54 protein-coding genes and 1 pseudogene (1 of these 55 cut by a window edge) are annotated in these 56,146 nt (G+C 72.9%); 18 read left to right on the top strand and 37 right to left on the bottom strand.

Annotated features, from left to right (window positions below; genetic code table 11):
- Positions 1-127, bottom strand: the 5' portion of a protein-coding gene (locus tag ACZ47G_RS37320; protein WP_465750586.1) for a DUF397 domain-containing protein. Its footprint begins 110 nt before the window's first position; the window shows 127 of its 237 coding nt (coding positions 1-127); it begins with the start codon at positions 125-127; its stop codon lies off the left edge, out of view.
- 770 nt (positions 128-897) lie between these two features.
- Here ACZ47G_RS37320 and ACZ47G_RS37315 point away from each other — a divergent pair.
- From ACZ47G_RS37315 to ACZ47G_RS37290, 6 genes and pseudogenes are all read left to right on the top strand, one after another.
- Positions 898-1,449, top strand: coding sequence for a hypothetical protein (locus ACZ47G_RS37315; RefSeq protein WP_465750584.1), 552 nt, complete (start codon positions 898-900; stop codon positions 1,447-1,449).
- Entirely contained in the window at positions 1,446-2,069 is a 624-nt protein-coding gene (locus tag ACZ47G_RS37310; RefSeq protein WP_465750582.1) for a terminase large subunit domain-containing protein, read from the top strand. The genes ACZ47G_RS37315 and ACZ47G_RS37310 overlap by 4 nt, the downstream gene beginning before the upstream one ends.
- 121 nt (positions 2,070-2,190) lie before the next feature.
- Positions 2,191-3,540 carry an IS21 family transposase gene (istA, locus tag ACZ47G_RS37305; protein ID WP_465750580.1) on the top strand — a complete coding sequence of 450 codons (1,350 nt, stop codon included), beginning with the start codon at positions 2,191-2,193 and terminating at the stop codon, positions 3,538-3,540.
- Positions 3,537-4,306: pseudogene (gene istB / locus ACZ47G_RS37300) on the top strand (IS21-like element helper ATPase IstB). Before istA ends, istB begins: the two are co-directional and overlap by 4 nt.
- A 212-nt stretch (positions 4,307-4,518) precedes the next feature.
- The gene (locus ACZ47G_RS37295) at positions 4,519-4,875 is read left to right on the top strand and encodes a hypothetical protein (protein ID WP_465750578.1); all 357 of its coding nucleotides are present in this window, start codon (positions 4,519-4,521) and stop codon (positions 4,873-4,875) included.
- A 493-nt stretch (positions 4,876-5,368) separates the two neighbouring features.
- On the top strand, positions 5,369-6,160 hold the full coding sequence (locus ACZ47G_RS37290; RefSeq protein WP_465750576.1) for a hypothetical protein: 792 nt from the start codon (positions 5,369-5,371) through the stop codon (positions 6,158-6,160).
- Between the two features lie 526 nt (positions 6,161-6,686).
- Here ACZ47G_RS37290 and ACZ47G_RS37285 read toward each other — a convergent pair.
- The 15 genes from ACZ47G_RS37285 to ACZ47G_RS37215 form a co-directional block, all read right to left on the bottom strand.
- Positions 6,687-10,187 (bottom strand): LysM peptidoglycan-binding domain-containing protein, encoded by a 3,501-nt coding sequence (locus ACZ47G_RS37285; RefSeq protein ID WP_465750574.1) that lies wholly within the window; start codon positions 10,185-10,187, stop codon positions 6,687-6,689.
- Between the two features lie 5 nt (positions 10,188-10,192).
- Positions 10,193-10,633 carry a TadE/TadG family type IV pilus assembly protein gene (locus tag ACZ47G_RS37280; protein ID WP_465750572.1) on the bottom strand — a complete coding sequence of 147 codons (441 nt, stop codon included), beginning with the start codon at positions 10,631-10,633 and terminating at the stop codon, positions 10,193-10,195.
- Positions 10,630-11,091, bottom strand: a complete 462-nt coding sequence (locus tag ACZ47G_RS37275) for a TadE/TadG family type IV pilus assembly protein (protein WP_465750570.1) — start codon at positions 11,089-11,091, stop codon at positions 10,630-10,632. The genes ACZ47G_RS37280 and ACZ47G_RS37275 overlap by 4 nt, the downstream gene beginning before the upstream one ends.
- Positions 11,088-11,507 carry a TadE family protein gene (locus ACZ47G_RS37270; protein ID WP_465750568.1) on the bottom strand — a complete coding sequence of 140 codons (420 nt, stop codon included), beginning with the start codon at positions 11,505-11,507 and terminating at the stop codon, positions 11,088-11,090. Before ACZ47G_RS37270 ends, ACZ47G_RS37275 begins: the two co-directional genes overlap by 4 nt.
- A gap of 45 nt (positions 11,508-11,552) precedes the next feature.
- Positions 11,553-11,777 (bottom strand): hypothetical protein, encoded by a 225-nt coding sequence (locus ACZ47G_RS37265; protein WP_465750566.1) that lies wholly within the window; start codon positions 11,775-11,777, stop codon positions 11,553-11,555.
- Between the two features lie 37 nt (positions 11,778-11,814).
- Entirely contained in the window at positions 11,815-12,714 is a 900-nt protein-coding gene (locus tag ACZ47G_RS37260; protein ID WP_465750564.1) for a type II secretion system F family protein, read from the bottom strand.
- Positions 12,711-13,607: a type II secretion system F family protein gene (locus ACZ47G_RS37255; RefSeq protein ID WP_465750562.1), complete on the bottom strand. Its 897-nt coding sequence runs from the start codon at positions 13,605-13,607 to the stop codon at positions 12,711-12,713. The genes ACZ47G_RS37260 and ACZ47G_RS37255 overlap by 4 nt, the downstream gene beginning before the upstream one ends.
- On the bottom strand, positions 13,604-15,166 hold the full coding sequence (locus tag ACZ47G_RS37250) for a CpaF family protein (protein ID WP_465750560.1): 1,563 nt from the start codon (positions 15,164-15,166) through the stop codon (positions 13,604-13,606). Before ACZ47G_RS37250 ends, ACZ47G_RS37255 begins: the two co-directional genes overlap by 4 nt.
- Positions 15,159-15,974: a hypothetical protein gene (locus ACZ47G_RS37245; RefSeq protein WP_465750558.1), complete on the bottom strand. Its 816-nt coding sequence runs from the start codon at positions 15,972-15,974 to the stop codon at positions 15,159-15,161. The genes ACZ47G_RS37250 and ACZ47G_RS37245 overlap by 8 nt, the downstream gene beginning before the upstream one ends.
- Positions 15,974-16,534: an SAF domain-containing protein gene (locus ACZ47G_RS37240; RefSeq protein WP_465750556.1), complete on the bottom strand. Its 561-nt coding sequence runs from the start codon at positions 16,532-16,534 to the stop codon at positions 15,974-15,976. The genes ACZ47G_RS37245 and ACZ47G_RS37240 overlap by 1 nt, the downstream gene beginning before the upstream one ends.
- Before the next feature lie 178 nt (positions 16,535-16,712).
- Positions 16,713-17,411, bottom strand: a complete 699-nt coding sequence (locus ACZ47G_RS37235) for an ATP/GTP-binding protein (RefSeq protein WP_465750554.1) — start codon at positions 17,409-17,411, stop codon at positions 16,713-16,715.
- A 233-nt stretch (positions 17,412-17,644) separates the two neighbouring features.
- Complete coding sequence (locus ACZ47G_RS37230) at positions 17,645-18,289, bottom strand: hypothetical protein (RefSeq protein WP_465750552.1); 645 nt, start codon at positions 18,287-18,289, stop codon at positions 17,645-17,647.
- A 306-nt stretch (positions 18,290-18,595) separates the two neighbouring features.
- Complete coding sequence (locus ACZ47G_RS37225; protein WP_465750550.1) at positions 18,596-19,546, bottom strand: replication-relaxation family protein; 951 nt, start codon at positions 19,544-19,546, stop codon at positions 18,596-18,598.
- A 15-nt stretch (positions 19,547-19,561) separates the two neighbouring features.
- Positions 19,562-21,748: a type IV secretory system conjugative DNA transfer family protein gene (locus ACZ47G_RS37220; protein ID WP_465750548.1), complete on the bottom strand. Its 2,187-nt coding sequence runs from the start codon at positions 21,746-21,748 to the stop codon at positions 19,562-19,564.
- Positions 21,745-22,179 (bottom strand): hypothetical protein, encoded by a 435-nt coding sequence (locus ACZ47G_RS37215; protein WP_465750546.1) that lies wholly within the window; start codon positions 22,177-22,179, stop codon positions 21,745-21,747. Before ACZ47G_RS37215 ends, ACZ47G_RS37220 begins: the two co-directional genes overlap by 4 nt.
- Before the next feature lie 273 nt (positions 22,180-22,452).
- On the opposite strand from ACZ47G_RS37215, the gene ACZ47G_RS37210 reads away from it, so the two are divergent.
- Complete coding sequence (locus ACZ47G_RS37210; RefSeq protein WP_465750544.1) at positions 22,453-23,178, top strand: alpha/beta hydrolase; 726 nt, start codon at positions 22,453-22,455, stop codon at positions 23,176-23,178.
- Here the strand turns inward: ACZ47G_RS37210 and ACZ47G_RS37205 are convergent.
- On the bottom strand, positions 23,175-24,485 hold the full coding sequence (locus ACZ47G_RS37205; protein ID WP_465750542.1) for a helix-turn-helix domain-containing protein: 1,311 nt from the start codon (positions 24,483-24,485) through the stop codon (positions 23,175-23,177). The genes ACZ47G_RS37210 and ACZ47G_RS37205 overlap by 4 nt on opposite strands.
- 201 nt (positions 24,486-24,686) lie before the next feature.
- Between ACZ47G_RS37205 and ACZ47G_RS37200 the strand changes: the two genes are divergently transcribed.
- The 3 genes from ACZ47G_RS37200 (at position 24,687) to ACZ47G_RS37190 (ending at position 27,268) form a co-directional block, all read left to right on the top strand.
- Positions 24,687-24,821: a hypothetical protein gene (locus ACZ47G_RS37200; protein WP_465750540.1), complete on the top strand. Its 135-nt coding sequence runs from the start codon at positions 24,687-24,689 to the stop codon at positions 24,819-24,821.
- An 87-nt stretch (positions 24,822-24,908) separates the two neighbouring features.
- Complete coding sequence (locus ACZ47G_RS37195) at positions 24,909-26,381, top strand: MBL fold metallo-hydrolase (protein ID WP_465750537.1); 1,473 nt, start codon at positions 24,909-24,911, stop codon at positions 26,379-26,381.
- Positions 26,378-27,268, top strand: a complete 891-nt coding sequence (locus ACZ47G_RS37190) for a hypothetical protein (RefSeq protein WP_465750535.1) — start codon at positions 26,378-26,380, stop codon at positions 27,266-27,268. The genes ACZ47G_RS37195 and ACZ47G_RS37190 overlap by 4 nt, the downstream gene beginning before the upstream one ends.
- Before the next feature lie 68 nt (positions 27,269-27,336).
- On the opposite strand, the gene ACZ47G_RS37185 is transcribed toward ACZ47G_RS37190, so the two are convergent.
- The 10 genes from ACZ47G_RS37185 to ACZ47G_RS37140 are packed head-to-tail and all read right to left on the bottom strand — an operon-like array spanning position 27,337 to position 37,439.
- Positions 27,337-27,696 (bottom strand): VOC family protein, encoded by a 360-nt coding sequence (locus tag ACZ47G_RS37185; RefSeq protein WP_465750533.1) that lies wholly within the window; start codon positions 27,694-27,696, stop codon positions 27,337-27,339.
- Between the two features lie 34 nt (positions 27,697-27,730).
- Positions 27,731-28,906, bottom strand: a complete 1,176-nt coding sequence (locus tag ACZ47G_RS37180; RefSeq protein ID WP_465750531.1) for a C40 family peptidase — start codon at positions 28,904-28,906, stop codon at positions 27,731-27,733.
- On the bottom strand, positions 28,903-31,077 hold the full coding sequence (locus tag ACZ47G_RS37175; RefSeq protein WP_465750529.1) for a hypothetical protein: 2,175 nt from the start codon (positions 31,075-31,077) through the stop codon (positions 28,903-28,905). Before ACZ47G_RS37175 ends, ACZ47G_RS37180 begins: the two co-directional genes overlap by 4 nt.
- Positions 31,077-33,626, bottom strand: a complete 2,550-nt coding sequence (locus ACZ47G_RS37170; protein WP_465750527.1) for an ATP-binding protein — start codon at positions 33,624-33,626, stop codon at positions 31,077-31,079. Before ACZ47G_RS37170 ends, ACZ47G_RS37175 begins: the two co-directional genes overlap by 1 nt.
- A 3-nt stretch (positions 33,627-33,629) precedes the next feature.
- Entirely contained in the window at positions 33,630-34,220 is a 591-nt protein-coding gene (locus tag ACZ47G_RS37165) for a hypothetical protein (protein ID WP_465750525.1), read from the bottom strand.
- Positions 34,217-34,498 (bottom strand): hypothetical protein, encoded by a 282-nt coding sequence (locus ACZ47G_RS37160; RefSeq protein ID WP_465750524.1) that lies wholly within the window; start codon positions 34,496-34,498, stop codon positions 34,217-34,219. The genes ACZ47G_RS37165 and ACZ47G_RS37160 overlap by 4 nt, the downstream gene beginning before the upstream one ends.
- A 53-nt stretch (positions 34,499-34,551) precedes the next feature.
- Positions 34,552-35,649, bottom strand: a complete 1,098-nt coding sequence (locus ACZ47G_RS37155) for a conjugal transfer protein (protein ID WP_465750522.1) — start codon at positions 35,647-35,649, stop codon at positions 34,552-34,554.
- Entirely contained in the window at positions 35,646-35,921 is a 276-nt protein-coding gene (locus ACZ47G_RS37150; protein ID WP_465750520.1) for a hypothetical protein, read from the bottom strand. Before ACZ47G_RS37150 ends, ACZ47G_RS37155 begins: the two co-directional genes overlap by 4 nt.
- A 13-nt stretch (positions 35,922-35,934) precedes the next feature.
- Entirely contained in the window at positions 35,935-36,537 is a 603-nt protein-coding gene (locus tag ACZ47G_RS37145; RefSeq protein ID WP_465750518.1) for a hypothetical protein, read from the bottom strand.
- A 32-nt stretch (positions 36,538-36,569) separates the two neighbouring features.
- A complete protein-coding gene (locus ACZ47G_RS37140) occupies positions 36,570-37,439 on the bottom strand; it encodes a hypothetical protein (RefSeq protein WP_465750516.1) in 870 nt (289 codons plus the stop codon).
- A gap of 305 nt (positions 37,440-37,744) precedes the next feature.
- Between ACZ47G_RS37140 and ACZ47G_RS37135 the strand changes: the two genes are divergently transcribed.
- Both ACZ47G_RS37135 and ACZ47G_RS37130 read left to right on the top strand, forming a co-directional pair.
- A complete protein-coding gene (locus ACZ47G_RS37135; RefSeq protein WP_465750514.1) occupies positions 37,745-38,500 on the top strand; it encodes a hypothetical protein in 756 nt (251 codons plus the stop codon).
- A 121-nt stretch (positions 38,501-38,621) separates the two neighbouring features.
- On the top strand, positions 38,622-38,906 hold the full coding sequence (locus ACZ47G_RS37130) for a hypothetical protein (protein WP_465750512.1): 285 nt from the start codon (positions 38,622-38,624) through the stop codon (positions 38,904-38,906).
- On the opposite strand, the gene ACZ47G_RS37125 is transcribed toward ACZ47G_RS37130, so the two are convergent.
- On the bottom strand, positions 38,888-40,411 hold the full coding sequence (locus ACZ47G_RS37125) for an ATP-dependent DNA ligase (RefSeq protein ID WP_465750510.1): 1,524 nt from the start codon (positions 40,409-40,411) through the stop codon (positions 38,888-38,890). The two genes, ACZ47G_RS37130 and ACZ47G_RS37125, sit on opposite strands and share 19 nt — an antisense overlap.
- Positions 40,408-40,635, bottom strand: a complete 228-nt coding sequence (locus tag ACZ47G_RS37120; RefSeq protein ID WP_465750508.1) for a hypothetical protein — start codon at positions 40,633-40,635, stop codon at positions 40,408-40,410. The genes ACZ47G_RS37125 and ACZ47G_RS37120 overlap by 4 nt, the downstream gene beginning before the upstream one ends.
- A gap of 167 nt (positions 40,636-40,802) precedes the next feature.
- Here ACZ47G_RS37120 and ACZ47G_RS37115 point away from each other — a divergent pair, with 167 nt between their 5' ends.
- Complete coding sequence (locus ACZ47G_RS37115) at positions 40,803-41,132, top strand: hypothetical protein (protein WP_465750506.1); 330 nt, start codon at positions 40,803-40,805, stop codon at positions 41,130-41,132.
- Between the two features lie 335 nt (positions 41,133-41,467).
- On the opposite strand, the gene ACZ47G_RS37110 is transcribed toward ACZ47G_RS37115, so the two are convergent.
- Positions 41,468-41,839: a hypothetical protein gene (locus ACZ47G_RS37110; RefSeq protein WP_465750504.1), complete on the bottom strand. Its 372-nt coding sequence runs from the start codon at positions 41,837-41,839 to the stop codon at positions 41,468-41,470.
- Positions 41,840-42,093: 254 nt separating this feature from the next.
- On the opposite strand from ACZ47G_RS37110, the gene ACZ47G_RS37105 reads away from it, so the two are divergent.
- Together ACZ47G_RS37105 and ACZ47G_RS37100 are read left to right on the top strand one after the other, a co-directional pair.
- The gene (locus tag ACZ47G_RS37105) at positions 42,094-42,291 is read left to right on the top strand and encodes a hypothetical protein (RefSeq protein ID WP_465750502.1); all 198 of its coding nucleotides are present in this window, start codon (positions 42,094-42,096) and stop codon (positions 42,289-42,291) included.
- Between the two features lie 243 nt (positions 42,292-42,534).
- The gene (locus ACZ47G_RS37100; RefSeq protein ID WP_465750500.1) at positions 42,535-42,771 is read left to right on the top strand and encodes a helicase associated domain-containing protein; all 237 of its coding nucleotides are present in this window, start codon (positions 42,535-42,537) and stop codon (positions 42,769-42,771) included.
- Between the two features lie 132 nt (positions 42,772-42,903).
- Here ACZ47G_RS37100 and ACZ47G_RS37095 read toward each other — a convergent pair whose 3' ends face one another.
- Positions 42,904-43,398 (bottom strand): hypothetical protein, encoded by a 495-nt coding sequence (locus ACZ47G_RS37095; protein WP_465750498.1) that lies wholly within the window; start codon positions 43,396-43,398, stop codon positions 42,904-42,906.
- A 153-nt stretch (positions 43,399-43,551) separates the two neighbouring features.
- Between ACZ47G_RS37095 and ACZ47G_RS37090 the strand changes: the two genes are divergently transcribed.
- Positions 43,552-43,962, top strand: coding sequence for a hypothetical protein (locus ACZ47G_RS37090; RefSeq protein WP_465750496.1), 411 nt, complete (start codon positions 43,552-43,554; stop codon positions 43,960-43,962).
- 216 nt (positions 43,963-44,178) lie between these two features.
- On the opposite strand, the gene ACZ47G_RS37085 is transcribed toward ACZ47G_RS37090, so the two are convergent.
- Positions 44,179-44,556, bottom strand: coding sequence for a hypothetical protein (locus ACZ47G_RS37085; protein WP_465750494.1), 378 nt, complete (start codon positions 44,554-44,556; stop codon positions 44,179-44,181).
- The gene (locus ACZ47G_RS37080; RefSeq protein WP_465750492.1) at positions 44,556-46,538 is read right to left on the bottom strand and encodes a hypothetical protein; all 1,983 of its coding nucleotides are present in this window, start codon (positions 46,536-46,538) and stop codon (positions 44,556-44,558) included. The genes ACZ47G_RS37085 and ACZ47G_RS37080 overlap by 1 nt, the downstream gene beginning before the upstream one ends.
- A 228-nt stretch (positions 46,539-46,766) precedes the next feature.
- Here ACZ47G_RS37080 and ACZ47G_RS37075 point away from each other — a divergent pair, with 228 nt between their 5' ends.
- Positions 46,767-47,018: a hypothetical protein gene (locus ACZ47G_RS37075; protein WP_465750490.1), complete on the top strand. Its 252-nt coding sequence runs from the start codon at positions 46,767-46,769 to the stop codon at positions 47,016-47,018.
- Between the two features lie 379 nt (positions 47,019-47,397).
- Here the strand turns inward: ACZ47G_RS37075 and ACZ47G_RS37070 are convergent, their stop codons facing one another.
- The 4 genes from ACZ47G_RS37070 to ACZ47G_RS37055 all read right to left on the bottom strand — a co-directional run bounded on the left by ACZ47G_RS37070 (position 47,398) and on the right by ACZ47G_RS37055 (position 53,353).
- Positions 47,398-48,396, bottom strand: a complete 999-nt coding sequence (locus ACZ47G_RS37070; protein ID WP_465750622.1) for a TniB family NTP-binding protein — start codon at positions 48,394-48,396, stop codon at positions 47,398-47,400.
- A gap of 297 nt (positions 48,397-48,693) precedes the next feature.
- On the bottom strand, positions 48,694-50,895 hold the full coding sequence (locus ACZ47G_RS37065) for a transposase family protein (protein ID WP_465750620.1): 2,202 nt from the start codon (positions 50,893-50,895) through the stop codon (positions 48,694-48,696).
- A gap of 5 nt (positions 50,896-50,900) precedes the next feature.
- Complete coding sequence (locus tag ACZ47G_RS37060; RefSeq protein WP_465750488.1) at positions 50,901-51,704, bottom strand: TnsA-like heteromeric transposase endonuclease subunit; 804 nt, start codon at positions 51,702-51,704, stop codon at positions 50,901-50,903.
- A 257-nt stretch (positions 51,705-51,961) separates the two neighbouring features.
- Positions 51,962-53,353 carry a DNA-binding protein gene (locus tag ACZ47G_RS37055; RefSeq protein WP_465750486.1) on the bottom strand — a complete coding sequence of 464 codons (1,392 nt, stop codon included), beginning with the start codon at positions 53,351-53,353 and terminating at the stop codon, positions 51,962-51,964.
- A 1,199-nt stretch (positions 53,354-54,552) separates the two neighbouring features.
- Between ACZ47G_RS37055 and ACZ47G_RS37050 the strand changes: the two genes are divergently transcribed.
- Positions 54,553-54,963, top strand: a complete 411-nt coding sequence (locus tag ACZ47G_RS37050; RefSeq protein WP_465750484.1) for a hypothetical protein — start codon at positions 54,553-54,555, stop codon at positions 54,961-54,963.
- The last annotated feature ends 1,183 nt before the right edge of the window (positions 54,964-56,146 follow it).

The raw sequence follows: 56,146 nt of genomic DNA, 5'->3' as shown, positions 1-56,146 counted from the left end.
GAACAGCGACCTCCCCGTCCTCGGTGAGCGCCAGCTCTACGCACTGGCCGTTCGCATTGCTTGCGCTGCTCTTGATCCAGACCGCGTCGATCGAACCGGCCGGCATGCCGTTCCAGTAGTCCGCCATTGCGACCATCCCCTCTCATGTTCGATTAGCCAGGTTCCGAGAAAATACGACCGGAGCCCAGCGGTGCAGGTGAGTACGTCAGGAAATTTCCCACAGGAAATTTCCTGGGCGAGAGAATGAAGCGTAGCCACTGGAATTCGAACGCCGGACCCGCCAAACGGGTGAGCAAAAAACTGTGGTGATATCACCGCTGAGGCGATGGAAAGGCAGGGGAGCGGCAGGAGCTCGTCACGGCGGCTCTGGTGGTCTGGCCCGTGCGCAAGGGAGGTGAAGCCGTGAGGAAAGCGAGTCCGCGCTGGCAGAGGTTGGCCGGTGCGTCGACGCCTCGGCAGAACCGCCGGGACGACCGACCATCACGGTCGTGAACGACCTGGATGTGGAGGGCCGGTACCCAGCTCGCTGCACTGCGGTCCAGTAGGTGCCTGCCGGTGATGGCCCTCAAGATGTGCGTCTCGCGGTACCGGCAGGCACCGGGTCCAGGATATCGAGCGCGCCGCGCGGGCTCGAAGGCGGGGAGCCGATCTCCGCGGCCTCCACGGTGCCGGTCTTCATGCTGGCGCCGCGGGGACCGCGCGCGGACGGCAGTGGCACGGGGTGGTGAACAGGGAGCGTGGCTTTGGAGGGCCCGCCGCCGGGGCCTCGCCGCAAGTTAGTGGCTTGGCTGCTCGCGGCCTCGCCGTGGCTAACAGTCGGCACACGACCGACCGCGGCCGCCCTGTGGTGGGATCATGGGTGGTGGCGCGGGGGCGCACCACGGAGGACCTGCGCCCATGCCCCGCCCCACCCGGGCCCAGCGCGCCGCGATCGCCCAGCGGCGGGCTGACGCCGTCGAGCTGCGCCTTGCCGGCGCCGACCCCCTGACCGTCGGCCGGAAGCTCGCCGCGGACCCGGCGCTGAACTCGGACCGAATCGCCTACCCGTTCGGGTACGGCTACGAGCTGTACTCCAAGGGTCGCCCCGGCCCGGACGACGAGACCCTGGTGCGCTCGGTGAACCGGGATGTGACCCAGGCGCTCGATCATCGGCTCGCCGCCTCGCAGGCTGATGTCGAGGCGCTGCATGCGCTGGAGGACGCCCGCCTCGACCGGCTGTTCCTGGTTGCCTACCGGCGGGCGGTGCGCGACGGCGAGCTTCCGGCGATCGACCGCGCGCTGCGGATCATGGAGCGCCGGGACCGGCTCTTCGGTGTGAGTCGACCGGTGCGCACAGAGCTCACCGGGCACGACGGTGGTCCGATCGAGGTCGCGGCGGACACCACCGGCGATGAGCTGGCCGCGCTGATCGCCCTGACGGCCCCGGCCGTCGCCCGGGGCGAGGAGTGACCGGGGCCGACGGCCTGGTCGAGCAGTACCGCAGCCTCCCCGCCGAGCGCCGCCGGGCCATCGCCAAGCAGGCGTCTCCGGCGCTGCGCACCCGGCTCGCGGCGGTGGAGCGAGATCTTGCGCTGCGGCACTCGCCGGGTTCGCTCGCCGCGGTCCTCACCGAGGGCCGGGAGATGCAGGCCGCGCACCTGGACCTGATCGACGACGCGTTCCGGCGCATCGCCGCAGGAGAAACGATTCGCCTGCTGCTGACGATGCCGCCGCGGCACGGTAAGAGCAGGCGGGCCGCGCGGTGGGCGCCGCTGTGGTACCTGCTCCAGCGGCCGGACCACCGGGTAATGATCGCGTCCTACTCGGCGAATCTGGCCGACGATCACGGCAGGTGGATCAGGGACGCGATCACCACGTGGGGCGACCAGCTCGGCATCACGCTGCACCCCGGTTCCAAGGCGGCGAACAGGTTCGACATCGCCGGCCGGGAAGATGGGCTGATCGCGGCCGGCGTCGGTGGAGGCCTCACCGGCAAAGGGGCGCATCTGGCGATCGTCGACGACTGTCGGCGTACGCATGGATGTGCTCAGCCACGTACGAGTGAACGTGCCCAGTTCTTGAGGTGTTGAGGGCTGGTGCCCGGCACTCTGCTGCTGTCCGGTTCGTGGACGGAGGGCAGCTGAAGTGGTCTTGGATCCGCATCGTTGGCTGGAACTTCGACGCTTCCGTGGGCTGCATGAGTCCGGTGTGATGAGTCTGTCGGAGATCGCGAAGGAGGCCGGGCTCAACCGCCGTACGGTTCGCAAGTACCTGGCTGCGCAGGCTCCCCTCTCACCGCCTCGCCGGGCGCCGGGCGGGCAGGCCCGCAAGCGGGTGGTGGACGAGGTCGCGCCGCTGATCGATGCGATGCTGCACTCCGAGATCCTGATCAAGGGTGCGGTGATCCACGAGCGGTTGGTCGCCGAGTACGGGTTCACTGGCAACTACCAGCGGGTGAAGCTCTACCTTCAGGAAGCGCGGCCTCGTATCGCTGAGGAGCTGGGGATTGCCCCTGGTGAACTGGCCGGGCTGCACCGCAGGTTCGAGGTCGTTCCCGGTGCCCAGGCCCAGGTTGACTGGGGCGATGAGGGCGGGATCCTCGCCCACCTTGGAATTCCGAAGGTCTACTCCTTCCACATGGTCCTGTCCTACTCCCGCGATCCGTTCTGCTGCTTCACCACCAGCCAGGACCTGGCGACGTTCTTCGACTGCCACCGTCAGGCGTTCGCACACTTCGGCGGGGTGCCGATGACGATCGTCTACGACCGCACCAAGACCGTGGTCCGCCGGCATGTCGCCCCGGGCGAGGCGGTTCCACTGCACCCCGAGGCGGTGGCGTTCGCCGGACACTACGACTTCGACATCGACGTGCTGGCCGCCTATCGCCCCACCGGCAAGGGCAGGGTCGAGCGGCAGGTTTCCATCGTCCGCGACCACGTCCTGGCCGGCCGGGCTTTCGCTTCGGTCGAGGAGCTCGACGCCGCGTTCACGGCCTGGGTGCCACTGCGGCGGGCCCGCGTCCACGGCACCCACGGCGAGGTCATCGGCCACCGGGCCGTCCGCGACCACATGGCCCTGCGACCGCTGCCGAGAACGCCCTACGTCGTCACTCAGCGACACCTGCGGCACGTCGGCAAGGACTGTTTGGTGGCCTTCGACGCCAACCTCTACTCGGTTCCGGCCCGCAAGGTCCGCCCCCGCCAGCTGGTCGAGATCCGGGCCACGAAGTCCCAGATCATCGTGCATTCCACGGTTCCCGACGCGAACGGCAGCACGTTACTGGCCGTCCACTCACGGGCGGTGGGCCGGGGCGCCCGCATCATTGACGAGCGCCACTGGGAGGGCCTGCCGAAGGGCGACACCCGCAGTGTCACCACCGGGGATGTCCTGCCCCGGCCCCGGCACGGACGGTCCCCGAACGAGGAGGCCGGCCCTCTCCACGCTCTGCTGAGCCGGGCCGCCACCCACGTTGTGGTCGGCCGCAGGCCCCTGTCGGTCTATGACGAGCTGACCGGCACCCGCCCGTTCACCACCAACCCCACGACGAGGGAGTCGAGTTGAGTCAACTGGTCAGCGCCCGCATCCGCACCATGGCGGCCAAACTCGGCCTGCCCCACCTCGCCGAGAGCCTCAATCAGTACGCCCAGCGGGCCGACGAGGCCAAGATGGGCTGCCTCGACTTCCTCGACCTGGTCCTGGCCGAGGAACTCGCCGTCCGCGACGACCGCCGCTTCCGCCAGAACCTGCGGCTGTCGAAGCTGCCGCACCACAAGACCCTGGAGGACTACGACTTCTCCTTCCAGCCCGAGCTCGACCCGCGCAAGGACAAGGACCTTGCCACCCTCTCCTTCGTCGAGGCGAAGGCCAACGCCGCCCTGCTGGGACCGCCTGGGGTCGGAAAGACCCACCTCGCCGTCGCCCTGGCGGTCGCGGCCTGCCGGGCGGGCTTCTCGATCTACTTCACCAGCCTCGACGACATGGTCAGACACCTCAAGGCCGCCGAGGCCGCGGGACGGCTGACCAGCAAACTCCGCACCTACCTGCGACCGGCCGTCCTCGTGGTCGATGAGGTCGGCTACCAGCCTCTCGAACGCGCTGAGGCGAACCTGGTCTTCCAGGTGATCTCCAAGCGCTACGAGAAGGGCTCGATCATCCTGACCTCGAACAAGACCTTCAGCGAGTGGGGACAGGTGTTCGGCGACGAGGTCCTCGCCACCGCCATCCTCGACCGGCTCCTCCACCACTGCGACGTGATCTCCATCAACGGCCCAGCTACCGGTTGAAGAACCGCCTCGCCGCCATCGAGCGCGACAGCGAGGCAGCCTGACCGCCCGAGAGCCTCCTCCCGGAGTGACGACCTCAGCTGTCCGAGCCGGCTTCTACGATCAACCGGTGACCGATGACGAGATCATTGAGGCTTGCCGGAAGATTGCCCGGAAACGGCAGGTGCCCCCGCCCGCCCCGCCAGGGGCCGTTGCCAAGGCGGAACACGTCATCGGGTTCGCCTTCCCCACGCTCCTGCGGCGGCTCTAAACAGAGGTGTCCAACGGCGGCTTCGGCCCCGCCGACGGGGTCCTGCCAGTCGACGTGGGGCAGTGGCACGAGCACATCGCAGAAGCCTATGAGCACGGACCGGACCCCACCGGCGGAGTGCCTGCCGGAGTGGTGCCGCTCTACGACTGGGGCTGCACGATGTGGTCGATGATCGATTTCCGCGATCCGGATGGCGCGATGTGGTCCAACGCAGACGGCGATTGCTGGCCCCAGGGTGTCACCTTGGCCCAGTGGCTGCTTGCCGCGATTGACGGCGAGTTGCGCTTGGCCTGGCCAAACGGAGTGCCCCCGGAAAACGAATGGCACCGGCCGGAGACAGCGGCCCAACAACAGGAGAGCTGACCGGAACCCGCATCGAGCTGTCATCCGTCATGCCCTGGGGATCCTCACGACTGGCGGCACCTGGCGGCCATCTCACTGAGCACGTTCATCTGTACTTGGCTGGGCACTTCAACGAGTACGCGGACAACGACCCGATCAAGGACGACGCGGACGCCCAATCGCCCACGATGCGAAGGCGATTGTGGGAGTGGTGGACGTCGGTCCTGCTGACCCGTGTCGAGCCGGGCGGGTCGGTGATCGTCATCCAGACCCGCTGGCATGAAGACGATCTCGCCGGACGCATCCTCGCGGGGGAGACCGCATCCGACTGGACGATCATCGACCTGCCCGCCATCGCGGACAGCGAAGACGACGTGCTCGGCCGCAAGATCGGCCAGCCCCTGTGGCCAGCCCGGTACGGGCGCAAGGCGCTGGCCGGTATCCGGCGCGCCGTCGGCGAGCGGGTGTGGTGGAGCCTGTTCATGCAGAAGCCCCGCCCTGTCGAGGGCGGGGTGTGGCGGCGTGCCTGGATCGACACAACCCGGATCACCGCCGTCGAGTTCTCCGGCATCGACCTGGCCCGGGTGGTCGTCGCCGTCGACCCGTCCGGCGGCGACACCCCCTGCTGTGGCCGCCCATCTACAGCGTCATCGACCACGCCACCGCCAGCGGCATCAACGTCGCGCTCGACACCACCGGCTACACCCTCACCGCCGACAAGCTCGCCCGGCTCCGCTCCCTGGCCTCACTGCGCCTGCCCCTGGACGCCGTCACCGCCGACGTCCAGCGCGCTTTCCGCCGCAGCCCCGACAGCCAGCTCCTCCAGGCGCTACGGGACTCCCTCGACCTGTGCGACCGCGAAGCCTTCCGCAAGGTCCGGGTCCACACCGTGGCCAACGCCCGCAACCTCCACCAACTCCCCGACATCGCCGACGAAGTCCTCGCCCACACCTCGGTCGTCCAGTGGGTGGTCTTCCAATGGTGGGGGCGACGGGCCTCGCCGGCCATGATCCGGACACTCGCCGTCGAGACCGAAGCGGTCCGTGCGGCCGTAGACGACGTCCGACAGCGCCACCCCGGCCGGGACATCATCCTTGCCGAGACCACCGACCGGGAACTGCTCAACTGGATGATCCAGTCCAGCGGACAGGTCACCACCTTCGGCTCCGGCCCGGAAGAGGAGTTCATCCTTGGCAACCTGCTGACCGGCGAGATCGAGAACATCCTCACCCACCCGATCCTCGACTTCGACGCCATGGCTCGAGGAGTTCCCGTAGCCCCGGGAACCACCACGACAAGGCCGTGAGTCCCGATCTGCTCGCCGATCACGCTTACCGGCCTGCGGAGCCGGAGACGTACGGTGACGCGGGGGACGGTGGGCCGCCGCACGACGGAGAGCCTCTTGCGGATCTGCATAGGCAACGCCGAGCTCAATCCCACTGGTAGCGAGCCCCAAGTTGCCCTCAGTGAAGGCCAGTTCGCAAGCGTGGTGTGCCAGAGGTCTGCGAAGCCCCGAGGCGACCAGGCTGGATGAGCACAACCCATCGGCGGCCCGGGAAACAGCCACAATAGGCATACGGCCACCTCAGCGCGGTCGGAAGGAGCGAAGGGCTGTCGTTCTCACTTCCTACGCTCGACTCATGACCACCCCCACCATCGAACCCAGCACCGGCACGCCTGCGCCCACCCGGATCATCGGGACCGTCGAACGCCTACTGCTGTCCGACGAGACCGTAAGGATCAGCGAACCCGGCCCCCAAGTTCTCGACCCGGCCACCGGCCAGTACGTGCCCGGCCCCGCCGTCGTGAAGTACGAAGGCGGGTCCTCGTGGTCAGCGGGGCGTGAGGGGGCGGGGGAGCAGGTCGTGCAGGAGGGCGGCGGTCTCGCCTTCCATGTCGAGGTCGCCGAGTCGGCTGTTGATCCGGGCCAGGGTGGCGGCCGCGGCGCGGAGGGCGTCGGTGTCGCCGGCGGCGTGGTGGGCGCGGAAGAGGCAGCGGTGGAGGGTCTCGTTCTCCTCGCCGGCGAGGAGGCCCTGCTTGGCGGCCCACAGGGCGCCGGGGGCGTCGTGGGCGTCGAGGCGGCGGGTGGACAGCTCGTGGGCGGCGTGGGTGATGGTGGAGACCATGGTCTGGATGGCGGGTTCGGCCCAGGAGTAGCGGGTGGGGTCGATGCCGGTGAAGGGGCGGCCGCGGACGAGGGCGAGGGCGCGGCGCAGGGCGAGGTCGCCGTCCTCGCCGGGGTCGGCGAGGCCGTCGCGGTAGTGGCGGAGGAAGCGCTCCCAGTCGCAGTCGACACCGATGAGGCGGTAGCGGTTGTCGTCGGTGTCCTGCACGCGCGGGAGGTGGAGGGCGCCGTCGGGGGCGGAGCCGAGCCAGGAGCGGGCACGGGAGATGGCGGCGTTGCGGACCTGCTTGCTGACGATCTGTCCGGGCCACAGGGCGGCGTCGATCGCGTGGTGGTCGACGCCGGGGTTCAGCGCGAGGTAGGCGATGAGCTCGGTGGCGCTGCGGCGGCGGTTGGAGTCGACCTGTCCGGCGGCGCCCTCGATGGCGATGGGGCCCAGGAGCAGGACGGACGGGCCGGCGGGTGCCTGCTCGGGCATGGGGGCGGGCAGGGGGCGCCGGGCGGCGGGCGCCGGGACCGCGCTGTCCTGGTCGTCCTGGTCGCCCAGGACGTCGGCCAGGGTCGGTCCGGCGGGAGAGGCGGCGGGGGCGTGCGCTGGGGGAGGGGCTGGGGCGGGTGCGTGCGGGCGGGGCACCGGGGCCCGGAACGGCTCGACGGGCCCGGACTGCGCCTCGGCCTCGGTGTCGGTGAGTTCCTCCTCCAGCTCGGCGTACTCGGCGGGCAGGCCGTCGTCGGCGGCTCCGGGCTCCTCGGGCCGGGTGGGTGACGGCTGTTCGCCGGTGCCGGGCGTGGCGGTCCAGGCGGGGGCCTCGGCGTCGGCGGGGCCGGCTGCGAGGACGAGGACCTCGACGGCGTCGGCGAAGTGCTCGTCGGCCAGGCCCTGGAGGATGACGGGGAGCCCGGAGCCGGGCAGGGCCACCGCGGTGTCGTCGGTCGGGCACCGGAGCGTCCAGCCGGAGTCCGGCGTGGGCTGGGTGCCGACGGTGACGACCGCGGCGGCGGCGTGGGGCTGCTGGGCGAGGGCGGCGAGCAGTGCCGCGCTGTTTCCGTCCTCTGGCAGGCCTGTGGCCAGGAGGATCCTCGGTGCCCAGGAATCGGAGGCGTCGCTCAGCCGGGCCGCCTGGAGGGAGGCGACACCGACGGCGGCCAGGGCGCGGCGCTGGCCGCCGATGTGGTCGATCAGGCTCTCGACGGCCCGCTTGGGGTCGGTGAAGCGGTGGACGCGGTCCGGGACGGCGTTCTCCAGGCCGGGGACGGCCCCGTCGAGGACCTCGACGTCCAGGTGCGCGGGCAGCGGTGTGGTGGCGAGCTCGATGGCGACGGCCTGCAGGACGTGGCGGGCGCGGTCCTGGTCGCCGGCCAGGTGGAGGACGCCGATGTGCTCCAGGTCGACGAGGACGAGCCGGTCCCTGGCGTCGCGGCCGATGGACACCAGCGCGGGGTAGGGGGCGTCGGCTGCGGTGAGGCGTTCGTCGTCGGCGAGGCCGGGGCTGGTGGCCGGGCATGCCCACACGCGCTCGGCCGCGGCGGCGAACGGCTCCACCGGCATCCCGGCGGCGTTGTCGTCGGCCAGGTGGAGTTCGACGCGGGACTCCGTGAGGACGACCGCGTCGAGGGAGGGTAGGTCTCGGCCCTGGTCCGTGAGGTTCAGCGCGAGGGTGCGCAGGGCCCGGTCGAGCAGGTCGAAGCCGCCCGGGCGCTGGGCGGCGCGAAGGGACTGCTCGGTGGCGGCGGCGCGCCCGGTGGGCAGGGGGATGTGGCGGCCGGGGCGAAGGCGGCGCTGCTGCAGGCGGCGGCGCAGCGCGAGGGCGCCGATGAACGAGGCGGCCAGCGCCCCGGCCCCGGCGAGGGCGGCGGCGGGGGCGAGGTGGTGCAGGTTCTGGGGGGCGCCCGGGGTGGTCGTGGCCTGTTCCGGTGTGGTGGTGGTCGGGGCGGCCGAGGGGACGTCGGGGTTGGCGCGGGTAGCGGCAGGAGGTGTGGTCGGTGCCGGGGGGCCGTCGTGGTGGTCGGCGGAGGGTGCGGGTGTCGTCGTGTTGATGGTCGGTGCCGGGTGGGCGTCGGCGGGGAGTCGGAGGATGGTCCCGTGCGGGAGGGGCTGGGCGGGTGGGGTGTTGGCGAGTGCGGGGTTGAGGGCGGTGATGTCCAGCCAGCGCTGCCCGTCGCCGAGGTGGCGGACCGCCACGTCCCACAGGCTCTCCGAGGTGTCCACGGTGTGGGTCGGCAAACTGGGTGTGAGGGCGTCGGTGGGGGAGGCGCTGGTGGCCGTGGTGCCGGTGGGGGCGTGGCCGGCGGTTGCGGGCTGTCGGCCGGGGGCGTTGGCGGGGCCGGGGATGACGATGACGTCGCCGGGCTGGAGGTCGTCGGCGTCGGTCAGATGGACGCCGCGGGGCTGCTGGGTCGTACGGCTCGCCTCGAACAGCTGCGGGTAGGCGTCCGCGTCACCGAGCTCCCGCTCGGCGATCCCGGAGAGCGTCTCGCCCGCGTGGACCGTGACGGTGTGCCCGCCTCCCTGGTCCTCCGTGTGGTCCTTCTGCGCCGGTGCCGAAGGCGCGGCGTGCGGCGCCTTCGCGTCAGCCGGCAGGCGCAGGACCATGTCGGGCTGGAGGAGGTCGGCCTTGTTGACCTGTGGGTTGAGGTCGGCGATCTCGTGCCAGCGGGCGCCGTCGCCGAGGTAGTGCTGGGCGAGGTCCCACAGGGTGTCCCCGTCCACGACGTGGTGGACGGGGCCGGTCCGGGTGTCGGGGGCCGTCACCGGCGAGGCGGCGGCGGGGCTCGCAGTGACCACGGCCGGTGCGGTCGCGGGAGCCGGTGCGGCTGCGGCAGTCTGCGGGGCGGCGAACGCGGCACCGGCGGGCAGGAGCATCGCCACTCCGGCCACCAGGGCGGCTGCCAGGCGCTGAGTGGCTCCGAGCGCCCGAACCCGCGGTGCCCGCCGGTGGCGCACCAGTGCGGAGACCTCCACCAGGGTGGAGGCGGCGAAGCTCAGCCAGCCGGCCCAGCCCAGCAGGGTGAGCGCACCGAGGAAGAGACTGCCGTTGTCCGGGTTCGACAAGGCGGTGGTGACGTCGTCCCAGCCCGGCACCTGGTGGGGCAGCGCGCCGACGTGCCACAGCACGACCGGCAGGGCGACGAGCAAGGCGACCAGGGCGGCGAGGGAGACCACGCCGCGAAGGGCGGCGACGAGGCGGGAAGCGGGTCGGCGGGGCATAGAAGTCAACCTCCCTGGACGATCAGCGCGGCACTGCCGTGCCCGGTGACGGTCATGTCACCGGGCCAGAAGTAGGGGTGGTACGTCTCGGTGACGGAGACGTTGATCGAGCCGTCCGCCCCCCAGCTCACTGTGCCGTCGGCGCCGGCGCTGCGGAGGTAGGCGACGGCGGCGCGCTGCGCCGCGTTGCGGTCGATGCCGATGCCGGCACCGGAGATGGCCTTGCCTGCGTCGACGGCCTGCGCTCCGGTTCGGGCGGCCTCCTGCGCGGCCGATTCGGCGTGGTTGAGGGCGCGGAGCTTGCCCGCACCGTCGATCACCAGGGCGATGAGCAGCATGACGGCGACGGTCACGACCGCGACGAACAGGGTGATGCTGCCGCGGTCGCCGACGGGGCGGCGAAGGAGGATCTGCCGGAGCTTCGAGGGACGGGTGCGGGGCGTCATGCTCCGAGCCTCCCGCGGTAGGCGTCGATCGCCGATGTGAAGCTGCCGTTGGCGGTGGTGCTGCCCGGCAGGCCGGGGAAGGCGACATCGGACAGGGGGACGGTGCAGCGGACGGTCACCGTGACGGCCGCGGGCGTGCCGAGAGGGGCCGCGAACCCGGCGGTGGGAACGGCGACCGTGAGGCCTGTACAGGTGAGGCCCTGGTCCTGGAACGTCTGCTGGGCGACGCGAACGGCCGCGCTGCGGGCGGACACGGCGTCACGTTCCAGGGAGGCGGCCCGTGCCGCGTTGCGCGCGGCGTCGTCCACGACGTTGTGGGCGAGGTGGACGCGGCCGGCGGCCACGATGATGAGCAGCATCCCGAAGAGCACGGGCGCGAGGATGGCCAGCTCCAGGCTGGCGCTGCCCCGGTCGCCGCGCCGTCGGGCGGCCGCGGGCAGCCGGTGGGGGAACGTCATGGGGCGGTCACCCGCTCGCGGGCGGCGGAGGCGTGCTGGCGCACCGGCAGGCTGAGTCCGGGAATCCAGGTGCTGACGGTCCCGCTCACCTCGATGCGCACGGTCGGGCCGTCGTCGCCGGTCACGGACCGGTCGTTGATGGAGGAGCCGGCCCGGGCGAGGAAGTCCTGGGCGGCGGCTGTGCCCTGGCCGACGGTTCCGCCCTGGATGCGGGCGCGTTCGACACCGCGCTGCGCGGCGGACAGGGCGACGCTGCGGGCGTGGTACCAGAGGCCGGCCTGGATGACTGTGAAGATCGTCAGCATGACGATCGGGAAGACGATGGCGATTTCGAGGCTGACCGCGCCGCGGTCCCCGCCGGGCCCGCGACGTCGCGCCCTTCGGCGGGCCCGGGGGGCCGGGCGTGGTGTGGACATGGACTACTCCTGCGGGAAGCCGGTGTCGGCCGGCGGGTCGGCGGACTACTTGATCGCGTCCTTCTTCTCGTTCAGCTTGATAGCCATGTACGCCACGAAGCCGATGGCCCCCAGGACGAGACCGGCGACGATGATGGCGAGCTCGATGGACATGCCGCCGTAGTCGCTGCCCCGGGCGGCGCGCGCGGAGCGGACGGCCCGCAGGCGGTGGAACTGGTGGCGCATCTTGATGAGGAAGGCCTGGGCGAGCGGGTCGGGAAGCTCGGGCATGGCGGAGAACCTTTCGAGGGCGGGATGAGGGCCGCGGTCAGGCGGCGATGATCTGTGTGATGGCGGGATAGGCGATGTAGAGACCCATGATCAGGACGAGGGCCGTCGCCGGAACGATCATCTTTTCGGAGACGATGTTCGCGCGGGCCTGCTCCTCGGCGAGCAGGGTGCCGCGCAGGCTCGCGGCCTGGGCGGCCAGGGTGGTGTAAACGGACGCGCCTTCCTCGCCGGCGATGGCCATGATGTCCGCGGGCGCCCCGAGTTCGGGCACGCCGAGTTCCTCGCTGAGCTGACGCAGGCCCTCCCAAGGCGAGAAGCCGCCCAGCTCGGAACGGGTGAGAGCGTCCCGCAGCCGGATGAAGACCCAGCCGTCCCCGATCGCCGCCGCCTTGTGCAGGGCTTCGGACGGCCCGGCGTCTGCTGCGCGCTCCAGGCACACCAGTTCCAGGTAGGAGGCGATGCCGGTGCGGAACTGGCGGCGGGCCTCGCCGGCCTCCTCCTTCACATTCAGGTCGGGGACCATCCACAGCAGGGGAGCGAGCGCGAGGGACGCAAGGGCTGGAACCGTGAACGGCAGACTGCCGCCGGCCAGGGAGATGACGGCCGGCACCAGGGCCGGGAACAGCAGGCCGATCAGGGCGAACCCGATCTTCTGACCGAGATGGTGTGCGGGGGTGCGGCCCAGGAGTTCCAGGTCTCGGCGCGGCAGCCTGAAGGGGCCCTCACCGACCTGGCCGAGCAGACGACCGCCAAGACGCTCCAGCGGGGAGTCGGCCGCCCGCACAGGCTTCGGGTCGAGGTGTTCCAGGCGGCGCGCGTCCATGCGGCGCAGCACGTCGCCCAGGTCTGGGCGCGCCCGGACCGCCCCGGCGATGGTGACGGCCACGCCCAGACCGGTGACGGCGCCCGCGGCGATGGCGGGTGCGTCGGCGATCACTTCGCATCACCTTCTCGATCGACTGCGGGGGCGAGGATCCGGGGGGCGGGCTTGGCGAGGGACATGCGGCGCATCCAGATCAGGACCAAGACGAACGCCGCCGTCAGTCCGAGCAGGAAGATGTGCCCGATGGCCGTGCTGTAGGGCTCGACGTACTTGCCGGAGACGACGGAAAGCCCGAAGACGCCCAGACAGATCAGCGCGACCCAGCGTGCGTTGGCCCGCGGCTTCGCCCGGTCGGCTTCCACCGTTTCACGCATCCGCACCTCCCCGGCCACCTGGTCCGCCAGCTTCTCCAGCGCCCGGCCCAGGCCCGCGCCGCGGTCTTCGACATGACCGATCATCAGCGCCGCGACCGCGTCGGCGGTCGCGTCGTTCAGTTCGTCGGCGAGCGCCCGGTAGGCGTCCTGCGGCCGCCATCCGGCCCCGAGTCGGGCCGTCAGCCGCGAGATCTCGGGGACCAGTTTCGGCGGGGTACTTCGCAGACTCGCGGTGACGGCGGCTTCCAGACTGGTGCCGGCCGTGTGGATGTTGCTGAGCCGCCGGACCCATTCCTCGAGGGCCTTCAGGCGCTTGATCTGCTCGGTGGCGCCGCGTCCCGGCTGCAGGATCCATGGCATGCCGATGACCGCGGCGGCGGTCAGCAGGCCGCCGAGCATCCAGGAGGAGACCAGCCACACCGCGAGTCCCGCGATCACGGAGGCGCCGAGCACCAGCCGGCCCCGTCCGCGAAGCCCGGCGGCGCCTGCCCGCAGACGCCGTTGCAGCGCCCCCTCGGGCCGTGCCACGGGCGGGGCGGTCGTGCCGGCCAGGCCCACCACGGTCAGGACGACCCCGAGCGTGGCGACCGACCCGCCGACCCCGGCGACCAGAGCCTCGGGTGTGAGCGTCACAGCGCGGTCACCGTCCTCAGCTGGTGCTCCCAAGCGCCCCACGGTTGGTGGAGGAGCGTCGGGTCGAAGCCGGCGCGCACGAGGTCGCCGATGCACTGCGGAAGCATGTGCGGTACGGCCCTCGGTTCCCGGTGGCCGCCCGGGTCCTGGCGCGGGCCGAAGATCGTCTGGCGGGAGGGCATCCCGCGCTCGCCGACGCCCGTGATCTCGACGATCTGGGAGACGAAGCGGTGCCGGCTGCCGCCGATCGCGGTCTCGTCGACGAGGCGCACGTAGACGATGAAGTCCACGCTGAGGGCGATCTTGCGGTAGGCGGACCGGTCGGTGAGCCCGGCGTCCTCCACCAGCTCGACGAGGCGCTCGATCACCATCTCCGCGGATTTCGCGTGGATGGTCGCCATGCTCCCGCCGTCGGAGGAGTTGAAGGCGCGCAGCATCGGCAGGGCCTCGGCGCCACGGACCTCGCCGACCAGGACCCGGCGCAGCGACATGCGCAGGCTCTGCTCGAACAGTTCGCTGAGGGTGACCTCGCCGACCGGCCGGCCGTCGGGCCCGCGCTCGCCGTTGCCCTCGCGCGCTTCGAGGGCCACGACCTCGCAGGCCTCGGGGTCTTCGTGCAGCCACAGCTCGAAGGAGTCCTCCAGGGTGGCGATCCGTTCGCTGCGCGGGATTTCCAGTGCCATGGCCCGCATGAGACTGGTCTTGCCGGCGCCCTGGCTGCCAGCGATGACCACGTTCTTGCGGGCACGGACGGCGGCGGCCAGGAACGCCACCAGGGTGGAGTCGAGCGTGCCCCACGCCTTGAGGTCGGCCAGCCGCTGCGAGCGGGTGCGGTGACGGCGGATTACGACGTGCGGCCGGTCGCTGACCCAGGCGGTCGCCGCGAGTCGGGACCCGTCGGCCAGCCGCGAGTTGATGAGGGGCGTCGCCGGGGTGAGACTGCGCTCGCCCTGCCCCTGGGTGCGCACGACGCCGTTGACCAGGGCGATGAGCTCCGCCTCGGACTCGGCGACGGGCCCGACTTCGACGGAGGGCCGGTCGCGGTAGTCGACCCGGACGCCGGTGCCGCGGATCAGGATGTTCTCGATGTCCGGGTCGTCCAGCAGGGGCTGGAGGCGGCCGGCTTGGAACAGTTCCTGGAGGACCGCCTTGCGGACCGCCTGCTCGCCCTCCTGCGTGAGCGCGCCCGCCGTGGCGGCGTAGTCGGTGGCCCACACGCTCACGACGCTGGTCACCAGGGACTGGCCGAGCTGGAGCCGGTCGTCGCGGGACATGCCGGGGGACTCGGCGGTGGCGGTGGCCAGTCGCTCGGCGACCAGCGAGCGCAGGCGCGCGATCTCCGCATGCGGGACCGGCGGGGCGACGAGGCCGTCGACGACGACCGGCCCCGTGCGCACGGCGGGAACGGCCGGGGCCGGTGCGGGGGCGGGCTGAGGGGCTTGCGGGCCGGCGATCCGCCAGCCCTGGCCCTCGTGCCCGGCCAGCAGCGCGTCGCGGAAGCGCGCGGCTCGGGAGCCGGGCTCGTCGGCGGGAACGGACGGGGTGATGACGTCAGACACGCGCGGCCTCCTGGACGGGGCGTGGCGCCAGCTGGACCCTGCGCCGGGTGGCGTCGAGGGTGAGCTGCTCGTGGGCGCTGCGGGCACCGCGGATCAGCGGCGCGAGGTCGAAGCGGCCGCGCACGGTGCCCCCGGAGTCGAGCGCCGCGGCCGTCGCGGGATCGTGCGCCATGGTGGCGACCACCGGTACGCCCAGCGCGGCGGCGATCTGGCCCGCCTTCAGCGGGCCGTCCTCGATCACCACGAGCCGCAGCGATCCGGAGCCGGTGCCCCGCCGGTCGAGGTCCTCGCGCAGCACCCGGATCACGGGGGCGGCCGCCGCCACCGATGAGGTGTCGGCGCGGACGGCGAGCAGGAGCAGGTCCGCGCGGCGCAGCAACGGTGCGGGGGAGTAGGTGTCGCTGAGGCCGGTCGCCGACTCGACCACGACGCGGCCGGCGTCCACCAGGACGTCGTAGCCGTCCTCCTCCATCACCCGCAGGAGGCGGTGCAGCGGATCCCAGGTGCCGGCCAGGGACGGGCTCTGGGTCGGGTCGGTCAGCCCGGGCAGCAGCAGCCGGTGCCCGGCCTGGTCGAGGGGCACGAGGTGCTGCTCGAAGACCTCGGCGAGGGTGCCGTCGCGCTGAGCGGTGGCCAGGCGGTGCAGGCCGATCGCCGCGGTCGTGCGGCCTTGGAGGTAGCCGGTGCGGATCGTGCCGCCGGACGGATCGCACTCCGCGAGTACGGTGCGTTTGGGGCTGGCGAGTGCCAGTGCCAGCGCGGTGGTGGTGACCCCGCAGCTTTTCGCGGAGATCAGCGCGGTGAGCATCAGGACCTCGCCTTCAGCACGATGGCGATGCGCCCCGTCGCCGCCCAGGACGCGACGAGGGGACTGTCCACCGGCCCGACGGCCAGGTCGACGACACGGGCGCCGTTGGCGTCCGGCTCACCGACCCGGAGGACCACCGCACCGATTGTGGACGGCCGCGCGGCCGGCGCCGCCTTGTCGTCCTGGGGACCGGGAGTGGAGACCACCTGGACCTCGTCGCCCGGCTGCAGAGCCTGCGCGGGCAGCTGGCCGGTCTTGGCGAGGACGCCGACGGTGTCCTTGCCCGCCCGCAGCGGCTGACCGGCGCGCACGGAGTCGTCCGTGACGAGCGTGCCGGCCGGCAGGTCGGAGGCCGCCGCCTTGCCAAGGATGTCGTGGGCGCGGGAAAGAGGCACCGGGCGCAGCGCGGGGTCCGCGATGACGGAGGCCGTTTTCAGGTCGTCAGACGAGATGATCTTGCCCGCCGGGATCGGGTGGGCCACGGCGATCACCTGGACCCGGTCGGCCACCTTGATGTTGTAGTAGGCGGCGGCGAGGCCGCCGACGGCGGTCAGTGCCACGCCCAGCGCGATGACCGCGGGCCGCCGGCTCCGGCGTGGACCCGGGTCTGCCACGGGCAGCGGCCCGGACTGCCCGCCCTTCGCCCCGTCACCGGCCGGCACACGCCGCTGCCTGGTCAAAGTGGGTGCCATCACAAAACCTCAGGAGTAGGGGAGCAGGCGTCCTTGGCGGCCGCGCTCACTGGTTCAGGGCCTGGGCCTCGGCGATCGCCACCGCGGTCGCCGCCTGGCGGTCCGTGGTGATGCGGCCGCTCTGGCCGGTGCTCGCCGTCCAGTCCACGACCCACTTGCTCGTCGCGTTGATCGCGTACTGGCCGGCCTTGCTGTAGGTGTGGCCGCACTCCGGCTGCTGGGCGCCGTACTCGGGCAGGTACGCCTTGCCGGGGGTGCGGCACGTCTCACTCGCGCCGTCGCCAGTGGTCCAGACGATCCGGTCCACGTGCGCGGTCGCGGTCACCGTGACGCCGCCGGCCGACACCGAGGCCGACTTCGGGCCCCAGGTGGTGTCCTTGACGGCCGTCCACAGCCACACCGGCAGGCCCACCAGCGACGTCGATCCCGGCTTCGGGGCGACACCGATCTCCGCGCCGGTCAGCTTCATGCTGTCCACCGCCTGCTGGGCGAGCTGGGCCGGATCGACCATGCCGCCCATCCCCGGAGGAGGCGTGGCGCTGTAAATGGCGCCGCTCATCAGCTCAGCGCCCTTCGCCAGGCACGTGCGGTTGTACAGCGCTCCCTGCCCGGGCTTCCAGTCGGCCGGCAGGCCGGTGGCGAACTTCCAGCTGTCGCTGTCCGCAGGCGGCTGGGGATCGTAGGCCTTCCAATAGCAGCTGTCGTTCGGATTGAACCAGCCCAACTTGTCGACGATGCATGCCACCTCGGCACCGTCGATCACGCACCTGGCGCCGCCCGCGGTGCTTCCTCCACCGCCGTCGCCGCCCCCGCCGCCGGGCTTTCCGCCCCCACCGCTTCCACCGCCTCCGGCGTGCAGGTCACAGTCGAAGACCCCGGGCGGGCAGTCCACGCCGCCATCGGCCCAGGAGACGGAGGCGGGCACCAGGGCGGCGGCTGCGGAGAGAACCACTGTGGTGACGGCGGTTCGGGCAGATCTCAGCATGTTTGCTCCCGGTCGATCGCCGACTCACCGATCAGCCACTTGCCGTCGAGTCGCTGGGCGACGGAGGTGAAGACGTGTCGGTGGACGCCGTCCGTCTCGCTCGCCTGGCCGGTGGTCTTGTTGACCGGAAGGAAGTTCGAGGTGTCGACGCAGTCGCGAATCGTCACCCGGGGAGGTGCCGAGGCCAGATCGACGGCCTGGACCTGCGGTGCCAGCAGTGGTTTCCCCTTCACCACCAGGTTGTTCTTCTGGTAGTAAGCCACCGCGACCTTGATGTTCGCGAGAGCCTTATCGCGGGTGTAGGTCTCCAGGTTGTCGACGCCGTCGAGCGACCCTTGGTTGTACGCCTTGACCGTCACGTCCCACATGCCTCGGTAGGCCACCAGAACGGCGGCCTTGGCGTCGGCGGTCGGGTCCGCCGTGGGCGAGGGAGCCGGGGTGGTTGTCGCGGGGGCGGAGCTCGTGGTGGGCGGCGGGGCCGCGCTGTCCGAGCCGGAGCTGCAGGCGGTCAGCAGGCCGGCCGTGCACAGGGCTGCGGTGGCGGCTGAAAACGTCCGGCCGATCGAACGGTTCGTCACGAGCACGTCATCCCCCAAGTTGTCCTGGCCGCAGGTGCGCGCGAGCGGCGCGTCTTCCATGCCCGGTGTAACTGGCCGCAGCCCCCCGCGGTCACATGCCTGAACTGGTGCGACAGCTTCAGCGGAGCGAGCGGTCGCGGCCCGCACGCCATGATCAATCCCCATCGTGCGCGTGCGTCGCAGCGGCCACACTACGAGAAATTCGGCCAATTTCCCACCACTGCGTGAGGATTCGCCTACTCACCGCGTTCAAAACGGAATAAAGCGGGCGCAGTTCGGGAGTGCGCCGCCCGGCCGCCGCGGGACGAGGCAGCAGACCGTCCGGTGAGCAGGGTGGGCGGCGCCGAGTGACGGGGTGCTCCGTCGTCATGCGGCCGCGGCGGCGGCCGCACTGGGGCGTAGCCACGCGTCGACCGGTGAGGCCGGCCCGAGGAGCGGGGTGAACACCGGGGCGAACGGGCCCTCGTGGCGCAGCTGGTCGAGGGTGGTGGCGCCGGCGCGCAGCGCTCCGGAGGCGGTGAGCGGGTCGCTGGCGGCGAGGCTGCGCAGGTCGGCGATGCGTCGTTGAAGGCGTGGCTCGGGGGCGCCGGTGAAGACGAGCAGCAGGCGGGGGAAGGCGGGGTAGCGGGCACGCCAGGCCGGTGCGGTGCCGGGCTTGGCGGTGCGGGCGCCGCCTCGGCCGCCGGCCGCCGGGATGTACTTGTGGTAGCTGGCGTAGGCGTGGAGTTTGTGGGCGAGGCGCGCGACGGTCATGGTGGCGCGGTCGACCTCGACGAAGAAGGTCAGCAGGGTGCGGGTGCGGGCGTGCTGGTCGGTGTGGACGTAGTTGAGGACGGCGTCGGGGATGAGTGAGAGGTCTTCGCCGGGGCGGGTGTCGTCGCGGTAGTAGTGGGCGGTCTCCGGGGACCAGTCCAGGGGGCCGCAGTCGTGGCCGAGCGTGCGCGCCCAGTGGACGAAGGCGATGCCGGTCTCGACGGTGGCCAGGGTGTGCTCCTGGAGGGGGCCGGCGGCGGCCTCCGGGCTCATGCGGTAGGGGCGTTCGGGGAGCAGGCCAGCGGCTTCCACGGCTTCGGCGCCCTTGGGGGTGAGCCACCACAGGAGGCTGGTCTGCCCGTTGGCGCGGCGTCCGACCGCGTCGGTGAGGCCCTGTGCGCGCAGGCGGTGCAGCTGTCGGCGTAGGTACACGGCCGATGTGTTGTGCGGGGTCAGGAGGCGGTGGAGCTGGTCGGTGGAGACCAGGCGGTGCTGGTAGAGGACGGTCATGACGCGCTGGCCGAGCGCTCCGACGCCCTGGGGCGCGGGGACGGGGTAGGGCATGTGTGGTGCTCCGGTTCAGTCGAGGGCGGTGGTGGGGTCGGTGCCGTCGGCGGTGGCGGACGGCAGGCCGAGGTGGTGGGAGAGGACGGCGCCGTCGAGGTCTTCGAGGGCGGTGAGGATGTCGCCGACGGTGCGCCGGTTCAGGTTGACGTCGATCGCCTCGTCGAGGTCGGGGATGCCGCCGGGGTTGTCGTAGTGGGCGTAGATCTCCTCGACGGGCAGGCCGCGCACCCGGAAGGGGGTGGTGCGTTGTCCGTTCAGGTTCAGGGACATGACGTAGTGGTATTTCGGCAGGTCGGTGATGGTCTCGGGGGTGACGTGGCCGTTCCAGCGGCGGGCGACGAACGCGGCCTCGTCGAAGTCGGCGGCGCAGGTGGCCAGCAGGGACTGGTTCTGCAGCAGCGCCTGGCGGGTGGTCGCGGACAGGCGCAGCGCCATCTGCGTCATGCCGGTGAAACGGACCTCGTACTTGCGCAGCTGCTCGGCGATGGCGGCCAGGAATCCCTTGCTGGAGGCGTCCAGGGCGGTGAGCTCGTCGCCCCAGGCCCAGGCGGTGGCGCGCTTTTCGCGCGGGGTGTCCTGGCGGGAGAGGCCGGCGCGGTGCAGGTCGTGGATGAGCAGGCACGAGACGAGGGCGTCGGACTCGGAGCCGGACGGGCAGACGAACACGATCTTGCTTTCGTCCATGGCCCGGCGCACGTCGTAGGCGGAGCGGGGCGAGCCGAAGAACGCCTGCAGTGAGCGGGAGGTGTCGAGGCGGTCGATGGCGTAGGTGACGGTCGGTACCGCGTCCTTGGCCAGGGACGGGAACGTCTTCTCCCAGTAGGCCCGCACCCGGGAGGGGAGTTTCAGCAGTAGCAGGGCGCGCCAGTCCTCGTCGGTCAGCCAGGTCCGCAGCTGGAAGAGCGTGCACTGGGCGTCCGGATTCCCCGCCTCGACGGCCTGCAGGTTGAGCAGGGCCAGGGACTGGGCGGCGCGCGCCAGGATCGTGCGGGCCCGCGGCGCGTGGTCGCCCCAGTCCTGGGCGGCGGCGATGCCCTCCACGACCGAGCGCACGACCTCCTGGACGTCGCCGAGGGAACGGCCCTCCATCGACAGCGGGTTCCACGACACCACCCTCTGGTCCGGCTCGGCCCGCGCCAGGTTGATCTCCCACACCCGCGGCGCGATGTGGGGGTGCGCCAGGTAGGGCTTGGCCCGCACCCACGCCTCACCGTGCGGGTCCAGGAACCACGTGCCGAACCCGGCGTGGGCGAGCGCGATGCACTGCACCAGCGCCGACTCCGTCTTGCCGTGCCCGCTCTTGCCGAGCACCAGCGCGAACAGCAGGTCCTTCACCCGGGCCGCGCCGATGCGCTCCACCCCGTCCGGGTAGACCACCGCGCCCAGTGGCACCAGGTCGCGCTGCCCGGTGTAGACGGGCAGGTCCGCCGGCGCCGGAGGCACCAGCCCGCCGGAGCGCACGACGCCGGGCGCGTGGCAGCGCGTGCTCGGCGGCTTGAGGAACCCGGCCAGCTCCGGCACCGTCACCCACTGGCGCCGGGCAGGCGCGAACTCCCCGCTGGCGAAGCGCCGGTCGAACGCCGCCCGCGCCCGCCGGGTGCGCGGCACCCGCGTTTTCAGGTAGTTCTCGCCGCCGGTCACCGCGAACGCGGCGAGCAGCTGGTGCATCCGCGCGAGCGCCGCCTGCGGATGCGCCGCCCGGGTACGCAGCAGCAACTGCAGGGCGAACACCCCGGTACCGGGGGTGAACTTGCCCACCCCCTCGCGCACGTCCGTCATCCGCGGCAACCGCTGCCCGCCGCCGCCGCGGCCCGAGCCGCCGCCGGACCAGGCCGCCGAGAACGACTCCGCCAGCCCCGCCCCCCACACCCCGCCGGCCAGCCGCTCCCCGTACGCCGACGGCCCCTGCCGCCTCGACCGCGCCACGAGCCGGCGCCGCCGCCTGGCCAGGGCCCGCTCGGAGACCGGCACCAGGTCGATCACCACGTCGGCCTGCTCGCCCGTCTCGGTGCGCACCGAGGCCATCGCGGCGGCGACCTGCTGCAGCGGGTCCGGGGCCAGGCCAAGCGCCGCCAGCGGGCGCTGGTCGGCGAAGGCTAGGACCAGTTCGGCCCGCTGCACATACAGGTGCCTGTCCGGTCCGGGGGAAGGGGCCGGGGGAGCGGCGGGCTTGGCGAGGCTGACCGCGGGCGTGCTCACCGCGTGTCCCCGGGCGCGGCGAAGCGGATGGGGGCGATCGCGCTGCGGCCCCCGGCGGCGCGGACCTCGACCCCGGCGAAGCCGGGCATCGCCAGCACGGCCGCCGCCTCGGCAGGGCCTTCCAGGTAGCAGTGCATCCGCCCGGCCTCGGCGCTGTAGCGCACCCGCACGGCCGACCCGCGGGCGGGCACACCGCCGGCGGCGTAGTGGACACGGGCCAGATGGCGCCCGAAGCGGGCGACCTCCCCCTCGCTCGGGTCGAACGTGCTGGTGGGGACGACCTCGACCACCGCCCGCCGGGCCAGCGCCGCACGGCCACGCCGCACGCGGCGCCGGGCCGTCCAGCCCCACGCTCCGCCGCCGACGGCCGCTGCGGCCGTCAGGTACGGGCAGGCCTGGGCTCCCCATTCGAGGGCATCGGCGACGGTCACGACGCCACCAAGCCAGACATGCGGTGAACGGGACGGCGGTGCACGGCAACCTCCTGGTCGGCAGCGGACTTCACGCCCTGACCAAGTCGTCCCAGCCGTGCGATTCAGACACCGTCATCGAGACTTTGCCGATTTGTTACAAGATTTGAGCCTGTTCTGGATATGCAGCCGGGTGGCTACCATCTGCTTATGGTCGATCACGAGACGGCGTTTCACTCTCTGGATGGCACCTCGCTGTTCGGCACGGTCTGCTCAGCGGAGACCCTGGCGGGGGTGGCAGTGCTTGTGCACGGGTCGGGGGTGATCCGGGAGGAGGGCGGCTTCTTCACGCGCCTGGCCGCCGGTCTGGCCGCTTCGGGGGTGACGAGCCTGCGGTTCGACCTGCGGGCACACGGAGCCAGCGGCGGCCGGGAATCGGAGCTGACGATCGCCTCGGTGACCAACGACATCCGCGCGGCCGGCGACCACCTGCGCGCGCGGACCAACTGGCAGGGGCCGGTGCACGTGATCGCCGCCTCGTTCTCCGGCGGCGCGGCTACGCTGCACGCGGCCCACCGGCCGGACGACGTCGACAAGCTGGTACTGCTCAACCCGCGCTTGGACTACAAGGAGCGGTACGTCACCTCCCGGCCGGGCTGGTCGGACGACTACCTGTCCGGAGACATGGCGGTGCGGCTGGAGGAGCAGGGCTTCACCGAGAAGTCACCGTTCGCGCTGAACCGGGCCCTGCTGAACGAGGTCTTCTACCTGGACACCCCGAGCATTCTGGCCGGGGTGCGGGCGCCGGTGCTGATGGTGCACGGCACGGCGGACACCTTCGTGCCCGTCGAGTCCTCCCGCCGGCACCGGCCGATGTTCGGCGGGCCGGTGGAGCTGGTGGAGCTGGACGGCGCCCAGCACGGTTTCGCCGTCCATGACGACCCGCAGTACCTGCACCCGCAGTCCCAGGTGTGGCAGCGCGAGGTGATCGAGCGCGTGAGCGAGTTCCTCGCCGGTTAGACGGCGGCCAGCTCGTCGAGGCGTCGGCGGAACTCGCGTACGGCCGGGCGCCGGGCGTACGGGGCGAGGTCGGCGGCGGTGCGGTGGAGTTCGGCGAGGGCCTGCCCGAAGCGGGCGCCCGCGGCCAGGGCGAGGGCTTCTCGCGCGGCGGTGGCGGCCTCGTCCGGCTCACCGACGGCGACGAGGGCGCCGGAGTACTGGGCGGTGAAGAACGCGCGGTCGCGGGGCGCGAACACCCGGGTGGTGAGGTGCTCGCGGAAGAGGCTGACGGCCCGTTCGCTCTGGCCGGCCTCGCGGTAGCAGATCGCGCTCTGCACCATCAGCCGCTCGCGGGTGTAGCCGTCGCCGAGCGGACCGGTGCACGTGGCGGGACCGTTCGCCGGGGCGGCCTGGTCGAGGGCGGCGTGCGCGCTGTCGAGGACACGGGTCACCTGCTCGGCGTCGGCGCCGGTGAGGGCGAGCGCCCGGGCCTGCTGTTGGAGCGCTTCGGCGCGGGGCCGCGGGGGCAAGGTCCAGGGCCCGGTGGTGGCGGCGCGGGCGAGGTCGAGCATCTGGGCCGCGTCGGTGCGGTCGGTGGCCTGGGCCTGGCGGAGCAGGACGTAGGCGTGCATCGCGCCGTCGCCGGTCAGCGTCGCCCACTCCTTGGCCTGGCGGTGCCAGTACGCGACGGCCGGGGCGGGGGCGCCGGCGTCGCGGTGGAGCCAGGCGGCCAGTTCGGCGCCCCGGGCGCCGAGGGCCAGCAGCTCGCGCCGCAGGTCCTCACCGGCGGTGCGGGCGGTGGAGTTGATCGCGGACAGGATGCCCAGGACGGTGGGCAGCGCCTCGTGCGGGCCGGCCAGCCCGTCCGCGCGGGCGGCGTCGTCCAGCGTGGTCCGCAGGTGGTCGAGGAGTTCGCCGTCGCCGTGGTGGCGGGCGCCGTGGGCGGCGGCGGTGAGGTGGTCCAGGGCCCGGAGATCGAGCATCGGCACCGTGCCCGCCAGGCCCAGGAACGTCCGTCGGCGCACGTCGCGCTCCTCCATCTGTCGTCCGCTCCCGCCGGGGCGCCGTCCGGTGGGCCGGGCGGTTCGGCTGAAGCCGAGGTCTTCGAGCGGGCAGCCGAACATCGCGTCCAGGACGCGCCTCGCGTCGCGGTTGGGCCAGGTCGCCTCGCCTGACTCCCACCGCCTCACCTGCCGTACGGAGATCCTGGCCCGCTCACCGATCTCACGGGCCGTCTCGTCGTAGGCGTCGGCGAAGTCCTCCTGGGTGTGCCAGCCGTGCTCGACGCGGGCCGCGACGAGGCGCCAGTTGGCGACGTGTTCGGGCATGGGCACCCCCGGAATTCCAGGACCACCACGGTAGCCATCATGGCGACCGTGAGCGAGGCAGCGGTACCTACCCGTCACGGTGTCCGGTGAAGCGTCCGGTGATCCGGCCTCGACCCCGGCGGCGTGCGGCGGTGAACTGTGAGCACCGGACCGGACCTCCGGCCGAGTCCCTGACAGCCCCTCACGAAGGAGGACTGCGCCATGACGAAGACCACCACCCCGGCGAAGGCCCCGGTCACGCTCGACCCGAAGAAGGTCGCCGCGCTCCAGGCCAAGGTCAGCCGGTTCGTCGGCACCGGCGCGCTGGCCGCCGCCCCGCACACCTACCACCACTGAGGTACTCCGGGAGGGCGGGGCGGCTGGGGCCGTCCCGCCCTCCCGGGCTCCCCACAACCCCGGTCCTGCACATCAAGGAGGCATCCCGTGGACACCCGCCTGGAGCTGACGTTCCTGGGCCACCAGACCTGGCTGGTCCAGGGCGGCGGCCACCGCGTCCTGATCGACCCCGTGCTCAAGCCCGCGTTCGGCTTGCCCGGCCGGGCCGAGTGCCGGGTGTGGCCGCCGCGCGCCGTCGACGCCGGTCTGATGCCGCGCCCGGACGCCGTCGTGCTCACCCACGAGCACCTCGACCACTTCCACCTGCCCTCGCTCGACCTGCTGGACCGCCAGGTGCCCGTCTACACCGGGCCGCTGCTGCCCGCTCCGGTCGAAGAGGCGATCGTCCGGCTCGGGTTCACCGTGCACCGGGTCGACCACACTGCCCCGATCGAGCTGGGCGACCTGCGCGTCACCCTCTACCCGGCTGGCGCCCGGACCCTGTTCTGGGAGGACCGCGTCGTCCAGCCGTGCTTGCGGGTCGGGGACGGGCCGGCGGTGTTCGTCGCGGTGGACGCCGACCCCTCCGACCTGTACCTGCAACAGGTCGCCGAGGGCGCCCAGCCCGCGCCCCGGGTCGCGGTGGTCTCCAACAACTCCCAGATCGTGCCGCCCGGCATGCCCGCCTCCTCGGTCAACCTGCTGCCCGGCGTGGACGGCACCCGACACAAGACCGGTCTGAGCGTGCTCAACCAGCTGCTGCTGGACGTCCTCACCCCGCTCGACGGCATCCAGGACGTGGTGCTGTGCGGCAACGGCTTCCTGCCCCCGGCCTCCCCGCACGGCCCGTTCCTGTACTCCGACCACCCGAAGATGGCCGTGGCCGCCAACGACCTACAACGCCTCTTCCAAGTCCACGGCCCGCGCCCGGGCGAACGGCTGACCGTCCCGGCCTCGCCCCTGGAGAAGGTGACGTCCGACCGGGTCGGGTGGGTGCTGATCGACGACGACTACGAGTACAAGGCCCTGGTCGCGCACGCCGCGTTCCTCGCCGACCCTGGCACGGTCCAGCTGTCCCCGCTCGCCGACGAACCCGCCGACCAGGACCAGGCCCTCGCGCTCGTGAAGCAGGAGCTGCCGAGGCTGGGCCGCGAACTGCTGGCCACCGGCACCGGCATGCTGGCGTGCAGCATCCACGAGTACCTCTCCGGCCCGCTCGGAGCGCACCGCGCCGTGCTGCGCCTCAAGGACGGCCCCGGCGGCGGGCTCTTGCAGTTCGCCTGGGACGTCACCGCCGCCGACTTCGTCCAGGTCGAGGCGACCGGCCGCGAGGAGGCGATGGCCGCCTACCCGTTCGGCGCCGAGATGTTCTTCCAGGACTACTTGGCCCTGATCACCGGTCGCTTGCAGGTGTGGGACGTGGCCGGCGGCGCGATGGAGTGCTGGCACATCGGCCGCCCGCTGGACAGCCTCGTCTACGCCTTCTTCGGCATCTACGGCGAGCACCAGCGCCCCGACCTCGCCGCCCTGTCCTACGCCACCATGGCCGCCGGCATCACCGCCCCGGCGGTCCCCCGGTGACGACGGCTCCGGCCACCGCCGCCGAGGCGCTGACGGGCCTGGCCCGCATCCGCCCGGCCGGATGGCTGGCCACCCCGATGCCCACCGACCCCGCCGATCTGCTCGTACGCGCCCGCCAGGCACTCGCCGCCGACCACCCGGGCGTGACCGGCAGGGTCAGCGTACTCAGCGCCCGGTACACCGCTGCGGTGTTCGCGGTGCACCGGCCGCCGCCGCAGGGCTCGCTGGTCCTCAAGCTCCACGCCGATCCGGCCGCCTACGCCGGAGAGACGCTGGCGTACGCGCTGCTGTCCGACACCGCCCCCGTCGCCCGGCTGTACGCGGAGGGCGAGGAGTCGCTGTCGCTGCTGCTGGAGCACCTGCCGGAGACGGCCGACTGGAGCGGACCGCGGATGGCCGCGGTGCTGGCCGAACGCGTCGCCGCCGTCCACACCGCTTCGCTGCGACTGCCCGCCGAGGCCGCCGAGGCGCTGACCTGCTTCACCCTCGCCGCCCTGTGGGGCGCCCCGGCCCCGGCCTGGATGGCGGACCCGGGCGCGTACGGCGAGGTGCTGGCTGCGCACGCGGACGCCTACGGGCCACACCTGGTGCCGCTGGGCCACCTCGATCTCAAGCCCGAGCACCTGCGTCGGCGCTCGGACGGTGAGGTGGTGCTGCTGGACGTGGAGAGCGTGCGCCCCGACGTCACCGGGTTGATCGACCTGGTCACCCTCCCCGCCGTACTGCGCCAGGCCGGGCACGAGACCAGCCCGGACCAAGTGCTGGGCCTGTACCTGGACGCCACTGCCGCCCACGGCGCCACCTGGACGGCCCGCTCGTTGAAGTCCGCCTTGCGTGCGTACGCGGCGGCCACCGGGCTGGAGAGCCTGCACGGCCTGGACCGGTGAACGCCGAACGCCCGGCGCCCCGCTGACCACCAAGGTTCAGCGGGGCACCGGGCGTTCGGCGCGTCCTGCTACGGGCCCTCGATGCCGACGACGGTGCCGAACGGGTCGCGCAGCTGGGCGATCCGCCGTCCCGGCTCGATCGTCAGCGGACCGCGGTGGTGCTCGCAGCCGGCCGCCAGCAGCCGCTCGCGGACCTGGTCGACGTCGTCCACTCCCCAGTACACGACCGGGCTGCCGCCCCTGGGGTTGCGCTCGTCGTCGGCGGGGTGGAAGCCGACCTCGACCCCGCCGATCTCCACCCAGGCGTAGACGGCTCCGGTGTCGCTGACGTCGAGCTTCACGGGGACGTCCAGGAGCTCGCCCCAGAATCGGGCCGATGCCTCGGGGTCCACGGCGAAGGTCATCACGGTACGTACGCTGTTGAACACGAACCACCTCCAAGGGGATGCCATCCTACGAGCCTCAGGCCGCAACGCGCCGGGCCGCGAGGACCGGCCCCTGCTTGGCCAGTTCTGACACTTTGACGACGTCTCCGGTGCGTGGGGCCTGCACGATGAGGCCGGGGCCGATCACCATGGCCACGTGTTCGGGCTGCTCCGCGCTGCCGCGGCTGAAGACGAGGTCTCCCGCGCGGAGCGTTGCCGGGTCGGTGGGGACGGCGGTCCCTTCGGTGACCTGGGTGTAGGTGGTGCGGGTGAGTTGGATCCCGGCGACTCCGTAGGCGCGCTGGATGAGGGAGGAGCAGTCGCAGTGTCCGGAGGGGTCGGGGCCGTGGGCGTTGGTGCAGGATCCGCCCCACTGGTAGGGGGTGCCGAGTTGTTGCAGGGCCCAGGTGATCGCGGTGCGCACTGCGGGGGGTGCGTCGGCGGGGATCTGATAGCCGGCCGGGAGCTGTCCGGGAGGGATGCTGGTGGAGTCGGGGGCCGGGACGGTGCCGGGGCACGGGGCGTATCCGGCCTGAATGGGCAGGGGGTCGGCGGGGGTGTCCAGGGTGGGGGCGATGGCCTGTTGGAGGGCGGTGGCCAGGGGTTCGTGGCGGGCGTAGGCGTCGGGGTAGGCGGACTGCTGGACGCGCTGCGCGGCGACGGTGAGCGGCAGCTGCTGCCAGCCGTCGATCTGCTGGAGGGCGGTGTAGAACTTCGTGCTGGCGTAGACGGGGTCGAGGATCTGGTCCCGGGTGCCCCAGCCCTGGGAGGGCCGTTGCTGGAAGAGGCCGGCCGAGTCGCGGTCGCCGCCTGGCAGGTTGTGCAGGCCGGACTCCTGCAGGGCGGTGGCCAGGGCGATGACCTGGCCACGGGCCGGGACGGACATGCGGGCGCCGGTGGCGACGATCGTCTGGGCGAGGGGGATCTGCTCGGCGGGCTGGGGCAGGCCGGCGGGTGTGTCAGCGCCGGGGCTCCCGGCCAGGACGGCCTTCACCTGCTCGGCGAGGCGGGCGGTGTCCGCGGTCTGCGCCGGGGCGCCTGGGCATTGGGCGGTGGCGTTCTTGCGGGCGGTGGCCTTGGCGGTCTTCTCGTGGGCGAAGGCGTCGGCGGCGTGCGATGCGACGGCCGCCACCAGCAGCAGGCCCAGCACCAGCACGATGCCGATGGTCAGCAGGGCCGTCCTGGCGGGCCTCCGTGCGGGTCCGGGTTTCACCGGCGCCGCCGCGGCGGGGTCGGCCGGGTAGCCCGGTTGAGACGCTGGCGCAGCCGCTGCTGGTGCGCGGACGCGGCAGGCGCGGGGGCGGGCGGTGCGGCGTGCCGGGCGGCGGCGCGTGCCGTGGTGGGACGGGGCGGGGCGGTGTTCCTGACCGGGGCGGGCCGCCGTCGTGCGGGTGCGGGTGCGGGTCCGGGCGCCGCCGTGGCGGTGGGCGCGCCGGCGGCCGCAGGTGTGGGCGTGCCGCCGCCGGCAGCGGAGCGGGCCGGCCTGCGGGCGGCGGGCCCGTGTGCCGGGGGGCGTCCGGCCGGGCGGGCGGCGGCTTTGGGGTGTCGGCGGGTGGTGGCGAGGCGGGCCATCAGCGCGGTGGCGCCGATGGACTGCGGCATCACGTAGCCGAGGGCGGCCATCGGGTTGCCCTGGGCGAGGGCGGTGCCGACCAGGGCGGTGCGCACCACGGTGCGGCCGGTGGCGCGGGCGACCTGGCGGGCCGTCACGGCGTGGGCGCCGGTGGGGCCGGAGGCGCCGAGGCCGGGCGAGGACATCCTGTGGCGCCAGGCGGTGGCGAACTGCTGGGAGCGGGCGGCGATCTCGCGGCGCTTGCGGACCGCGGCCAGGCACACGACGTCGACGGCCAGGAACCTGAGGGTCAGTTCGTTGCCCCAGTCGCTCTGGGCGGGGTCCAGGACGGCTTGCAGGACGACGATGAACACGGCCAGGGCGATGACGCTGGCGATCATCTGCGCGAGCGAGCGCAGCACCGAGGCGCACCAGTCCCACAGGAAGCCGCGCCCGGCGCCCGGGATGGTGCCGATGACCAGGGCGGGCTCGCCGCGTACGGCGTCCCAGGCGATCCGGCACTGCGCGACGAGGAAGCTGCCGGCGAGCGCGCAGATGAGGACGGTGACGATGGCGGCGGCGACCATCAGGAGCAGGGCGCCGCCGACCTTGTCGAGGCTGGCCTGCTTGGCGGCGGTGGCGTCGCCGGGCACGCACTTCTTCTCGAATTTCTCCATCGGCGGGGAGCCGTAGTGGTTGATCGCCCACTGCATCGACCAGTCGACGGACTGGTCGGTGAGGGCGGACAGGACGCTCGCCCCGGCCCCCAGAGCGGTTCCGCTGGGCGGGGAGACGAGGGAGAGGTAGGAGTTGGCCTTCTTCTTGATCTCGGAGGTGTGCTGGGCGATGGCCCGTTCGAAGGTGAGCTGCTCGATGCGGGCGTGCGTGTACTCGTCGGCGCACGTGCCGTTGAAAACGTGTCCGTACTGCAGCAGCATCGCCGGTTTGACGATGAAGGAGTCGGCGAGGGCGTCGGTGAGCGGCCGGGACAGGGTGAAGCGGGTGGCGTCGCCGTCGGCGCGCGGGGCGTTCGGGTCGGCCTGGAGGATGATGCCGGCGATCTCCAGGGAGATGCCGCGGGCGGCGGCGATGGCTCCGTGGTCCTCGCCCAGCAGGGTCTGCGGGGGCGAGGCGAGCAGGGTGGTGGTCAGCGCGGCCAGCAGGACGGACACGGCCGCGTCCCCCCAGCCCCGGGCCCGGTTGCCGAAGAAGATCCGTGCGGCGCAGACCAGCGCGCACACCGCGAGGAACAGCGAGGGCAGGCCCATCTCGACGATGACCCGCGCGTGCAGGGAGCCGGCGACCGACAGGGCCGGTTGCAGCAGCAGCTTCGCCAGGCCGAAGGACAGCGCCCAGGCGATCAGCCAGCAGCAGAACGCGATCATCCACTTGGTGATCGTGAAGAAGAACTCGGTCAGCAGGTTCTCGATGCCCAGGTCCCAGTCGAGCAGGCCGCCGGTGTCGCCGCGGACGGTGTAGGCGGAGATCGGCAGGCCGACGCGGTCGGTGACGTTGAAGACCCCCAGCAGCCCGCCCTCGTCGGGCAGCAGCTTGCGCAGCTCCTCGGTCTCCTTCGCCAGGCGGGCCTCCTGCTCGGCCGGGGAGGCCTTCTCGCTCTGCTCGCGCAGGACGTCCTGGAGCCACTGCATCGAGTCCGGCAGGGGAACCTGGTCGGCGGCGGGCGGCGACGGGGCCGGCGCGGGGGAGGGGTCGGCCTGGGCGGGGAGGGAGGTGAGCAGCGTGAGGACGGTGGCCGCGAGCGCGGCCACCGCCAGGGCCGTACGCATCCGGGCCGTGCCCAGCAGCCGCAGCCGGCGAAGCCACGCGCGCATCAGGCGGCCCTGCCGGACACGGGATCCTGCCCGGGGGTGGTGTGGATCGCCTGCGCGACGTCGGCGTCGAACGGGATCAGCACCTTCATCCGGCCGGTACGCCCGGCCAGGTCCCGGTACAGGCACTCCCCGGCGCGGGCGGTCTTCTCCTCCTCGGGCAGGTCGATCGGCGACAGGTCGCCGGTGACCAGGTCCAGCAGCACCGGGTCTGTGCCGTCCAGGCCCAGGAACGCCAGGGCGCGGGCGGCCAGGTGCCGGGAGGTCTGGCGGAACAGCAGCCGGTGCGGGATCAGGCCGCGCACGACGGTGCCCTTCTCGTTGTCGGCGGGGCCGATGTCGTCCGCGTCGTGGCTGCCGAGGAACGCGGCGGCGTTGCGTTTGCGGCCGTCGCGCAGCATCTCCAGCAGCAGCTCCAGCCCTTCGTCGCTGCTGGTCAGCCACCAGCATTCGTCGAAGACCACGACGCCGAACTCGTCCCGGCTCTCCAGCACGGTCCCGCGTGCCACGGCCGCGATCAGGTACATCACCGCGCGGCCGAGGACCTTCTCGAACTCCAGGCGCTCGATGCGGTGGTCGCTGGCCAGCTCCGCCTTCTTCGGCAGCTGCAGGGCGTTGACCGCGAAGACGACGCTGTCGGCGCCCCGGGTGTCGACCACCGGCAGGTGCTCGTCGAAGACCACGGCGGCGAGGTCCTTGCGGGCGACCGCGGCCAATTTGCGGGCCAGGGCGCGCGCCGCCTCGTCGCCAGCCCCGCGGGATGCGAGCTCGTCGGCCAGCTTGCGCATCGACGGCTCCGGGCGCTCCAGCACGGCCTGCACCGCCTCCGACAGCGCCACGCCCTCCAGGTCCATCGGCCGCACCCCCAGCAGCAGCGTCAGGAAGGACTCGCAGAACCGGGCGGCGGTCCTCGGGCTCTCCCCGGCGAACAGCCGCAGCGGATCCAGGCTCACCTCCGCGCCCTGGTCGATGCGGATGACCTGGGTCGTGCCCGGGCAGGCGCGGGCGAAGCGCACCCACTCCTCGTCCCGCGTGCGGTCTACGATCACCGCGCGGCCGCGTGAGCCGGGCCGCCCGGCCAGGCGCCCGCGCGCGAGGACGTTGAAGGTGGCGGCCTTCATGGCCACCGACTTGCCGGCGCCGAGTTCACCGAGGAACGCCATCGACGCGGAGGCGTTCTCGCGCGGCCCCCGCGCGGAGTCCAGCAGCACCGGCCGGGCCCCGCCCGCGGCGACCTGGACCCCGAACAGGCCGCCGCGCTCGTCACCGAGGCGGGAGCCGCACCAGGGCATCGCCATCGCGAAATCCCTGGCGAGCAGGATCTGGGCGTAGCCGGCCACGATCCGCGGCGTGCGGCAGCCCGGCAGCATCGAGCGCCACAGGTCGAGCTGCCCGCCCACCGGCCGGGTGAAGGTGTACTCGTCACCACTGAAATCGCTCGCCAGGGCGGCCGCGCGGTCCTGCGCCTCCTGGGCGCTGGCCCCCCACACCGCCAGTGTGACCATCGCCCGGATCTCGACCTCCTGTGGGGAGGAGGTCAGGCGCTCGTGGTACTCGTCGTTGTCCGCGCTGTTGCGCTCCACCAGCGGAGGTGGCCCGGCAGGATCTCCGGCGTACTCGGCGGCCTGGGCCCGAAGGTGCCGGGCCCGCTTGCGGACCTTCACCTCGGCCTTGCGGCCGGGCACCACGACCAGGCGCGCCGCCCAGTCCACCGGGAAGCCGACGCCGTCGTCCATCTGCTGCAGGTAGGCCGACCCCGGCAGGGTGAACGCCTCCGGCATCTGAGCCAGCGCCAACATGGCCTGGTAGGAGTCCCCCCACTCGCTGGACGCCCGCAGGAAGCGGCGGGCGAACGGGTTCGCCGCCACCGTGCCGTCGGCGGCGCTGCCCTCGGCCAGCACCACGTCCTCCAGCGCGGCGATCCCGCGCCCGCGCCCGCGCAGCCCGGGCTCGCTGCCGTCCGGCAGCAGCGGCTCCACCAGGCCGCGCCGGATGCTGTGCCCGTAGATCCACAGGATCTCCGTCTCACTGGCCGCACGCATCGCCACCCCGGCCGGCCACTGGGCCTGCATCCGCCGGGCCTGCTCCAGCCGCCGTTCGCTCTCCCGCGCGCTGACCGGAGCGGGCACCAGCCCGAGCTGGAGCGCGAACTCCGCCCGCGCCGCCGAGAATACCGACACCGCGGCATCCGACGGCGAGACCGCGGGCAGCGGGACGGCGAGCCAGTCGGTGCGGCCCGTCAGCTCCATCTGCCCGAGCTGGTCCAGCACCGCGTGGCCCAGCTGCTCGAAGCGCGGGCTCGCGTCCAGGTCGATGCCCTCCACCATCGCGCGCACCACCGCGACCGGGTCCACCTGCGGGCACAGGCTCAGCAGCATCGGCTCGCCCACCATGCTCTTCAGCAGCGCCTCGATCGCGGCCAGGCGCCCCCGCTTCGCCGAGGCCGGGGCGTACGTGTAGTTGGTGGCCTCCACCCGCCACACCGCCCAACACGCGCCGTGCGTCGTCCACACCACGTTCCCGGCGATGTGACGGATCGGCAGTCGGTCCACGGTTCAGTCCCCCAAAGACGAGCGAGACGAGCGACGGGCAAGGACGGCCTGCACCCCGGAGACGACGGGCACCTCGACCGGAACGGCAGGCCCGGAGGGCACAGCGCGGCCGGCCTCGGCGGGGCCAGCCGCGGGTACGCTCCCGAGCGGCGCGATGCCCGGCGAGCCCGGCCCCGGACCCGTGCCGAAGGTGACCGCGGCACCGGTACGCGAGGCCCCGGCCGGCCGCAGCGGGCGGCCGCGCAGCCACCCGGCCCGGGGCGCGGCGAGCAGCATCACGACACTGGCCGCCGCCGCGGCAGGGTTGCGGCCGTCGACGTGCAGATGCCGCAGCCCGAACGCGGCGCCGAACGGCACCCCGGCCAGCACCACCAGGTCCACCAGGCCGTGACCGCCCCACACCGGCCGCGCCAGCACCAGCCCCACGACACAGACGACCATCGCCGCCAGCTGCGTGGTCGTGTACGGCCCACCCACCAGCCGCAGGCTGCGCCCGCCGCCGCCGGGCACCACGCCCACGAGGACGGGGGAGCGCCGAGACCGGGTGTAGCAGCGCCCGACGAGGACGTCCTCGCCCTCGGGCGCGGTGCTCACCGGTCGCCCTTCTGGACCGTCGAGGTGCTGTCGTAGTGGGTGATGTCGTCGGTCGCTTTGTCCTTGAGGACGTCCATGTTGGCCGACAGTCCCCACACGATCGCCGCCATGATGACGGCCATGATCGTCGGCCCCGGGGCCTTCGTCTTCCATCCGACGACCAGGACGAACAGGCCGCACAGCACCGGAATGCCCACGCCGAAGATCAAGCCCTTGATGTCGTTGCCGATGCCGGTGCCGGTGGAGATCCACCCGCCGGCGAGAACAGCCTCGTGCATGACGAACTCCTAGAAGAAGAGGAGATGAAGTGAGAGAAGGAAGAAGACGAAGGTCAGGGCGAGGCAGGAGCAGCGGTACCGGCAGCCGGCACCGTCGGGGCCTCGACGGGCGCCCCGTCCAGCGAGGCGATCTCCCACCGCCCCGCCCGTGAGGTGACCGTCAGCGCGTATGTCAGCGGGACCCGCACCCCGTCGTGCCCGCCGGCCCGCACCACGGCCAGCAGCCGCACCCGCGCGCCGTCGGCCGGCACCGAAGCGGAGGAGCTCTCGCCGTCGTGCTCGCCCTCCACCGCCAGCTGGTCGACCGTCACCGAGGCGTACGGCGCCGGAGCGACCGCCGCCAAGCGCACCCCCGGCGCCAGATACCGGTCCAGCTCCCCCGAGCCGGTCAGGTACGACGACAGGAACGCCGCCACCGCCTGCGTCAGCGCATCCCCCGGCAGAGCAGGCCGCCACGGGCCGTACACCGTCGACGGCGCCTGCGCCCGCGGCGGCGCCGACACCTCCGCGGGCATCGCCAACGCCACGTACCCCATCGCCCCGCCGCCCGCGGACGCCGTCGCCACCGGCACCTGGAAGTAGTGCACCGCCCCGGCCGCGGCAGCGGCCGCCTCCCCCCGCGGATCCCGCCGTCCATCAGCGGCAGGCGACGACGACGGCGACGAGGCCGCACCAGCGGAACCGGCGATACGGGCGGCCACCGTCACCGACCACACATCCCGATCCGTCTGCCGCAACCGCACCACCGCCAGCTGCTCGCCGCTGCGCCGCCCGGGCGCCCCTTCGAGCCGCAGTCCCGTGGCGCCCGGGTAGTAGGCGGCGAGCTTGGCCTGGTCGCCGTCCCCCGCCGCGATGAACGCGGCGACGAACAGCTGGGCGAACCCGGCGGCCCCCTGCGAGCCGGCGGCCGGCTGGCCGGGAGCGGCCTGCTGGCGGACCTCCGAGGCCGGCTCCGGCATCGCGTGCCAGGCCGCCGTGCCGAGCACCGGGCCCAGGAGCAGCAGGCCCCAGGCGGCCCACCGGATGAGGGTCGCCATGTTCGCCTGCGCTGCGACCGACCAGCCGCCGACCTCGACGGCGTGGGCCCCGGGCACCGGCGCCTCACCCGCTTCTTCGGGGAGGGTGGGGCCGCGTTTGGTCAGGAACCTCACGGCCGGCCTCCGGCGGGGCGGATGCGGTCGCCGCACAGCTCGGCGATCCGCCGCCGCAGCTCGGCCTCTGGCCGCTGGCGCAGTAGACGCAGCGAGGCCAGGACGGAGGCGGCGTCGTGGGCGAGGAAGCTCCGCAGGCGGTCGTGGACATCGGTGTCGAAGGGGCGGTGGACCAGGGCGGCGCCGAGCCCGATCAGCAGCCGCTGGGCGCGGGCGACGCGGTCCTCGTCGGTGTCGAGGCCGACGGCCTCGGGGGCGTGGGATGCGGTCATCGTCGTCTCCGGGTCAGCAGGGCGCCGGGACGGATGACTGCCGTCCGGGGGCGGGAAGGAGGGGGCGGTAGACGCTGTCGCAGCGGCGGCCGGCGTCGGCGGCCACGTGGGCCAGCAGCTCCCACGCCTCGAGGGTCCAGGCGTGGTGGTCGCCGAGGAGGAGCACGCAGTCGGCGACCAGGCTCGTCGCCGCCTGCACGGCGGCGGCCGGCCCCTGGCAGGCGAGGGCGGCGCGCACCGTCTCGTACCGCTGGCGGTACCAGTACGGCGGCACCGGCGAAGTCGGCGGGGGCGCCGTCGGCAGCGGCCGACCGTGCAGGGGCGGGCGCCGCCAGGCCGTCATCACGGCCACCTCGTCGGCCGGGCGGCGCAGCGCGCGCACGGTGCGGGCCGCGAGAGGGGCCGGCCAGAGCGCGACCACGACGCCCCAGACCAGGACGGCGGCCACGGCCGCAGCGGGGCCGGTGCCGATCTCGCGCCGGCGGATGCCGCCGCTGATTCCGGTGAGCGCGAGGTAGGCCGCGCCGGCCGCGAGGTAGCAGGCCGCACCGAGCAGGAGCAGGCGGGCGGGATCGTCGAGCCCGACGGTGACGGCGGGGATCGGAATCGAGGACACGGGTGACCTCCAGGAGGTGGAATGAGCCGGAGTCAGGCGACGGGGTGCAGCGAGGTCCGCAGGGCGTGCACCGCGCGCGAGCGGCGGCGCTGCCAGGCGCCGGGGGTGGCGCCGGCGGCGGTGGCGGCCCGGGCGTCCGGAACGGGATCGGCGGTGTAGTGCCAGGCGATGGCCCGGCCGTCGGCCGGGGACAGCACGCCGGACTCGATGGCGTCGACGAGGAGCTCCAGCAGTTCCAGGCGGGCGCGGTCCGTCTCCTCCTCGCAGGCGAGACCCGCGGCTGCGGCGGCCGCGGTCACGATCGACGCGCAGGCGTGCTCGAACGGGCCGGGACCGGCATCGGTCCGGGCCTCGATCGCGGATTCGCGGGCGCCGAGCTCCTCCCGGTCGGCGCCGACTTCACGGCAGGTGCGCCGCAGCGCGTCCAGCATGAGGTTCGCCGCGGGCCGGCCGGGACGCTTGTGGACGCGTCCCGAGACCACCGTCTCGTACAGGGCTGCCACGACCACCTGGGCGACGTCCTCGAAGGAACGGCCGCCGAAGGGACGCACCTGGCCCCGGGCCATGCGCACGGCCGCCGGCAGCATCGCCTGCAGCACGATCCGCGCGGCCAGTGCCGCCGAAGCGCCGGCACCGCACGCCCGCCGCAGCAGAGCCCGCAGCATCGCGTCGGACAGGTCGTCACCGAGCCCGCACCCGCCAGCCGGACGCAGGGCGGCCAGGACCTGATCGGGACCCAGGTCGGCCGACCAGGCGCCGGCGGCCGCAGCGACAGCGGGCGCCAGGTGCTCGGTCTCCAGCCAGCCCGTCACGGCGCAACGCACTCCCCGGTCCGCACACAGCAGCGCCCAGTCGGCGTCCAGGCGGGCGAAGATCCCGAGGGAAAACGAGGGGGTGGTCATGGCACCTCTCCTTTCAGATCGATGCCATGAACCCTCCTTACACCGGCATGCCCACCGGCTTGCCCGGCCCCCGAAAAGCGCAGGCCACAGGCTTGCCCACCGGATCAGGCAAGCCTGGGCAAGCCGCACAGACAGCGGGCAAGCCCCCACTTGCCCGCCCACCCGGGGCATGCCCGGGCGCCCGAGCACGACCACGGCTCCGCCGCGTCGCGCCGCATTGCTCCCCGGGGAGAAAGGTCGAAAGTCAGAGCGATAGCATCCCGATCATGAATTCCTCCCCGGGGCAAAACACGGCCATCGAGCCGATGCTGTTCGGCGCGCCGACCTGCACCGTGTGCGGCACGGAGATGGAACCGAGCACCAAGGGAAAAAGCGGCCGCCCGCGGAAGTACTGCACGAAGGCCTGCTCCTCACGGGCCGACCGCCGGCGGGAGAAGGAGAAGCGGGAGCAGGCGCTCGCCGCGGCCGCTGTTTCCCCCCGGGGGAAAACAGCGCTGCCCGAGGACCTCGCGGCCGGGCCCGGGGTTGCCGAGCTCCTCGCCATCGGCCAGGAGCTGCGCCGCCAAGACCGGGTGTTCGTTTTCCAGCTCGACCGCGCGGCCCGCCACGACGACCCCGCCCTGGCCCGCCAGGCGCTGGCCGACGTCCTGCATGCCGCTACCACTCTGACCATCCGCCACCGGGAGATCGCCGAGCGGATGCTCGCTGCCCACCCCACCCAGGCCACCGCCTCGAACGAGGCCTCCCCGGAGTCCCTCGTTTCACCCCGGGGCGAAACCGCGGCCCCGCCTGGTGACGTCCTGACCCCGGCCGAGCTGACGCCGGCGGCCGCCGGGGCGGGCGCGAGCGCGGCAGTCGACCCGACGCCCGCAGTCCGGCCTGCACCGGCGACACCCCGGGGAGAAACGCTCCCGATGGCCGGCCCCGCCATGGACCAGCCGCAGGCCTCGGCGGAGCCCGTTCCTCCCCGGGGGGGAAACAGCGGCCGCCGAGCCGCCCGCCAGCACGGCGCCGGTTTCACCCCGGGGCGAAAGCCCGCCGGTCGGCGAGCAGCTGCGTGAACTCGTCGGCCAGCGCCTCGCCCAGCAGCACACCGCACCCCGGCCCGCACCGGCGGCCCCGGTTCCAGACGGGCCTTCCCAGCAGCAGCCGCCCGTCGAGATACTCGTACCGGCCGATCCGATGCACCGCCGCCTGCCCCCGACCGATGTGCGCGTCGTCCTCGACCCGCGGCTGTTCGGTGACTGGTGGGCGCTGGCCGGCTGGACGGTCAACCCGGACGTCTACCTGGTGACGGCCGAGGGGCATCAGGTCGGCTGGGTCGAGCGCGGCCTGCTCGGCGACCGCTGGGTGGCCGTGTGCGAGAACTACTTCATCGGCGACCAGGCCACCCAGGAAGCGATGCTCCACGACACCCCCGAGCAGGCCGCCCGCACCGTCCAGCTCGCCTACCTCCACAACCTCTGAGCGTCCCGGGGTGAGGCCCGTCCCCCGCCGCCGCCGTTGCCGCGGCCGCGCTGCTCTCCCTTGTCGTCAACGGGGGTTGTGGCCGCCGAGGACGCGCCCGCCGGATCAGCCTCCGGCGGGCGCGCGGTGATCCGCAGCAACAGCGTGACCGCCCGACACAGGAACCGTATCGAGGCCACGGGCCAACCAGGGGCAGCCGTGTACAGCCGACGCACGTTCGACAGCTTGGTTCCCTGAACGGTCTGCTGGACCGTCTCCTGGGCGGTATGCCGGGAGGTTGCGCCGCAGGTTGCACCGCAGGTTGCGGCCATGCTCGGCAGTGGGACGCGTCTGTGCAGGTCAGCACCGGCGGGCAAGCGGTTGGCCCAACTGACACCTCTTCCTCGCGATAGCCGAGGAAGAGGCCAGTGAGATTGCCGCACCGGCGGGCTCTGCTCCCGGCTGGCCACCGGACCGCCCTGACCCCCCGACGCCGCGAGGCCCGCACGCTCCTCGCCCGGCTGCTCAGCCGCAGGTCCTGACCGTGCTGTCGTGCCGGACGCCCCGCTGGTCTCGCGGTCGGACGCGCACCTGACCCTCAGGTCACCGCCGGGGTCAGCATCTCGGGGGTGAGGTCGGCCCGGACACGGGTGATCCGCGGGCGGTGGCGGTATCGGGCGAACTCCTCGGGCTGGGCCTGGTCGGTCTCGATCTCGACGACGACCTCCGGCCGTACCGGTAGATAGGGAACCGGCGGGCTGCCGGGCAGACCGCCGATGGTTTCCGGGCAGCGGTGCCAGGGCGCGGCGCAGGTCCTGGCCGAGGGGCAGGGAGACGCCGACCGGGCGCAGCCGGCCGTCGTGGCCGGGGTGGGAGAGGATGGCGGCCTGGGTGGTGGTTGTGCGGCCGGTGATGCCGGTGATCACAGCGTCCACGGGGTGGCGGCGGCGCCACTTGGTCCAGCCGGACCCGTACCGCGGCAGGTAGGGCCGGCCGTCCGGTTTGGCGACCAGGCCCTCGACCGCGCCGCCCAGAGCGCCGACCCAGGTCATGGCTTCGTCCAGGTCGCCGGTGGCCGGAACGGGCCGGATCGCGGTGGGCGCCTCGGTGAGCAGGTCCAGCAGGAGGCGGCGGCGCTCGCTGTAGGGGCGGGGACGGTGGTCGGTGCCGTCGGCGGCCAGGACGTCGAAGGCCGCGAAGTGGACGGCGAACCCGGCGCCTGGTCGCGGGCCCTTGCCGGCACGGGTCTGCAGCAGCGCGAAGCGCACCTTGCCCGCCCTGGTTACGGCGAGGAGCTCCCCGTCGTACACGGCTTCCGGCATCCGGCTCGCGATGTCGACGACATCCGCCATCGCCGCCGTGAGGTCGGTGCCGTGCCGGCTGTAGACCCGCGCGCCGGGACCGGTGCGCAGCAGGGCCCTCCAGCCGTCGAGTTTGGGCTCCAGGCTCAGCCGGGGCCCGGCGGGCGGCTCGGTGACCGGACGGGCGGCGGCCACCTCGAGGGGCAGGGTGAAGGGGAGCGTCACCGGCCGCCGTCGACGCGTCGGCCGGGAGCCAGGCCCATGTAGAACGCGAACGCCGCCGGGGCGGCGTCCGCCGCCGCCCGCTGCTGCTCCGTGCTGTTCCGCGCAAGCGCGAAACACTGCCATGAGCACCGGCCCCAGGGGTTCCAGGCGGTGGTGCGCCCGCAGGCGTCGCAGGTCATTGTCGCGGTCTCGGCCATGGTCACCTCCGCGGTTTCTGTCTCCACGGTAGGCCCGTGCCGACGGTTGCAACCCCCGGTCGGCTCGGGCTGGCCGGCCGGGTGGAGGGTGCCGGGCACAAGACCGATCGGGGCCCCTACGCGGTGCCGGCTCGGTCACCGTGGTGCCGGGCCGACGTTTGAATGGGAACGCCTGTTCGATTTATCGTGGGGACGTGACCAGCGCATCCCCCATCTCCCGCTCCCACCCCGGCCACCCGGAATCCCAGCCCGGGGACGCCGAGCGGGCGCCGCGCACGCTGATGTCCGGCCCTGGCCGGTGCTGGACCACCGAGCCGCGCTGGCGCTGGGCTGAGATCCGCCTCGGCGGCCGGTGGCGGCCCTGCCGGATCGAGAACTGGCGCCTGCACCAGGGCTCCACCGCCTGGGTCGCCCTCGTCCGCTGGGGCGCAGGCTTCGACGATTGGGGCTGGTACCTCCACCACCCCGACACGATCCGCCGCACGCCTCAGCCCACCGCACCCGACGGCCCGGCGAGCTGGTGAATGCGGCGGACCGCGCCCCGGCCGCCTCGAGGCCGGATGGCATGTTCGCGGCCGAAATCTCGCAGGTCAAACCCCTGGCCACCACCGGCGACACAGGTCTAGCATTCCCGGCACGGCGGCCCCACCACAGCACCACCGGGCCGCCGGCCAGCGCAGCCACGCCACCCCCACGGCGCGGCTGACCTCCCACCGGCCGGGCCCCGCGGAACACCCCCTGCTCCCCGAGACCCGGCCGGGCTGCGCTCCTGCTCCCGGACGTCGGGCGCGCGGGCGTCGCCTACGCCGCGGAACCCTGGAGCCCGAGCGGACCCGAGGGACGAAGAACGCCCGGGGGGTCACTGGTGGTGTTCGGTGGTGGCGGCACGGTCGGCGGTGAGGGCTTGTTCGAGGCGCTCCGTGAACCGGGGCAGCTGGGTGACGGGGCATCCGCAGGTGATGGTGCGTGGCATGGCGAGCGCGATCGCCCCGACGGCCGCCAGGACGAGGCCCTCCTGGACGCCGAGCCCGTCGTTGAGCAGGACGAATCCGTCGAGCACCTGGGTGATCTCCGCGGGCACGCCGCCACACTCGCCGTCCTCGGGATCCAGGTCCCGGCCACAGGCGAGGACGGCCGCGGCGAACTCGCCCAGCGACCGGTCACCGGTGCGTGTGGCCAGCCCGGCCGCCTTCGCGGTCGCGTGGGCGGCTGCCCGCAGCGCAGCGGCCATCTCGGCGCGCTGCCGCTCCTCCCGCCGCGCGTCCTCGGCCTCCTGCTCCAGGTCCCGCTGCGCGTGGGCGGCGTGGTGGGCGGCGAAGGCCGCCCGTTCGACGGGGAAGGCCGATGGCTCGGCGGTGAGGGTCGACGGTTCGGCGGCGACGTCGTTGCGGCGTGCCTGGCCCCGGTGACCGTATGACGGGCCTTCCGCCAGATTGCGGGCGGGATCTATGGTGATCGTCAGGTCACCTGGAAGAAGGTCTCACCATGGCTCGCACGATCGCCGACGCGTTCCTCTTCGACTCCACGTGGGGCGATAGCGGTCCGATGCCGAAGGGCCAGGCCTTCGACTTCCCCGCTCAGCATTCCCTCGACCGGGCGGAGCTGAACAAGGTCCTCCGGGACAACCTGGACGGCGAGCTGATCCTTGTCGTGGATGCGAACGGCAACGTCCGTCTGCGGTAGCCAGGCCGGCCTCTGGTCTTCGCCGTGGCGGCCGTCGTCCCGGCTCTCTGGTCGTCGATGGCTGGAGCGGGCGGTGGGCGATGACTTGGTCCTCGCCCGACAGTGCGGCCCACTACCCGCCGGGCCACACCGCGTGAGCGGCCCGACGCTCGGCCCCCACCGGGCGGGCGGACTCGGCCGGCTGCTCCTCGCTCCCCGCTGCCGGACGGCGTCCAGGTCGCCAAGCTCGACGCGCTGGACGAGATGTGGCGTCTGGAGCCGGACTGGAACAGGTCGTACCGGCGCCTGCTCGCCTACCTCGCCGCCGGCGGCACCCTGGAGGGCCCGGCGAACCGCACCGGCGGCGAGGCGGACCCGACGTTCCGACCTGGCACGTGGCTGCGCAAGCAGGACAAGGCCCGTACCGAGGGCAAGTTGACCGACCACCAGGCTGCGCTCCTGGACGCGCTCACCCGGCACGCCGAGACCGTCACCGGCTGACCCACCGACGAACGCCCGCCGTCCCGGCCTGCCTGCCCGGGCCGGGACGGCCCGCTGCCCGGAAGGAGACGAGTGGCCACCACCCAGCAGCCGAAGGTGTCCTGGTACGCGCAAACGCGACCAGGCGGGACGTTAGCCGGACGTCAGCCGGCGGTGGGTGGTTCGGACGATCTCGTGCCAGAACGGCGCGGCCGCCAGGTAGCCGCCGAGCGCGGCGAGCACGCCGAACGAGACGTCGACGCTCACCCGGCCCTGTTTGGCCCAGTAGACGTCCTGCAGGTCCAGCAGCAGCGCGAACTCGTCGGTGATCAGAGCGGCGCCCGCGCCGTAGACGGCGGCCACCCCCGGGTGGCCGACCGCCTGCTCGTCGCCCCGGACGGCCACCAGGCCGACCCCGGCCAGCGCCGCGATGCCGACGTTGTAGTGGTGCAGGTGCTTCCCGTCGGCTGAGACGTTCCCCCAGGGCAGCCAGCCGCCCCTGATCCCGTGCGTGATGAACCGCACCGTGCCGAAGGTGGTACCGAAGGACGCCCACATCACCACCAGCGATCGCTTGGTCGGTGTCAGGTGGCGGTCTGCAGCTCGACGCCATTCGTCCACCAGCCGCAAGGGCGTCGTCGTTGCCATGCCACCGACCTCCAGTACCCGTCCGGTCCTCCGCAGCCGACGCTAACCGAACCGCGGCCCGTCCACCCGGCGGCCACCCGGGAGGACGAGCGCGCCGCCGACCGGTACGCCGACGCCGGAGACGAGGCCGCCCACGCCACCGCAGCCACCGCCTTGGCCGAGTGGCAGCGCGTACGCGACCACACCGCCGCCACCGGGGCCGAGCGCTACGACCCCGACCACGACACCGCCCTCCAGCAGGCGCTGCGCCGTGAGCGCCACCGCCAGGACCTCGCCGCCTGCGCCCGCGAGGCCGCCCACCAGGCCCGACAGACCACCGACGCCGCCCAGCGCAGCCTCGCCGGCACCGCCGCCCAGCCCCTCTACACCGCCCTCGACCGCGCCGGCCTCCACACACTCACCGACGACGACCACCAGGCCGTCCGCGACCTCACCCGCCACCTCGACCCCGAAACGCTGCGCCAGGTCACGAGCTGGCTGGAGCGCACCCGCACCATCGCCCTCGCCCTGGCCGCCGGGCAGGGGCGGCCGAGTCGGCCCGTCGTACGCCGCGACCCGCTCTGAACCTTCGCCGGGCCGAGCAGGGCGTACGACAGCAGGCCCCGGACGTCGCGTCCGGGGCCTGCTGTCGTAGTTCCGGCCGGCCGCCGGGGTCTGGTGCAACCAGGTGGTTCAGCCGAGTTGAGGCTCCACCCACGGGCAATGGTGTGCGGGCGGAGCACCCGATTCTTTATCACTCCGGCCGCTGGGGTCAGGGTCGATGTCCGGTGCCTCCCACGGTCAGATGGGCGTTCGCTGCCTGCGGTGATGTCCTCGGGGGCGACCGAGGAGGATGCCAACACGGGTTTCGAGGGCCAGCACCTGGTGACGCTCGAGGTCTTCCCGCAGGGGAAGCTCGACTGCCGCGGTCCAGTACTGGCTCTCGGGTTCGTCGTGCTCGCCGATGCGGTCTGCTCCTGCGGTGAGCGTGTTGAACCGATAGGCCATGCCGACGTAGAGGATCTCGCGGGCGAGCCCGAGCGCGATGTACAGCGTGACGTGGTGCAGCAGCGCCGAGGCGCCGAGCGGTAGCGGACGGACCTCCGTGCTGTTGACGGTCAGTTGGTCCCCGAGGAGATCGACCACCGCCCGCTCGGTGGTTGCGTTCCAGCGCAGCATCACTCGTCCTTCAGGTTGGCGATGGCCGCGACCGTGCTGAAGACCTGCGAGCTGACGACGCCCTTCCAGCCCTGGCTGCACCTGCCCGCCTCTCCGAGGTGCAGGGCGTAGGCGTCGATGGCGGTCTGGGCGGTGTTGACGCTGTCGGAGATGCGGGTCTCGAAGTCGTCGTTGTCGAGCGTCGTGACGTCCTTGCCGAGCTTCCACGCCTTGCGCGCGGACTCGTCGGTCACGGGGACGGGCTTGCCGTTGGACAGGATCAGCTCGTAACGCACCCCGGGGCTGGGCGCGGCCTGGCTGACCTGCGGCGGGTCCTCCAGGCCGCCGCTGTTCCAGAAGGTCTCGACGATCGCCTCGGCCTGGCGGCGGCCCCAGGCGGCCTTGGCCCCCGGCTTGTCCGTGATCATGCGGTTCAGGAAGGCGCTGGCCGCTCCGCGGGCGCGGGTGACCTCCTGCGCGCCGTACGCGGACTGGAGGACGCCGGAGGCGGTAGCGGCGATCGTGGTCCGGACCCGAACCTCGGCCAGGGCCTGCTTGCCGGTGGTGCTCCCGGCCTCGGCGGTCACCGAGTCCAGCACGGCGGAGATGGGGCGCCAGGTCAGTACGGACGGCAGTCCGGAGCTGCCGACCAGCAGGGACTGCGCGGCGGCGGCGTGGTAGCTGTCCGCCGCCCGGGGCAGGGCCCGGTGCACGAGGTGCGCGACGACTTGGCACCGGAGCCGACCGCCGCGCGTGGTGAACGCCATGCTGTCCATGCCGAGCTCGGCGTAGACGGCCTTGGCGGCCTTACCGCTCCGGCTGAACGCCCACACGCACATGGTGGCGAGGTACTCGAGCGGCATACCGTCGGGGCGGCTGGAGGGCATAGTCATGAACTCGATGATCTTGCTGCCGTAGACGGGCACCCCGTCGAAGACGCCGGCTTCGGCGAGGCGGCGCAGTGCGTCCGTGGCCAGCCGGGCCACCGCAGCGCCCTTCGGCAGCTCCTTGGGCTCGTTGTGCAGCGTCTCGTACCGCCGGGTCAGGCTCGCCGCGAAGTCGCGGATGACGTCGCCGACGGACCAAGCGCCGAGGACGACCTGGGCAGTGGTGGTCCAGCCGTGGACGGCGGCCAGCGCCTTCTTAGCCGGCACCGACACTGCCCTACTGGCACCTCGGTAGCGCACCTCGATCTCCACGGTCCCCTCGGCGTCCTCCAGTGTCAGGAGCTGTTCGCGGGCCTGCTGGAGGCAGGGGATCAGGGTGTCGAGGATCCGCTCCTGCTCGTCCTTGTTGAGCAGGGCGAAGCCGTACAGGGAGAACGGCAGCTTGAGGGTGGCGCTGAACTGCACGATCGCCTGGAACTTCATGGCCGCGCGGCCATGCCCGTCGATCGGGGAAACGCCCATGCCCAAGGGTGTGCGCTCGTTGTCGGTGATGCGCATGAGCGCTGCCTCGATGGGCCGGCGCTGGCCTTGGGCGGTCACCGTTTTGATGCTGCGGCTCGGGGCCGAGGTGGTGACCTGGTGGATCGTCCACTCCTGCCGCTTCTGGGGCCGCTCCAGCGCGTGAGGGCCGTCGGAGCGTAGCTCCAGGACGGAGGAGCCGGGGGCGCTCTGCGTGGCGGGGGGGAAGGGAAGGGCCCCGACATCGTTCCCGGTTCCGCTGTAGTCGCTGTTCTCCTCGTCCCTGACGTTGGCCACCAACAGCAGGAACAGGGTCATGACCGGGATCGGCGGGGTGATGATCTGGTGGCAGTCGCCGAGCACCCCGCCGTCGAGGTAGTGGAAGCGGCCGTCAACGCCCAGGTCCGGGGGGAAGAGGGCACGAACGGGGCCGGGCTCCGCGACGGCGCGGGCGAAGACTCCCAGGCTCTCCTCGTCCGGCTGGACGTCGGCGCGGACGATGACCGGGCACTGGCTGATCATCGTGGCGAGCTTCCGCGACGCGTCCGCGGGGGCGCGGTCGAGGATCTCGGGAAGGTTGGCAAACGGCATGGCCATGAGCCATGGCTCACTTTCTGCGTATGACGAAAGGCACGCAGGAAGTCCCTGCGCTCCCGGTTACAGGCGGATCCCGGCCGTGACCGGACCTGCGCCGTGAACCGGCCGGGTACGGGGGGCGTGGGGGCGATTCCGGCCGTAGCCGGACCTGGCGATCCCATACCCGCGACCTGTACCGGGCGCGATTAAGAGAGGACCCTACCTCACTGCACTGACACTCCGTTACGGGTGTCCCTCACCAGCGGAGTTGGGGCCGCGCTGCGCCCGTGCTGGACGTGCCGGGGCTCGATCGGCGGGAAGGAGGGCTCGAAGCTGGAGCTGACCGAGAAGGCCGGCCCCGACCGGCTGGAGTGCCCCGAGTGCGTCCAGGACCGCGCCGTCAAGGACTTGGGCCCGCTGATGCTGCCGGTCCCGACCAAGCGCGAGCTGGTGGCCGCGCTGGTCTCCACTCCAGACGATCCGTGGTGGGAGGACCGCTGAGGTTTGAGGGGGGTGTAGTTGGGATGGGGGGTGGTGTGTGGGCTGGGGTTTTGTGGGTGGGGTGAGAACGGGTGGGTGGGGGTTTGTGGGCTTAGGCGGTGGTTGTGAGCTGGGAGTATCGCGGGTTTTGTGAGTGTGGTGGCCGGTGTTGAGGGGTGTGGAGTGTCCTAAAGGCTGCTTCCACGTTTTGGCTGGTCAGGGCTGTTTTTCCTGGTCAGGTGGGGTGTCGTGGGGACTGTCCGGGGCCCGCTGGGGGGATGTTCTCATTGATCTCGGGGTGTTCTCGGCTCATCTCGGGTACGGGGGCGATGGCGCCGGGCCGCGTTCTCGCTGTTTCTGAGGGTTTCTCAGCCGGTTTCGGTGGCTGGTGTCCCCGCCTTCATCGGGTCCGTCCGCGGGGGCGGGGTGTGGGGTGGGTTTCGGCTTGGTGGTCCAGGCGCACCGCCTCGAGGGTGGTTTTGGTGATGCGTTCGGTGCCGTCGAGGATCGCGGTCAGGGCGGCTTCGCGGATGAGGCGGGCGAGGCTGCCGATACGCCCGGCGGTGCGTTGGTGGAGGTAGGGGGCGTGGCGGGACAGGGTGCCGGGCCGGTGCCGCCGGAGGTCGAGGGCTGTTTCCATGTCGGTGACGAGGTCGGTGAAGGGGCGTCGGGTGCCGAGGCGGGCGGGTAGGGCGCCGGTTTCGACGAGGCTGGCGCGGGCGGCGAGTTGAGCGCCGCGGACCCCGCTGAACAGGGGTGTGGTGGTGACGTCGATGCCGGCGTAGACGAAGGTCGCGCCGATCTGTTCGGTGAGGTCTTTCAACAGGTCGGCGGCTTCGGCGCCGGTGGTGGTGCGGGGATTGAGGCGGTGGATCTCGTCGATCAGGACCAGGCGCACGCCGGCGGTGTTGTAGGTGTGGGTGACGGCGTGCATGAGCTGGGCCTGGGTGGTGCGCGCGGTGACGGGGATGCCGAGGTAGCGGGCGAAGCCCGCGGTGAGGGTCTTGGCGCTGGCGCCGGGCGGCACGAGGACGTACGCCACCGGTACCGTCGGGTGCCCGTTCCCGGGTGGGGCGGGGTGTTGGCGCGTGTGGGCGAGGTGGCAGGTGCGGCCGACTTCGAGCAGGGCGGTGGTCTTCCCGGTGGCGGCGGGCCCGGTGAGGATCAGGCTGGGACGGGCGGTGGTGCGCTGGTGGCGTCCGAGCAGCATCAGACGCCGCACACTGAGCGCGAGGGTATCGATGGCGGGGGTGCGGACGGTGACGAACGCGGAGTGGTAGGCCAGCCGCTCCTCCATGCTGCGTTCCGGCTCCCCGGGCCCGGGTGGTGCGGGGGCGGGGGTGGTGGCGAAGGTCTGGAAGCCGTGCCAGGTGTCGACCGCGTACGGCGCCGGCTCCACCGGCCCCGTCGTGGTGTCGGTGGTGTTCGTGCCGGTGCTGTTCACCGCCGGGGCCCCGTTCCTCCGGTGTCCGATGATGCCGGAGCGTGCCGGTACCCGGGCCCTGACCGGGCGCCGGGTTCCCGGCGGCCTCACGGAGCGCACGAGGCCGGGGCTGGCAGCGCCGCAACGCCTCCCCGGCACGCCCGCGCTGTGCCCCGGCACGGCCGTGCTGCGCCCGACTTCGGCATGCCGTGGCCGCTGCCGATGCAGCGCGGGGGAGGTGGTGGCCGCCTGTTGCGGGTGTGTGGCGGTTGTTCACCATCGTTCGGCTTCCTGGTGGGCGTTCCACAGGCCGAGGCCGGTGTAGGGCGGGGCGGGGGAGCGGCCGTCGTTGCCTTCGTCGGCCCAGCCGTCGCCGTCGTCCTCGTCGTCGGGCCACCCGCTGGTGTCGGGTTCGGCGTCCAGCTCGTCCAGGCTCTCGGTGTCTTCCCGGCCGCTCGTGTCCGCGTCTGGCCGCTTTGGTGCGCCGGCGCGGTCTTCCCGCCCCGGCCGCGCTGTGCTGTCGCCCGTGTCGGTGGGGTGGGGGATGCGGGCGGGCATGGCGCGGGTGAGGAGGGCTTGTTCGGTGCGGGTGGCGTGGCCGGCGGCGGCGCGGCGGGTCAGGTCGTCGAGGGCCTGGGCGAGGTCGGCTTGGTGCTGGTCGTGGTCGCCGCGGCGTAGGGCGGTGGTGCGGATGTGCTGCCAGGTGCGGTCGTCGAACGGCTGGTGGACGTGGTCGCGGTGGATCCAGGGGATCTCGACCAGGTCGTCGCGGCCGGGTAGGCGGATCCAGATCTGGCGCAGGTCGTGGGGGTTGTGGTGGACCTCCCACCGGCCGCCGCGTGCGGTGATGGGGGAGGGCTGGCCGCGGTGGGGGCCGAGGAGGTCGTGGTCGTAGGTGCGCTGCTCGAGGCGGATGCCGTGGTCGCTGATGGTGAGCCAGCGCACGGGCAGCAGCTCGAGGTAGTCCCGTCCGGTCAACGGGACCGGCACGTGCCCGGCGACGGCGGTCAGCGCGCCCCACATCTCCAGGGGTGTCAGCCGTGTCTTGGGCAGTACGGGGTGGCGCAGCCCGTTGTGGGGGCGGTGGTGCCAGTGGACGAGCCATTCGTCGAGGAGGTCCTGTAGCCGGGCGACGCTGTAGCAGGCGTGCTGTTCGACGTCGCGGCCGCGCTCGAGGACGTTGGAGCCGGTGTAGCCGGGCAGGTGCTGCCACAGCAGGGTGTTGATGGAGCCGAAGGTGCGCTCCACGATGCCCTTGGCGGTCGGGGCGTGCGGCGGGGCGGGCTGGACGCTGATGCCGAGGGTCTGGCAGGCGGCGGTGAAGGTCTCGGAGAGGTAGATCTTCCCGCGGTCGACGACGATCGTCTCCGGCACGACGACTGGCCGTGCCGCGGCGCCTTCGAGGCGCTCGTCGGCCGACAGCAGCTCCTCCCGGTACGGGAGGCAGGAGTGGGCGAAGCGCAGGACGTCGGGCCAGGTGGGGCGGGCGGGGTGGGGGACGGCCATCTCCGCGAGCAGCAGCGCGGCGTCGACGGCCTTGGTGCTGTGCGGGCGCAGCACGGCGGCCAGGATGGAGCGGGTGGCGACGTCGACGGCGATCGTCAGCTCGGGCCGGCCCAGCGTGCCGTCGTCGAAGACCGCGAGGACGTCCAGGCGGGTGGTGTCGATCTGCACCTGCTCGCCCGGGCGCAGCGCCACGGTCGGGGTGAACGCCCGCCCTTCCCGGGGCCCGGGGACACCGTCCCCGCGGCCGTGGATGTCCTCGCGCGGGTCGGTGAGGGCGGCCACCAGCCGGTAGAAGGTGGCCTGCGAGCACATCGCCACCGCGTCCCCGTGCCGCTCGGCCAAGATCCTGGCCGCGACGGGGAACAGGGCCTTGACGGTGCCCTTGGAGCGGCCGCGCCGGCGCCGGATCGCCTCCTTCACCGCGGCCACGACCCGCTCGTCGGTGCGCCCCGCAGGCATCGGCCCGCGGGTGGTGCGGTGGTCGACCAGCCCCCACAGGCCCTGCTTGCGGTAGTCCAGCCGCATCTTCTGCACCGTGGAACGGCTGACCTTCCCGAAGCCGAGCGCGGTGAGCTCCTCGGCCTTGGCCCGCTCCCGCTCGACGAGGGTGTACCGCTTCGGGTCGTAGCACTCCTTGGCCACGAAGCCGGCCTCGGCGCCGTCGGGGTGCCCGGTCTCGACCTCGCGGATGTGCCGGCGCCACGCGAGCGCCCGTTCCCTGGCCGCCGCCGGGGCGGTCTCGAACAGGCCCCACTGCGGCGCCGCCTCCGCCTTCTCACCGGCCTCGGGACCGGTGAGGGCGAACGTGGGGTCGGCGAACAGGTGCCCGGCCAGCACCACTTCCTCCCCCTCGTCGGCAACCAGGTGGACGCGCTGCCCGGCCAGGCCGACGACCTGCCAGCGCAATCCCCGGAAACGGACCTGCCCGCCGACCGCCAGCACCGGACGCCCGCCGCGCCGCCGTGCCACCGCGCTCACACCCAACCCCCGCCACAATCGCCGGCCGCCCCGGTCGTCCCCGTCCCGCTGCTCCCCGCCACGGCCCGTACGGATCCCGGGCCGACGAGGACGCCCTGGTGCAGCGGTCGTTCCAACGAGACCGCCAACCAGCTGTGCCACAGGGCGTGGAAGACGGCGGGCAGAACCGTCATCGGGGTGCCGAGCGCCTGAACGCCTTCCAGGAGCGGCCTCGGCCGCGCGAACGCCTCCAGCAGCGCGTCCACGACCCCGGGGCGGCCCTGGTAGCGGGGATGGCGGTAGCCGGCCAGCCACCGCAGGTTCGCCGCCAGAACCGCATCCAGCGGCTCCAGGCGCCGGTAGCGCCAGCCGACCAGGTCGCACGCCGCCCGGGCCGCCTGCGCGGCACGCAGCGCCCGCTCACCGCCCGCCTCCGCATGCCCTGGGCAGTCGGCCAGCAGAGCGGTGCCGTCCGCGTACCGGGCGAACAGCTGCGGCACCCACGAGCGCGCCCCGCCCCGCCCGTCGCGCCACACCAGCCGCACCGGCCGCCCCGCCAGCCCTGTCACCTGCGGGTCGCGGTCCAGGACCATCAGCTGGGTACGCATCGCGTTCGACCCGGCGACCACGTGCCGCCCGGTGGTCGCCGACCACCACAGCCCCGGCCCCCACCTGCGCCCAGGCGGCACCGGGAACGCGGACACCGGCGCCAGGTCCTCGAACGCCACCGCCACGCAGGCGTCCTCCCACCGCTGGCGCACCTCCTGCCCGACCGGGTCGAGGAACACCGCCTCGAACCCCGCCCGCCCATCCACATCCACCGGGCCCGCGGACCCACCCGCCCCAGCCCAACCGTCCACGCCGCTCACGGTTCTCAGCCAACCCGCCACACACGCCCACACGGACGGCTTTCCCCGTTCCCGCCCCACCCCGTGACCTGGTGCGGTAGAGCGCTCCACACGCGCCCGCGTTCTCACCCGGGCCCACACCCCCCCCACCGAGCCCAAGCCCGGCGCCGCCCTGCACAGCACTGCCCCACACCCAGTCCGCCCCCGGCCCAACGACCCGTCAGACCTCTCTAACGCCCCGCCCCGCCACCAGCCCCGAGCACCTCGGCGAGCGCGCCGGAGGACAGCCCCGCCCAGAGAGCCACGTCCTCGACCCGTACCCCGGCCTCCAACGCAGCCCCCACCGTCTCCCGCACCGCCTCCTGCAATCGGCCGATGCTGCAACCCAGGCCCTTCAACAGCCGCTCCGCCGCCTCCGCACTACTGCCCCGCTGCGCCCCACGCAGCTGGATCAACTGCTCCTCCGCGTCGTCCAGCAAGTTGCCGATCAGCGCGCGCCGTTCAGGCGCCACCGCCGAGCGCCACACCGTCCCCGACCCCGGCAGCCTTGATTCCTTCGCCAGCGCCCGCAGCTGCGCCGCCATGCTCGTCGGCTGGAGCTCACGGCGCACCCACCACAACTCGTCCCTGTGGCCGGAGGGCACGGCCACGCCGCGGCGCCGACGGATCACCGCCCCCATCCACGTGATCAGCGGCCCGCCGAAGTCGACCGCCGCCAGCGGCCCCAGCCACCGGCGCCCCACCCGCTCACCCAACCGCCGACAGAACTCCCCGTCCGCCGGCAATGCCCGAGGCCGCTCGGCCCCACTGTCCTGCCAGGCCAACTCGGCCATCACCGGATCCAGCAGCGCCCGCGCGACCTCCACCACCTCCGGGAACACCGCCGCATCCCGCGCCACCGCCCGCCACCGCCAGAAATCCCCGCCCGCGTCCCCACCCGCCAGGGCATGCAGCCGCGCGGGCCACGCCCGCTCGTCCGGCCACTCCAATGCCAGATCCCACCACCGGCACACCACCGCATACGCCACACCGAACACCTTCCCGGGCTCCACCCCCGCCCGCACCGCACACTTCGCCACCCGCGCCCACCGCCGCTGCGCCTCGACGATCTCCGGCAGTCCGCGCAGATCCAGGTGCTCCAGAGCCTGGTCCGCGTCCGCGTCCAGCAGCCACCGCTCATGCTGCACGCACACCCGCGCCCACCGCTGCGCGTACCGCACCACCCGAACCGAAGCCCCGGTCCGCCGCGCCGCGCACGACCGGCACCCGAACGCCACCGGCCCCACCACTGCACCGCCCACCCGCCACACCGCCCGAGGACCACCCCCACCCGCCCGCGTGGTCAGCTTCTCGTCGTCCAACCCCCACGTCGGCAACGCCCGCGCCAGCACCTCCCCGGCGACCCCGCACAGGCCGACCAGGACCCGCCGCCCGGCCTCGTCGAGCAGCACCTCGGCGTCCGTCCGCAGTGCACCGCTCTCGTGCCGCAGACGGTGGCCGTGCCATTGCCAGTGGGTCAGTAGAGCGGTGTCGTCCAGGCCGTAGCGGGCAGCGACCCGGCCAACCAACGAGAAGGTCGTCTCCCCGGCAATCGGAGAGACACGGAAGACCACGGAATCCATGGACCTAGCCTCGCGGAGAACAGCAGAACCCGAAGGCAGTTCCATGCTCCTGCCAGGATCGACTTGACGGTCGCCCGTACCGCGAACGCCGTGCTGCGCCTGTGTTGGACGTGCCGGGGTTCGATCGGGGGATGAAGGCCTCGAAGCTGGAGTTGCGGGAGAAGCCGGGCCCGGGCCGGCTGGAGTGTCCCGAGTGCGTTCAGGCCCGCGCCGCGAAGGACTTGGGCCCGCCGGTGCTGCCGGTTCCGACCAAGCGCGAGCTGGTGGCCGAGCTGGGTCTCCACTCCGGGCGATCCGTGGTGGGAGGACCGCGTGTTGCACGCCGAGCTCTACCCGGCGAGGGACCGCTGGGTGTGACCTGTTGGCTTGTGTGGGCGTGTTTTGGCCCCGCACAGTGTGTTGTCTGGACCTTTGGTTGTGTCTGTCGGGGTGTGGCGGGGTGGGTGTTCGGGGCGGGGTTTGGTGACTGTGTGTGGTGGTGGGTTGGGTTGGGGGCGGGTCGGGCCAGTCGGGGGGCCGGTCGGGGGGGGCTTGTTTTCGGGGGTGAATTACGCTGGTAATTCGGTTGGGTTGTTTTGTGGATTGGCTTCCGGGTGGTGGTGTGAATTCGGGTTGGAATTGTTGTGTGGGGGTGGTGGCGGGGGTCGGTGTTCGGTTTCGTCCGGGTCGGGCCCGCCGTTCCCGGTGGCCGTGCCGCCTCGCTGCGCCGCCGTCCCGGGCCTGCTGCGCCTGCTCGGTCGCTGCCGTCCCGGGTCCGCCGTCCAGGCCCCGCCCCGTCCAGGCCGCGCCCCGTTCGGTGCTTGCTGCCGCTGTCGCCGTCCCGCCGTGCTGGCTGCCGTGCGGGTCGCGCCGCCGTCCGGGGCTGTCCGGGCCTCGCTGTGCCGCCGTCCCGGCCGGGCGGTCCGGGCGGCTGGGTGGCCGTCAGGCCGCCCTGGAGAACGTCCAGGCGCCGTCCGGGAGTGCTCGGCGGGCCGACCGCCGGGTCGGGCTGTCCCGGCCCGTCCGCTACGCCCGAGGTTCAGACCGGGCGGTGTCCTGGATGCCTGCGGATGTCGGTGGTGTCGGGGAGGGTGTTGATCATGTTTGAGGAGTGGTGGCGTGTTCAGCCGGACGAGGATCGCGTGCAGTGGGTACTGGAGTCGTTCACGGTCGTGGGGCCGTTGCGTTTCGGCATGAGTGCTGATGAGGTGACGGCCGCCATGAGCGCTCTCACCGGGGAGACCGAGCACCGGACCTGGCGCGGAGGGCCGGGCGACAAGGTCTGGAGGGTCGAGGAGGGCCGGTACCGGGAGTTCGGCCTGCACCTGTACTACCAGGACGAGCGGCTGTCCGGGATCGCGGTCGACGCTCTGTGCGGGCCGCAGGTCACCGTGGAGGGCACCGCGCTCGTGGGCCGGACTCCCTCAGAGGTGGGGCGGCGGATGGAGGAACGCGATGCCGAGCTCTCGTACATGAGCCTGGGCGTGCCCCGATCGGACCTCCTGGGCGTGGTCGTCAACGTCCAACGGGCGCACGACCGGCTGCTCACCCGGCCGGTGTTCTTCCCCGCGGAGGCCCTCGACGACCTCCCTCACTGGTTCCCGCAGAGGGCCTGGGAGATCCACGGCTGAGCGCTACACCGCGGTGTGCGGTACGGGAGCGCACTGCATCGGTCTGCCCGGTGGGCCGGCCCCGGCAGCTCCCCGCCGCTGCCGCGGTTCCCTGGGGCTGCCGCCGTGCCCGCGCCCCTCTCTGCCGTCCTGGTCCGGTGTTCGGTTTGGTGTCGCTGCTCCGGGAATTGCCCGGTTGGCTCTGGGCGGGTTTTCCTGGGCGGTGTGGAATGGCGGTTGCCGTGCCGGACGCGAGGGCCGTAGGCCCCTTACCGGCGTGCCTGAATTCGATTCCTCGTAGCGGCGCCCCGAAAGGCTTTCGGATCGCCGCCTTAAAGAGGACGGAAGGGAATCCGGATTCTCACCGTGAGTGCGTCTTGATAGAGCCTGGCCGGACGGTGTCCGCGAGGCTGCCTGTTCATGTCTGGCACCCGCCCGTGGGCCGGTAGAATAGAGCTGTTCGGACGCCGGAGAAACGCCGCTGGATACGCTCCGGATGCTCGGTCGGGAATCGCGGTTGAGGGCCTGTCAGGGACCGCCGTGCGGGGCGCCCGTGAGGGCCCGCCACAGGGGCCGGGGGAGGCCGGGTCGAGCCGGTGGCCCGGGGACGTCTCCCGAGGGCCGCAGGCCCGTCCCTGGGGACGGCGGATGGGCCGCCAGCCCAGTAACTGCAAGGCGAATCTGCCCCTGATCATCCACCGGCCGCGCCCGAGGGAGGGGCCCCTGGGGTGGGGTTGTTGCTGATACCCGAAGTCCGCGACACATCGTCAACGCCGAGGGCCGCAGGCCCCGGCCGGCACCCCCGCCCGATCGGGGGGATGGGCCACTACCCGAATTTCGCGTCACATCGTCAACGCCCGCCCCCGGGCGCAGCCCGGGAAACCCTGCCAGCAAATAGGCCCGTAGGGCCGTGAAAACACCAGCCCAACAAAGCCGGAATGCCGACAGGTTGACGGGCCGTAGGCCCGGGGCAAATTCCACCGATAGGCGGAGCGCAGCGACGCCCGACGCCTGCTCAAACAAGCCAGCACAACCCCACGGATTCGCCACCGGCGAATTCCCCCAACCCCGCATCGCCGCCGAGGCGCAGCCGAGGCCACACCACGCACGGTGACGGCGCAGCCGGCACCCCCCGGCTGACGCCGCGTCAGCGGCGCCCCGGCCGCCAGGCCGGGGATAAGGCCCTTCAGGGCCTTCCGCCCCC

This window comes from Kitasatospora sp. NPDC030952, from assembly GCF_055571335.1.
Note: the sequence above shows the minus strand (reverse complement) of the source record. Positions and strands in the feature narration are given on the sequence as shown.

Excerpts from the sequence above, each read along its gene's own strand:
- ACZ47G_RS37225 (WP_465750550.1), bottom strand. The coding sequence starts at position 19,546 with ATGCCCTACCCCGTCCCCGCGCCCCAGGGCGTCGGAGCGCTCGGCCAG.
- ACZ47G_RS37080 (WP_465750492.1), bottom strand. The coding sequence starts at position 46,538 with ATGGCCATGCCGTTTGCCAACCTTCCCGAGATCCTCGACCGCGCCCCC.
- istA (WP_465750580.1), top strand. The coding sequence starts at position 2,191 with ATGAGTCTGTCGGAGATCGCGAAGGAGGCCGGGCTCAACCGCCGTACG.
- ACZ47G_RS37160 (WP_465750524.1), bottom strand. The coding sequence starts at position 34,498 with ATGCACGAGGCTGTTCTCGCCGGCGGGTGGATCTCCACCGGCACCGGC.
- ACZ47G_RS37100 (WP_465750500.1), top strand. The coding sequence starts at position 42,535 with ATGTGGCGTCTGGAGCCGGACTGGAACAGGTCGTACCGGCGCCTGCTC.
- ACZ47G_RS37095 (WP_465750498.1), bottom strand. The coding sequence starts at position 43,398 with ATGGCAACGACGACGCCCTTGCGGCTGGTGGACGAATGGCGTCGAGCT.
- ACZ47G_RS37285 (WP_465750574.1), bottom strand. The coding sequence starts at position 10,187 with ATGCCCCGCCGACCCGCTTCCCGCCTCGTCGCCGCCCTTCGCGGCGTG.
- ACZ47G_RS37050 (WP_465750484.1), top strand. The coding sequence starts at position 54,553 with ATGAGCGCTCTCACCGGGGAGACCGAGCACCGGACCTGGCGCGGAGGG.
- ACZ47G_RS37150 (WP_465750520.1), bottom strand. The coding sequence starts at position 35,921 with ATGACCGCATCCCACGCCCCCGAGGCCGTCGGCCTCGACACCGACGAG.
- ACZ47G_RS37140 (WP_465750516.1), bottom strand. The coding sequence starts at position 37,439 with ATGACCACCCCCTCGTTTTCCCTCGGGATCTTCGCCCGCCTGGACGCC.
- ACZ47G_RS37085 (WP_465750494.1), bottom strand. The coding sequence starts at position 44,556 with ATGCTGCGCTGGAACGCAACCACCGAGCGGGCGGTGGTCGATCTCCTC.
- ACZ47G_RS37130 (WP_465750512.1), top strand. The coding sequence starts at position 38,622 with ATGCACCGCCGCCTGCCCCCGACCGATGTGCGCGTCGTCCTCGACCCG.
- ACZ47G_RS37275 (WP_465750570.1), bottom strand. The coding sequence starts at position 11,091 with ATGACGTTCCCCCACCGGCTGCCCGCGGCCGCCCGACGGCGCGGCGAC.
- ACZ47G_RS37230 (WP_465750552.1), bottom strand. The coding sequence starts at position 18,289 with ATGGAAGACGCGCCGCTCGCGCGCACCTGCGGCCAGGACAACTTGGGG.
- ACZ47G_RS37315 (WP_465750584.1), top strand. The coding sequence starts at position 898 with ATGCCCCGCCCCACCCGGGCCCAGCGCGCCGCGATCGCCCAGCGGCGG.
- ACZ47G_RS37055 (WP_465750486.1), bottom strand. The coding sequence starts at position 53,353 with ATGGATTCCGTGGTCTTCCGTGTCTCTCCGATTGCCGGGGAGACGACC.
- ACZ47G_RS37270 (WP_465750568.1), bottom strand. The coding sequence starts at position 11,507 with ATGTCCACACCACGCCCGGCCCCCCGGGCCCGCCGAAGGGCGCGACGT.
- ACZ47G_RS37175 (WP_465750529.1), bottom strand. The coding sequence starts at position 31,077 with ATGCGCGCGTGGCTTCGCCGGCTGCGGCTGCTGGGCACGGCCCGGATG.
- ACZ47G_RS37280 (WP_465750572.1), bottom strand. The coding sequence starts at position 10,633 with ATGACGCCCCGCACCCGTCCCTCGAAGCTCCGGCAGATCCTCCTTCGC.
- ACZ47G_RS37105 (WP_465750502.1), top strand. The coding sequence starts at position 42,094 with ATGGCTCGCACGATCGCCGACGCGTTCCTCTTCGACTCCACGTGGGGC.
- ACZ47G_RS37135 (WP_465750514.1), top strand. The coding sequence starts at position 37,745 with ATGCTGTTCGGCGCGCCGACCTGCACCGTGTGCGGCACGGAGATGGAA.
- ACZ47G_RS37110 (WP_465750504.1), bottom strand. The coding sequence starts at position 41,839 with ATGGCCGCTGCGCTGCGGGCAGCCGCCCACGCGACCGCGAAGGCGGCC.
- ACZ47G_RS37265 (WP_465750566.1), bottom strand. The coding sequence starts at position 11,777 with ATGCCCGAGCTTCCCGACCCGCTCGCCCAGGCCTTCCTCATCAAGATG.
- ACZ47G_RS37200 (WP_465750540.1), top strand. The coding sequence starts at position 24,687 with ATGACGAAGACCACCACCCCGGCGAAGGCCCCGGTCACGCTCGACCCG.
- ACZ47G_RS37245 (WP_465750558.1), bottom strand. The coding sequence starts at position 15,974 with ATGCTCACCGCGCTGATCTCCGCGAAAAGCTGCGGGGTCACCACCACC.
- ACZ47G_RS37205 (WP_465750542.1), bottom strand. The coding sequence starts at position 24,485 with ATGCCCGAACACGTCGCCAACTGGCGCCTCGTCGCGGCCCGCGTCGAG.